Here is a 57,671-nt window from a genome sequence, read left to right on the forward strand (position 1 = left end):
TGGCCAGCGTGTAGACGTCGACCTGGGCGCGCCCGCAGGACGGGCAGGAGACGATCTCGAGCCGCCGGTCACGCAGGCCGAGCGACTCGAGGATCGCCGTGCCGACCTTGACCTCCTCGACCGGCGGGGCCGACAGCGACACCCGCAGGGTGTCGCCGATGCCCTCGGCGAGCAGCGCCCCGAACGCGACGGCCGACTTGATCGTGCCCTGGAACTGCGGGCCGGCCTCGGTGACACCCAGGTGCAGCGGGTAGTCGCAGCGCTCCGCCAGCATCCGGTAGGCCTGGATCATGACGACCGGGTCGTGGTGCTTGACGGAGATCTTGATGTCCCGGAAGTCGTGCTCCTCGAACAGCGAGCACTCCCACAGCGCCGACTCGGTCAGCGCCTCCGGCGTGGCCTTGCCGTACTTGGCGAGCAGCCGCTTGTCGAGCGAACCAGCGTTGACGCCGATGCGGATCGGGATGCCGGCCGCCGAGGCCCGGCGGGCGATCTCGCCGATCTTGTCGTCGAACGCCTTGATGTTGCCCGGGTTCACCCGGACCGCGGCGCAGCCCGCGTCGATCGCGGCGAAGACGTACTTCGGCTGGAAGTGGATGTCGGCGATCACCGGGATCGGCGACTTGCGGGCGATAGCGGCGAGCGCGTCGGCGTCGTCCTGGCTAGGCACGGCGACCCGGACGATCTGGCAGCCCGACGCCGTGAGCTCCGCGATCTGTTGCAGCGTCGCGTTCACGTCGGCGGTCAGGGTGGTACACATCGACTGCACCGAGACCGGCGCGTCCCCGCCGACCAGGACGCTGCCGACCTTGATCTGCCGGCTCACCCGGCGCTTGCCGAGCGGACGAGCCGGAGCCTGTGGCATGCCCAGAGTAACGGTCACGTTGTCCTCACTGGGATGGGTATGCGGTTGCGCGCACGACAGACCGATGCCCGGAGCGGCGCGCCTCGCGGATCACTACGGATGGATCGGGTTGACGATGTCGGCGGACAGGATAAGCAGGCTGAACCCGAGCAATACGACGACCGTCGCGTACGTTGCTGGTAACAGCTTGACGAAGTCCACCCGCTGTACGGGGCCACGGTAGCCACGCAGGCGCCGCAGGCCGTGCCGCGTCTGCTCGAACGCGAGGACGGCGATGTGGCCGCCGTCGAGCGGCAGCAACGGCAGCAGATTGAAGATCCCGACGGCCAGGTTGATCGCCGCCACCAGGACCAGGAAGTTTCGGATCCGGTCTGGCCAGGAGCTGTCCGGCGCGGCGACGACGTCACCGCCGATGCGGGCCGCGCCCACGACGCTGACGAAACCGGCGGGGTCACGGTTGTCGCTGAACAGGTTGCCCAGTTCGTCGAGACGGTGGGTCAGCGTGTCGTACATCCCGGTGACGCCGGACCAGATGACCTCACCGGTGCGCGGGATCGCCGCAATCGGGCCATAGCGCTCGGAGTCAAAGCCCGGCTTCACGCCGAGAGCCCCGACCGGGTCGGTCCCCGCCGCGCCGGTCTGCCGGTTGCGCAGCACCTGCACGAGGTCCGGGCGCAGGGTGACCTGCTTGCCGTCCCGGTCGACGACCACGGTCGCGGCGCCCGCGCCGTGGTCACGCACGAGCTGGGTGAACTGCTTCCAGCTCGTGACCCGCACGCCGTCGAAGGACAGCACCCGGTCGCCGACCTTCATGCCGGCGGCGGCCGCGGGTCCATCGCCCGAGCACTGGTCGCTCGTCGACACGCAGCTGGTCGCGCCGATCTTGTTCTCGCTCACCTTCGCCGGCGCGCCCAGGGCCAACAGGACGACGTAGATCAGCAGAATGGCGATAATGAAGTGCACGACCGAGCCGGCCGACATCACCACGAGCCGGGCTCGCGCCGGCTTGTTGTAGAACGCCCGCGGAACGTCGTTCGGGTCGATCTCCTCGAGGGGGGTCATCCCCTCGATCTTCACGAACCCGCCGGCGGGGACCAGCTTGAGGCCGTACTCCGTCTCGCCGCGCTTGCGCGACCACACGGTCGGGCCGAAGCCGACGAAGAACCGGGACGCCTTCATCCCGTAGTGGCGGGCCGTGAAGAAGTGCCCCGCCTCGTGCAGGCAGACCGAGACCAGCAGCGCCACCGCGAAGGCGACGATGCCCAAGGCCATCACCGTGACACCACCGAGCCTTCGTCGGCCACCGCGCGTTCGATGAGGCGGCCGGCGGCGGCCCGCGCCTCGCGCTCGGTGGCGAAGACCTCGTCGAGCGAGGGCTTCTCGATCACCTCGTGCGCCGAGAGGACCTCGGCGACGATGTCGACGATCCGGACGAACGGCAGCTTCCCGGCGAGGAAGGCTCCGACCGCCTCCTCGTTCGCCGCGTTGAACACCGCTGGCGCTGTCCCGCCTCGCTTGCCCGACTCGCGGGCGAGCCCGACGGCGGGGAACGCCTCGTCGTCAAGCGGGAAGAACGTCAGGTTCTGGGCGGTGGTCCAGTCCATCGGGCGTTGCGCCTCGGGCACCCGGTCGGGCCAGCCGAGCGCGAGCGCGATCGGCAGCCGCATGTCCGGCGGCGACACCTGGGCGATCGTCGAGCCGTCGTAGAACTCGACCATCGAGTGCACCAGCGACTGCGGGTGCACGACCACGGCGATGTCGTCGTAGGGCACGCCGAAGAACAGGTGCGCCTCGATCAGTTCCAGCCCCTTGTTCATCAGGGTGGCCGAATTGATCGTGACGAACGGGCCCATGTCCCAGGTCGGGTGGGCCAGAGCCTGCTCACGGGTGACAGCGGCGAGCTCCTCACGGCGCTTGCCACGGAACGGGCCGCCGCTGGCGGTCAGCACCAGCCGGCGCACCTCGTCGCGCCGGCCCCCGCGCAGGCACTGCGCGAGCGCCGAGTGCTCGGAGTCCACCGGGATCAGCCGGTCCGGGTTGCCCCCGAGCGCGTCGAGCACCAGCGGCCCGCCGGCGACCAGGGACTCCTTGTTGGCGAGCGCCACCGTCCGGCCGGCGGCGAGCGCCGACAGCGTCGGCGCGAGGCCGACCGAGCCGGTGATGCCGTTGAGGACGATGTCCGACTGCCAGGCGGCGATCTCGATGGCGGCCTCGGGGCCGGCGAGGATCTTCGGGACCGCGAACCCACCGCGGCGGTAGCCACGCTTGGCGGCCTCGGCGTAGAAGGCCAGCTGGAGATCCTGCGCGGCGGACGCGGCCGCCACACCGACCACCTCGACACCCAGGTCGAGGGCCTGCTGCGCGAGCAGGTCCACCCGCCCGCCGCCGCCGAGCAGACCGACGACGCGGAACTTGTCCGGGTTGCGCTGGACTACGTCGATCGCCTGAGTTCCGATCGATCCCGTCGACCCGAGCAGAACGACCTCACGAACGACCCGTGGCTGCGACACCACCCCATTGTCGCAGGCTCGTCCGCGGCCCGACGACGGCCTGTTCGGTTCACCCCTGTTCGGTTCATGACACCCCGCGCCCGCCGACTGGCTGGTGACGTCTCGGCCCGCGCCGCCGGGTTCGGCGTTCGTTCCATTCCGTAGCCAGTCGGCGAGGACGCCGTGAACAACCTGAAGCAGAAGTGACGAGCTCGGGAACAGCCTCGGACACGCGGACGGCTGCCGCACCGTGAACCTGCCCGGATCAGGCTCACAGGTGCCGCGAACCGTCGATTCCCACCCGGCCCGCGCCGGGCACGAACCCCTCAGGACCGGGCGCGGCGGGATCGGGGTGAGACCGCTCAGCCGCCGGCGAGGGCGCGGCCCAGGGAGTCACCGATGCTTGGGGAGTCCGCCGAGACGACCGAGCCAACCACCGGGTGGGCCTGGAAGTAGAGAAGGCTGACCACCGTCGCGCTGAACGACGTCGCGGTCGGGCCGAGCTCGGGGCGCGCCTCCGCCTGGGGCCAGGTATGCCCGCCGCCGGTGACCGACAGGGCGCCGACGTCGGGTTTGCCGTCGCAGGTCCAGGCGGTCAGCTGGCCCAGCCCTGGCAGGGGCTGTGCCTTGGGCGCGGCGGAACAGCCGACGGCCTGGGCATAGCGGCCGAGGCGTTCGGGCACCGGCTGCGCGGTGACCCCGGTGAACGGGGCGGCCCGCGGCGCGCCACCTCCGTCCCAGGGAGCAATCTGGTCGGCCGCGCCATGGACCTCGAGAAGGTTCGTGACCGACTTCGCGCAACTGGCCGGCACCGTGCTGCCGGCAACGGAGACGATCGCCGCGATCCGCCCGGGCAGCGCGCAGCTCGCGGCCACCGCCATGTCGGCGCCGTCCCCGAACCCGGAGGCGAAGACCCGGCCGTCGGCAAGGCAGCCCCGGCCGCGCACGTCGTTCAGCAGCGCGGCGACGAACGCGACGTCGTCCGGCCCGACGGCGCTCGACCGGATGAAGTTCCACCGGTTGTTGACCCCGGCCGGGTCGACGACGACGTAGCCGCGCTTCGTCGCCTCGCCCGCCAGCCCGGTGTAGGCCTCCTGGTCGGTGGGCGCCTGGCCGTCGGCATGGAAGTTGAGGATCAGCGGCCGCGGCTGGGTGTCGCCGGCGGCGGCGGGCGGGACCGCGAGCAGGTAGCTGCGCTTCGTCGAGCCGACGGTGACGGTCTCGGTGGTCACGCCCGCCCGAAGTGTCTTGCCGGTCTGGCAGCCGCTCGGACCGGGGGTGGCCGCGACGACCGTCGCGTCGCCGTCGCCGTTCCCGTCGGCGGCCGTCCCCGCGGCGTCATCGGGAAGGCCCGCCCGCGCGGCGGCGGCGATGTTCTCCCCCGCCCCGCCCGGCGAGTCGGCCGGGCCGCGCGCGAGTGCGTACCAGAGCAGCATCAGGAGCACGATGGCGGCGGCGGCGATCGGTACCAGGGTCGTGCTCCTGGACGTGCCCGCCAGCAGGCCGCCGCGGCGCGCGGCCTGCCCGCGCCGCGCCCCGGAGGCACGATGCCCCCGTCCGGGGGTGGCATCGCGCGCGCCGGGCTCAAGGCGGCTGGCCAGGCCACGACCGGTCGAGGAACGCGCCGAAACCCGACGGGCCGAGACGTCGCCGGCCCGGCCTGCGCCGCCGCCCCTGCCAGCGGCGCCACCCCTGCCAGCGGCGCCACCGCGGCTGGCGGCACCGTCGCGGCCGGCGGCACCGGCCCTGGACGACGGGTTATTGAAGGCCACGGCCCACGTCGGCGTCGTCGAGGCCCAGGACGCCCTCAAGGTTGTCGGTGACGCCCGGAGTGGCGTCGCCCGCGCGGCGGGGGCTGGCGGCGTCGTCAGCGGCGAGTTGGCCGCAGGCGGCCGCGATCTCGCGCCCGCGGGTGTCACGGACCGTCGTGGTGATCCCGCGGGCGCGCAGCCGAGCGACGAACTCCCGCTCGGCTGCCGCGGCGCTGGCGTGCCAGCTCGATCCCCGGGTCGGGTTGAGCGGGATCAGGTTGACGTGCACGGGTCGCCCGGCGAGACGCCGAGCGAGCAGATCGGCCCGCTCGGGCTGGTCGTTGACCCCGTCGATGAGGGCGTACTCAATGCTCACCCGCCGTCCCGTCAGCGACGCGTACTCCCAGGCGGCGTCGAGCACCTCGGCCACCTTCCAGCGGGTGTTGATCGGGACGAGGGTGTCGCGCAGCTCGTCGTCGGGAGCGTGCAGGGAGACCGCGAGCCGCACCGGCAGCCCCTCGCGGGCGAGCCTGTCGATCGCCGGGACGAGGCCGACCGTGGAGACGGTGAGCGCGCGGGCGGAGATCCCCAGGCCGTCCGGGGCCGGGTCGCTGATCCGGCGCAGCGCGGTGACCAGCGTCCGGTAGTTCGCGAGCGGCTCGCCCATGCCCATGAACACCACGTTGGACAGTCGGTCCCGCGGCCTCCCGGAGCCCGACGAGGAGTCAGCCTCGCGCCCCGCCTGGCCGGGATGCCCATCATCACCGGGCAGCTCGCCGCGGCGCAGCACCCTGGCGGCGTCCACGACCTGTTCGACGATCTCGGCGACCGTCAGGTTGCGCGTGAGCCCGCCCTGGCCGGTCGCGCAGAACGGGCAGCCCATGCCGCAGCCGGCCTGGCTGGAGACGCACACGGTCGCCCGGTCCGGGTAGCGCATCAGCACCGACTCGATGGTCGCGCCGTCGACGGTGCGCCACGCGGTCTTGCGGGTCGCGCCGTTGTCGCAGGTGAGCGTCCCGCCGGCGGTCAGCAGCCTCGGCAGCAGCGCGTCGGCCAGCACGTCGCGGGCGGCGGTCGGCAGGTCGGTCATGCCGGCCGTGTCGCCGGGCGCGGCGAGCCGGGCGAAGTAGTGCCGGGCGAGCTGGTCGGCCCGGAAGGCCGGCTGACCGAGCTCGACCGCGGCGGCGCGGCGCTCGTCGCGGGAGAGGTCGGCCAGGTGCCGTGGTGGCTTCACCCGACGAGGCGTGACGGTGAGGCCCACCGCCCGCCCGGCTGGACCATCGGTCCTGCCGGCATGGCCGGTTCCGGCGCTGATGGCTGTCATAGCCCCTCCTTCCCCACCGATCTGCCAATGCGCTACCCGGTGCTGGTCCGCAGGCTCACCCCAGATCTGGCTAGGCAGACAGATCGCAGACCTCCCAGATCGGCTTCCAGACCTCCCCGATTGGCTTCGCCAATCGGGCAGGGACCCCGGATCCGGCAGGAACCCCGGGGACCCCGCGGGCAGCTCGAGGCAGAAGCAGGGATACGGCCAAGGCAGAAGCAAGGATATCCCGAGACAAGGCGGTGCCCTCCCGGCCGCCCGCGGCCCGCGAGGGCGGGCAACGCGGGTCGGGACCGGGCGGCGGTCAGCTCGGTGGCAGGAAGGAGTTGATGAGCAGCCAGGCGACCGGCGCGGTGCACAGCAGGGAGTCGAGCCGGTCCATGACCCCGCCGTGACCGGGCAGCAGGTTGCCCATGTCCTTGATGCCGATGTCGCGTTTGAGCAGCGACTCGCCGAGGTCGCCGACCGTGGCGGTGCACACGACGGCGAGCCCAAGGAGAACCCCCTGCCAGACGTGCCCGCCGAGCGGCCAGCCGACGACCACGCTCGCCACCACGACGCAGGCGAGGGCGGAGCCGGCGAAACCTTCCCAGGACTTGCCCGGTGAGACCGACGGCGCGAGCTTGTGGCGCCCGCCGGAGAGCACGCCGGCGGTGTAGCCACCGATGTCGCTGGCGACGACCGTCCCGAGGAAGGCCACCACCCGCCAGCTGCCGTCGGCCGGCGCGGTGAGCAGCGCCGCGAAGCCGGCGGCGAACCCGACATAGACGGCGGCGAAGATCGTGGCTGCCAGGTCGGCCGGCAGCCCCGCCGGCTCGCCGACGGCCCGGACCGCAACGGCGAGCAGCACGGTGAGCGCGAGCGAGCCGACCAGCGCCCCGGGCCCGCCGGCGTAGGCGGCGATCGGCATCGCCACCGCGCCGGCGACCAGCGGTGCCAGCGGCGGCCGCAGCCCCGCGAGCCGCAGCGCCCGCACGACCTCGAAGGTGCCGATCGCGACGGCAAGGCTGATGACGCCGACGAACCCGGCCTTGAGCGTGAACAGCGGCACCAGGATCAGCGCACCGAGCACGGCGCCGACGGCGATGGCCGCCGGCAGGTTGCGGCCAGCCCGGATCCGCCGGCGGGCGGGCCGGGCCGGCTCGTCGGCGGGGCCGGTTTGATCCGCCTGCCCCACATGGTTCTGAGGGGAAGGCTCACCCTCGGCGGGCGGGCTCACGACCACGCCATCCGGCGCGTCGGCCGCGGCCGGCGCGACAGGCTCGCCGACGGGCCCGCTGACGCGGAGCCGTGAGGCTGGGTCCTCCGGGGCCCCTCCGAGACCGGCGGAGCCGTTCTCGGAGGTCCGGATCCGCGCCGATGGATCGGCGGGGGCGGATTCGTGGCCCAGCCCGTCGGCCGGCGCCGTGGCGCGCAGACCTTCGCTCACCTCGCCCCTTCGCTGACCTTGCGTCGTTGGTCCGGGGGATCGTCCCCCAGCCAGGCATGATGGGCCACTGGGGGCCGCCGAGGAACATCCCCTCGGATTCGTCCACGTGGATTCGGAGGGGACCCTGCCGCCCTGCCGAACGAGGCTCCGCGCTCGCGGCGGATCCCCGCACGTCGCCCTCGGCGCCATGCGGGGGCTCGCCGCCGGCCGTCGTGGACCGGCCCGGAGCCGACCCCGACTGGCCGGCCGGCTGACCGGACGGCCGGCCCGGCCGTGGAGAACGCTAGGACCGCCGCCTGAGGACCGCCCAGACCAGCTGGAAGCGCTCAGACCGACAGGAGGTCGGACTCCTTGGCCTTGAGTAGCTCGTCGATCTGGGCGACATAGCGGTGGGTCGCCTCGTCCAGGTCCTTCTCCGCCCTGCGGCCGTCGTCCTCGCCGGCCTCGCCGTCCCGGACGATCCGGTCCAGTGCCTCCTTGGCATGGCGACGCACGTTGCGGACGCTGATCCGGGCGTCCTCGGCCTTTCCGCGGGCCACCTTGACCAGGTCACGCCGCCGCTGCTCGGAGAGCTCCGGGAAGACCACACGGATGATCGAGCCGTCGTTGCCCGGGTTCACGCCGAGGTCGGAGTCGCGGATCGCCTTCTCGACGGCGGCCAGCGACGACTTGTCATACGGCGTGATAATGACCATGCGGGGCTCGGGGATGTGGAACGATGCGAGCTGCTGGACGGGGGTGGGCGCGCCGTAGTAGTCGACGAGGATCTTCGAGAACACGGCGGGCGTGATCCGGCCCGTCCGGATGTTGGCGAAATCCTCTTTGGCGACCGAGACGGCCTTGTCCATCTTCTCCTCGGCCTCGAGGAGTGTGTCGTCGATCACCGCTGTCCTTCCGTTCCGTAGGCGTCGACACTAACCAGAGTCCCGATCTTCTCACCCCGCACGGCGCGCGAGATGTTCCCTTCGGTCAGCAGGTCGAAGACGACGATCGGCATCGCGTTGTCCATGCAGAGGCTGATCGCGGTGGCGTCCATGACCTTCAGCCCACGAGTGAGGACTTCCCCGTAGGTGAGCGTGTCAAAGCGCACCGCGCCCGGGTTGGTCCGCGGGTCGGCGTCGTAGACGCCGTCCACCTTCGTCGCCTTGAGCACGGCCTGTGCCTTGACCTCCAGGGCCCGCTGCGCGGCGGTGGTGTCGGTCGAGAAGAACGGCGCGCCGAGACCGGCTCCGAAGATGACGACCCGCCCCTTCTCCAGGTGCCGGATGGCGCGCAACGGCAGGTACGGCTCGGCGACCTGGCCCATGGCGATCGCCGTCTGGACCCGGGTGACCGTGCCTTCACGCTCAAGGAAGTCGGCCAGGGCGAGACAGTTGATGACCGTGCCGAGCATGCCCATGTAGTCGGCTCTGGCCCGGTCCATCCCGCGTTCGGCGAGTGCCTGGCCCCGGAACATGTTGCCCCCGCCGACGACGATCGCGACCTCGATGCCCGACCGGGCCACGTGCGCTACCTGCCGCGCGATCGTCGAGATGGTCACGGGGTCGATGCCCAGCTGATCGCTGCCGGCGAACGCCTCACCAGACAGCTTGAGCAGGACACGCGGCCACCTGGGCTCGGTGCTCTCAGGCCCGGTGGCCACCTCGGCTTGATCGATCACGGGTGGCCCTCTCCCCACAGGGGCCGCCGGAGGTGCGCGCGTGGAGCATCGCGCCTCCTTTGGCCGCGCCAGCGGCCGTGATGTTCGGCCGGAGGTCTTCGCTGACTGCCAGTCTGCCCCATCCGGGGCCGTCCCTGGTGGCCCGGCCCCACCGGCGGCAGGTCGCCCGGTCATTTCAGTAGGACTGATGCCCGTGTACGGGCGGGCAACCGGAGACGCGGGGCAGTCGGCGGGCCATTCTGTCGGCGGCCCGCCGTTGAAGGGAACGTCGGCCTCCGGCCGGGGCCGCGTTCACCGCCCCAGCCAAGCGCCGACGACCGAGTAACCAGGAGGCGAAACCAGACGCGGCTCCGGGGCTGTCTCCCGAGCATCACTGCCCAGAAACCCCGGAGCCGGTCCCAAAGGATGCCTAAACGGGCGAATCCCGCGGCGCCTGCCCTATGACTGGCGGATGTTGAAGCGAGCGAAGCGCCCGATCTCGATCTTCTCGCCGAGCGACGCGCCCGCGTCCTCGACGAGCGCACCGATGGTGATCTTTCCGTCCTTCACCCACGGCTGGTCGAGGAGCGCCACGCTCTTCCTGTAGCCGTTCAGCTTGCCCTCGACGATCTTGGTGATCGCGGGCTCCGGCTTGCCCTCCTCGCGGGCGGCGGCCGCATAGATCCGCCGCTCCTGCTCGACGACCTCGTTCGGGATCGCGTCCGCGGTCACGTACAGCGGGTCGGCGGCCGCGATGTGCTGCGCGATGTCGCGGGCGAGTTGCTGGAACTGTTCCGTCTTGGCCACGAAGTCCGTCTCGCAGCGCAGCTCGACGAGCACCCCGATGGTCGGCGGGAGCTGCGGGTCGGTGCGATGCAGGTAGGAGTCGACCAGGCCGTTCGCGGTCGAGCGGCCGGACCGCTTGGCGACGCCCGCGAGGCCTTTCTCGCGCAGCCAGGCCTTCGCCTTCTCGAAGTCGCCGTCGTGGTCGACGAGCGCCCTCTTGACATCGCTCATCCCGGCCCCGGTTACTTCACGGAGCTTGCGGATCTCGCCGGCAGTGATCTGTGCCATCGTCTTTGTCGTCCCGTTCTGGGTGTGACGGGCGTTCCCGCCCGTCGTCGGGCGCTTCGCGCCCTCCTGCGCTTATTGCGGTTCAGGGGATGTCCACGGGCGGGGCAGCTACCGCGGTCGACATCCTTGTTGCGCTGGCACAAGGCAGCCCCGGAGCCGGCGCGGGGCGCCCCGCCCTCCCCGGCACTCGCGACGAGCCTGAGGGCATCGGTCCTCGATCGCCTTGAGCCTGTAAGGCGGCTCGCGCGGCGTACCTGGTCAGGGCATGCCGCTTCGTCTCCTGGTTGGGCAGATGGCCCGCCCAGCATGCAACGCCAACCGACCAGAACTGCCGCGGGCGCCTGCCGCGCCGATCCGCTGGTCGCGCGGACCGTTCCCTGCCTGATCGGTGATACCGATCAGGCAGGGACGCGGAGCCCCGCACAAGCGAAGTAGCCGCCCGCGTCAGCCTCAGACCGAGGAGCCGACGGTGTCCTGCGCGACCTCGGCCGGAGCCTCAACCGGGGTCTCGGCAGGAGCCTCAGCCGGAGCCTCAACCGGGGCCTCGGCGTCACGGCGCAGGACCTCCTGCTCCCACTCGGCCAGCGGCTCGTCGGCCGCGATCTGCTCCGGCTTGACGTCGCTGGCGCTCGCGCCGGCGCGGGCCATCAGGCCGGCCCCGACGGCATCCGCGACCACACGGGTGAGCAGCGCGGCACTGCGGATCGCGTCGTCGTTACCCGGGATCGGGTAGTCGACCTCGTCCGGGTCACAGTTGGTGTCCAGGATCGCGACAACGGGGATGTTGAGCTTGCGCGCCTCCCCGACGGCGATGTGCTCCTTCTTGGTGTCGACGACCCAGACCGCGCTGGGCACCCGGGACATGTCCCGGATCCCGCCGAGGGTGCGCTCGAGCTTCGCCTTCTCCCGGCTCAGCACGAGCTGCTCCTTCTTGGTACGCACCTCGGTGCCGCCGGTCAGCTCGATCTCCTCGAGCTCCTTGAGCCGCTGCAGGCGCTTGTAGACCGTGGAGAAGTTGGTCAGCATGCCGCCGAGCCAACGCTCCTTGACGTACGGCATCCCGACCCGGCGGGCCTGCTCCTCGACCGCCTCCTGCGCCTGCTTCTTGGTGCCGATGAACAGCACCGTTCCGCCGTGCGCGACCGTCTCCTTGACGAAGTCGTAGGCGCGGTCGATGTAGGACAGCGTCTGCTGCAGGTCGATGATGTAGATGCCATTGCGCTCGGTGAGGATGTAGCGCTTCATCTTCGGGTTCCAGCGCTTGGTCTGGTGCCCAAAGTGCACGCCGCTCTCGAGCAGCTGCCTCATCGTGACGACGGCCATGACCGCCGCTCCTTCCCGTCCGGCACGCAAGGCCGGATTGTCTCGGTTGTCGGCCGCGGCAGGTGCCGGCGACCCCTGACGCCCGATAGGCCCCTTCCGCCGCGACGCGGCGGACCGAGGGAGCCCTCCCGACCACGCCGGCCGAGTGACCGGGTGGCGACGGGGCGCGGGAGGCCGTCGGTGATCGACCGACGACGTCGAGACACGACATCGACAGGACGACCATGGCCTGCCGCGCCCGCCGGGAGCGGGCGTGCGAAGTGAGCTCCTTGCGGAGCTCCGTTGCCGATGATACTCGGCCCGGCCGAGGGCCTGCTCGGCGCCGCCGCGCCTCCGGCCGCCAGGCCGGCCGAGATGAGGGTCGATGCGCTCGCGGGGATCCTCAGCTCGGCGTCCGGTTGGCAACTATGCGGCGGTTGCCCACAGGACCCGGGTTGTCCACAGCCGCCGGGCTCGCACTGGCGCGCCGGGTTCGGGGCGCACATCGTGTGCCGGGCCGGCCGACGACGCCCCCGGGCCGGCGCACGGCGGCCGGGGGCGGGGTCCGGTCCTCCACACCGCGCCTCCCGCCCCCGGCCGCTCCAAGGCCCGCCGAGCCGCAGGAGTTCCCATGGCCCCCGCCCCGAGCCACGACCCGCGCATCCCGCCGCTCGTCGCCGCCGCCTTCCTGGCCGCCGTCCTGGCACTCGGCGGTTGGCCTCGCCCCGCCACCGCGGGCCAGATCACCGCCGACCGACCGGCCGCCGTGGCCGAGCGGCTCGCCGCGGCGCCTCGGCTGAGCAGCGTCGCCTCCCCAGATTCGGGCGGCTCGGCGCCGCGGCCCACCGTCGTCGAGCGCCAGCCCAGCGTCGCGGCCACCGCCGACGGCCTGGCCACCGCCGGCCGTCGGGTTACGAGCCAGGCGGGCGGCAGGAAGACCGACGGCGCCAGCCCCACCGCCAGCCCGGCACGGTCGGACTCCGGCCTTGGTCCCGTTCCGGACGGCCAGCGCACCGTCGGCCCCGTCCCCGGCGGCACTCCCCCGGGCTCCGGCCTCGTCCCACAGGGGCGAGCGGTGCCGGCCGCCGCGGTCAGATGGCGGGCGCCGCTGGACGGGTCGCTGACAGTTGCCCGGCCATTCCAGCCCCCGGCTACTCCCTACGGTGCCGGGCACCGCGGCATCGACCTGCGCACTCGGGCCGGAGCGATGGTGCGGGCGGCCGGGGACGGGGTCGTGAGCTACGCGGGCGTCCTCGCGGGGCGAGGCGTCGTCGCGGTGACCCACGGCGAGCTGCGGACCACGTACGAGCCGCTGGACGTGCTCGTCAGCGCGGGCCAGCGGGTGACGGCCGGGACGCCACTCGGCCGGCTGGCCACGGGCCACCCCGGCTGTTCTCAGGACGCCTGCCTGCACTGGGGCCTGCTGCGCGGTGCCGCCTACCTCAGCCCGCTTGTTCTGCTGCTCCCCGACCCACCCCGGCTGCTCCCCGTGGCCCGCCCGATCCCCGTCACCAGCCTCGGAATGGGAGCAGGCTGACGGTGAACGGCCGAGGAGCCTTCGCGGTCGCGCCACGCGGAGCCAGGAGGCTTCGCGGTCGCGCCACGCGGAGCCCTGGCCGGATCAGGCGCGCGGATGGGCCTGTTGGAAGGCGGCACGCAGCCGCTCCGGGGTGACATGGGTGTAGATCTGGGTGGTCGCAAGGCTGGCGTGGCCGAGCAGTTCCTGCACCGAGCGCAGGTCCGCGCCGCCGTCGAGCAGGTGGGTGGCTGCCGAATGCCGCAGTCCATGCGGGGTCACGCCATCCGGGCCGCCCGTCGCGGCGAGCCGGGCGGCCAGGATCCGCCGCACGGTCCGGGGGTCCAGTCGACCGCCACGGGCGCCGAGCAGCAGGGCATGGGCGGACCCGGCCGAGGCCGCAGACCCAGCCGACGCTCTGGGCGTGCTCGGAATGCTCGGGGGCCCGGGGGCTTTTGTCGGATCGACGAAGCCAGGCTGGGAGGCCCTCGAGGACGTTCGGACGAGTTCGGGCCGACCGGAACGCAACCAGCTGGCAAGCGCGCGGGCCGCCGGAAGGCCATAGGGAACGGCGCGTTGCCGGTCGCCCTTGCCGGTGACCCTTAGCAGGCGCCGTTCATGGTCGACATCGTCGAGGTCGAGCCCGCACAGCTCGGACACGCGCACGCCGGTGGCGTAGAGCAGTTCGAGCACCGCGTCGTCGCGCATCCGCAGCGCGCCAGCCAACCGACCTTCCGGATCGCCGGCCGCCCGGATCGCCGGCCGCCCAGCAGGCCCCCCAGATAGCCGACCTCCCAACACACCTCCCAGATCGCGTTCGCCGATCCGGGAGGGACCCTGGGCTTCGTCGATCCCAGAGCAGCCGCGGGCCTCGCCGATGCGGCTGGGCCCCTGTCGTCGATCCGGCAGGGGCCCCGTGTCCGATGCGGCGGGAATCGTCTCGCCGATCCGGGAGGAACCCCGGCCGCCGGCCGGCGGCCCGCCGACGCCGCCCCGCGTCTCAGAGCCAGCCTCGTCGGCGGCCGGGGAGGGGCCCGACGGCGGCCCGGCGAGCAGGGTGCGTGCCTGCTCCACGGTGAGCACCCGTGGGATCCGCCTCGGCGCGCGCGCACCGGCCAGCCGGGCCGCGACATCCTCCGGCAGGTGGCCGCGCCGCGCGGCGAACGCGGAGAACGCCCGCGCGACCGACGCTCTGCGCGCGAGGGTGGCCGGCGCGGCGCCGTCCGCGCGCAGGCTCGCGAGCCAGCCCCGCAGCACGGCCAGGTCGAGCGCCGTAAGCTCCGGCCTTCCCAGCCTGATGGCATGTGCCCGCAGGCTCGCGAGATCCGCCCGGTAGGCGCGCACGGTCTGTGGTGACCGGTTCAGCTCCGCGATCAGGTGGTCCACGAAGGCGGCCACCGCTCGGTCCCAGCCGGGTTCCCCAGCACCACCCGGTCCAGAAGCCTCAGTCGGTCGCATGCCGCCACTTCACCACCTCACAGCGGTCACGTCACGCCAGCTTGATCGCGCGTTCGCCATCCCGCCGATGTACGCATCTCCGCCCGCCCCTCCGATTGCGACGACAACCGTGCGGCGCGGCGACAGCCGCCGGACGGCCGGTCAGTTGTCCGTCTCGGGGCCGGGCTGCGCGGGGGAAGATCCGGCAAATGCCTGGCGGGGAGTCGCGGAGGGACGCGGGGCCGCAATCGCCAGGTGTCCGACTGGGGCTACGTCGTGGCCCTCGTCCGCGCCGCAGCGCCAGATCACCTCGTCGGCCGGAGTCCGGGCTTCGGCGCGAAGCGCCGCGCCGTGCCGCGGGCAGCGCGGCCAGGCATGCCAGAGGATCTCCGCGAAGCACTCCTGCACACCCAGGGCGACGGCGAGAACGGCTTCGTCCCCCTCGGCGCCGAGAGGCAACGGCCCGGCACCCGCCGGCCAGAACCGTCCGTCCGGCAGGGCCACGAAGAACCCCTGCTCGGTGCCGACCAGTCGGAACCGGCTGCTCCCCGCGACGGCGAGTCCGGTGGCCTCGCCCGAGCCGTCGCCGTCCAGGTCGAGGCCACCAGTCCCGTCGTCGTCGGTGCCGATGGCGGGACCGTCACCCGGATGGCTGTCGAGGTCGCGCTGGACAAGCCGCAGGGCGGCACGCAGTCCGGCGAGCTGATTGTTCGGGGTCATGGGTTTACCTCCCGCATCGGGAACAAGGCGTCATCGTCCGCATCCGCGTTGGGCATGCCGACGTGGGACGTGCCGGCCGGGGCCGAGCCGGCCGGGTCGGGTGCCGCGGGGTGGCGCTGGGCCAGCGAGGGCCGGGTCGGCCGAGGCCGGTCCGGACCGCGTCCGAGCGCGGTCAGCCGGTAGCCGTCCGGCCTGGACTCGAGGAGTCCTTCCAGTTCGAGCGGGCCGAGCATGGCGAGCACCTCGTTGGGTTCCCGGCCGATTCGCCGCGCCAGCACCGCGACGCCGGCGACGCCGCGCGTCGGCATGGCCTCCAGCAGGGCGTGAACCGCCGCGGGCAGATCGTCGCGTGGGCCGGTGGGAACGCCCGCGGGGCCGCCAGCGAGACCAACCGGCCCGATCTCCTCCTCGATGTCGCGCGCGTCGGTGACCAGCGCACAGTCCTCGCGGTGGTCACGCAGCAGCCGGTGGCAGCCGGCCGACATCGCGCTGGTCACCGGGCCGGGGACGACCATGAGCCCGCGGCCCAGCCGGCGGGCATGCCGCGCGGTACTGAGCGCGCCGCTGCGCACACCCGCCTCGACCAACACGGTGCCTCTGGTGAGCGCGGCGATAAGTCGGTTACGGATGAGAAAACGTCGACGCAGCGGGGGGCTGCCCAGCGGCACTTCACTGACCAGCAGACCGTTACCACGGATCTCTTCGAGCAACCGCGCGTGCGCGGCCGGGTAGGGGATGTCGACGCCGCAGGCGAGCACGGCCGCCGTCATTCCGCCGCCGGCGAGAGCGCCTCGGTGCGCGGCGGCGTCGATCCCGAACGCCGCGCCCGAGACGACCGTCCACTCCCGTTCGGCCAACGCGCATGCCAGCTCGCTCGCGACGTGCTGCCCGTAGGCGGTGGCGGCCCGGCTGCCGACAACCGCGACGCCGCGCTGGTCACCGTCCGTGAGAACCTTCCGCGCGGCGTCGGCTTCGCCAAGGACCCAGAGCGCGAGCGGCGCGCCGTACTCCGGCTCGCCCCGCTCCGCCACCCGGTCCAGGCCGTCGAGGCCCGACGGCCAGCCCGGGTCCCCGGGGCAGACCAGCCACCCACCGAGCTGGCGCAGCCGGTCCAGGTCGCGGCGCGGCTCGATGTCCGGATGCTCGGCGCGGATCTGGGCCCAGGCCTCGGCGGGGCCAACGGTGCGCAGCAGACCCGCCAGTCGCACGTTGCCATACCCGACGAGGTGCGAAAGTGCCGCCCGCGCGAGCCGGTCCGCCGAGCCCTCGCCGTCTGGAGCGCCGTCAAGGCCCAGGCCAGCCTGCCCGGCCTGCCCGGCGGGAGAATCTGGCGCGTTCATGCTTCCCGCCCGGGGATGCGCAGGCTCAACGCGAGGCCGAGCTCCGTCCCACCAGGCCGGTCCAGGCCACGCAGGTCGGCCAGCGTCCACGCGACCCGCAGCACCCGGTCGAGACCGCGAGCGGTGAGCGACCCGGTCTCGTAGGCCCGGTCGGCGGCGAACGTGACCGACGGCGACAGCGGCCAGCGGCGCCGCAACGTCGCGCCGGGCACCTCCGCGTTCGTCCGCCACGGGGTGCCGTGCAACCGCGCGGCCATGGCCGCCCGCGCCTGGGCGACCCGCTCGGCGACCAGCGCGCTGGACTCGGCCGAGCCGACGTCCGCCCGCAGCTCAGCCCGGCTGGGTGCTCCGAGCTCGACCTGCAGGTCGATCCGGTCGAGCAGGGGGCCGGACAGCCGCGCCTGGTAGCGGCGCCGGACCATGCTGGGGCACTCGCAGGCGTTCGCGCCCCTGACGCCGGTCTTGGCACACGGGCATGGGTTGGCCGCCAGTACCAGCAGGAACCGGGCGGGGAACCGGGTGGTCATCCGCGCCCTCGCGATCTCGATCATGCCGCTTTCCAGCGGCTGCCGCAGCGCGTCGAGCGCGGTCCGCCCGAATTCGGGGGCCTCATCCAAGAAAAGAATCCCGCGGTGTGCCTGGCAGGCGAGCCCGGGACGGATCACGGTGGTGCCGGCGCCGACCAGCGCGGCCGGCGTCGCGCTGTGGTGCGGGCTGCGGTAAGGCGGACGGCTGACCAGCGGCGTGTCGGAGGGCAGTACGCCGGCCACCGAGTGCACGGCCGTCACCTCGATGGCCGCCTCTAGGTCCAGATCAGGCAGGAGCCCTGGCAGCCGTTCGGCCAGCATCGTCTTACCGCCGCCCGGCGGCCCCTGCATGTACAGGTGATGGCCGCCGCCGGCGGCGACCTCGACCGCGAGCCGGCCGCGGCTCTGCCCGGCGACGTCGGCGAGGTCAAGATCCGTCTCGTCCGTCCACGCGGGGCCGGGGTTCCTGCCGGATCGACGAAGCCGACCCGGGAGGTCCGCGACGTCGCCCGCCATGGCCAGAGCCGGCTCGGGCTCGTACTCACCGCGCAGCAGACCGATCGCGCTGCGCAGGTCAGGGACCGGCTCGACCTCGGCGCCGGGGACGAGCGCCGCCTCGGCGGCGTTACGCACCGGGACCACCACCCTGCTCACGCCCGCGCCCACGGCGGCCAGCACCGCTGGCAGCACGCCGCGCACCGGGCGCACCCGCCCGTCCAGCGCGAGCTCGCCGAGCACCACGCGTCGGCGCGGGTCGGGCAACGGGACGACACCCGCGGCGGCGAGGATCGCGAGTGCCACCGCCAGGTCGAAGGAGCTGCCTGACTTCGGCAGGGTCGCCGGGAACAGCCCGACGGTGATCCGCTCGTCAGGCCATTTCTGCCCGGAGTTGAGGACCGCGGCACGGACTCGGTCGCGGGCCTCGGCGAGCGCCGCGTCGGGCAGCCCGATCAGCGCGAGGCCGGGCAGGCCGCCGGAAAGGTGGGCCTCCACCTCCACCAGGTGGCCCTCGACACCGACGACGGCGACGGCGAGGGTCCGAGCCAGGGCCATCAGAACGCCCCGCGCCGGTGCTCGACGCGCATCGCCCCGGGCTCGCCCGGTATCACGTCGCGGCTGACCGCCAACAGGTCGAAACGCACCGGGCCGCGCACGCGCGGGTGCTCCGCGAGCCAGCGCACGGCCAGCAGGCGCACCCGGGCGGCCTTGCGGCCCACGACGGCCTCCGCCGGTGTGCCGAACCGCGTTCCGGAGCGGGTCTTGACCTCACAGAACACCAGCGTGCCCGCCTCGCGGGCGACGATGTCCAGCTCGCCCTCGCGGCACCGCCAGTTCCGGTCGAGGATCTCGGCGCCGCACTTGACGAGGTGGCGCGCGGCCAGTTCCTCACCGAACCGACCGAGCACGTCCTTGGCCTGGTGGCCCGTTCTTGGCCTGGATGTCACAGCCGGACCCCCGCCGTCCGCCGGCCGTCCACGACCGGCTTCACCCGAGCGGCGTGGCCTGGCTGTTGCCAGGACGGTGCGCCGCCCACGGCGGCTGCTGCCGCCAGCGGGATCAGCGTGCGAGCCCGGCGGCCCCGCGTCGAGGCCGCCCGACGCTCCTGTGGACAACGGTCCGCCGTCCACAGAAGTGGCAGGAAGACGGGTCAGCCAGGAGGGGCCTCACCGGCCACGGCCCACCCGAACCCGGGGCTCGGCGCGAGACACCAGCCGCCGAGCCGTCACGTCAGGCCGGGCGCAACCAGTGACCGGGAGTACGGGGAATGTGGCCTCCGCGCTACAGCTCCGCCTTCGTGAGCTCCTCGACGTTGACGTCCTTGAACGTGACAACCCGGACGTTCTTCACGAAACGCGCGGGCCGGAACATGTCCCACACCCAGGCGTCCCGCAGCGTCAGCTCGAAGAAGACCTCGCCGTCCGAGGTGTTCCGGACGTCGATCTTGTACTCGTTGGCGAGGTAGAAGCGGCGTTCGGTCTCGATGACATACGAGAAGAGCCCGACCACGTCCCGGTACTCCCGATAGAGCTGCAGCTCCATCTCGGTCTCGTACTTCTCGAGGTCCTCGGCGCTCATACGGTCTCCGTGTCCTGCCGGCCGGCCACTGCCACGGTCTCCTCCAGCCGCACCGATCGAAAGTCCCCACCCTGCGCGACCAGGGACTGGACATTGACATACGACAGGCGGTGCTCCTTGCACGGCCCGTGTAGCGCCAGTGCCGCGGCGTGCGCGGCGGTGACGTATCCCTTGTGCTGCGCGAAATCGTACTCGCCATAGCGCTCGTGCAGCCGGCACATGATCCGGTCCCGAGTGACCTTGGCGATGACGGAGGCGGCCGCGACGCAGCCCGCGACCCGGTCGCCCTTTCGCACCGCGAGCGACGGCGCGTCGATCCCAGGGACCGGGAACCCGTCGACGAGCACATATCCCGGCCGTACCGCGAGGCGCGCCACGGCGCGACGCATCCCGGCGATGTTCATGACGTGCAGCCCGTGCCGATCGATGTCGGCCGCCGGGATCACGACCACGGACCACGCCGACGCCACGGCCGTCACGTCGTCATAGACGCGTTCCCTGACCCGCTCGGTCAGCAGCTTGGAGTCGGCGAGGGCACTGAGGCGCCCGGTCCTGCGCGGATCAAGGATGACCGCGGCCACCACCAGCGGGCCGGCGCAGGCGCCACGGCCCGCCTCGTCGACGCCGGCCACCGGGCCAAGACCGCGGCGCGCGAGCGCTCGCTCGTAGCCGAACAGACCGCTGTCGCGCCGGATGACCACGCCCGGGGGCCTCATCGCGAACGTCGCCACCGCGCCCACCGTCGTCCGTTTCGACACGACGCCCGCCCGCCGCCCGGCCCGCGGCCCGGCGACAGCCCGCGTCGGCCGCCGCCGGCATGAATGGCGAGTGCGAGCACGCCGACGAGAGGCACCGAAGCGGGCGTTCCGACCGGCAGCGACTCATCGCCCTGGGTACCGGGAGTGGCGGTGCCGGTGACGGGACGCGCCGAGCTGGCCGCCGGAATGCCATGGAAGGTGCCGGGAACGGTGAGGAAACCGAACCGGCTGAGTGGCCAGACGCGCACGAACGCGCGGCCGACGACGGCGCTGGTCGGGATCGTCCCGTTCGCGCGCGAGTCTGACGAGGCGCCGCGGTGATCGCCCATCACCCACAGCCGGCCATCGGGCACCTTCACCGGGGCGAAGGGCTGGAAGTCGTTCTCGAAGACATACGGCTCGTCGAGCGCCTTGCCGTTGACCATGACCCGGTTGTCGCTGTCGCAGCAGCTCACGGTGTCGCCACCGACGCCGATGACTCGTTTGATGAAGTCCTTGTCGCTGGGCGCGCCCAGACCGAGCAGGTTCTGGGTGCCGCGGACGAACCGGCTGAACCCGTTGCTCGGCGGGGCGATCACCGACTCGTGGCTCTGGAAACCGGTCCCGTCCCCGTTGAACACGACGATGTCGCCGCGGTGGACGTCACGGAAGTGGTAGACGACCTTGTTCACCAGCACCCGGTCGTTGATGAGCAGCGTCCGCTCCATCGACTCCGACGGGATCCAGAAGGCCTGTACGAGCAGGGCCTTGATCAGCAGCGCCAGGACGAAGGCGATGAGCACGAGAACGGGCAGCTCGCGCAGGAACGAGCCGCGCCCGTCCTCGCGGTCGCCGCGCCCGGGCCGCGCGCGCCCGGGGTTCCTGCCCGATCGGCGAAGCCGATCGGGCAGGTCCGCGTCGCGTACCCGCCGACCTAGGCGGGTTGTGGGCTTGGCGGAGTCATCGGGCTCGTCGGCGACGCGGTCGCCCTCGGCGTCACCGTCGCCGGCCGCCGGACCGAGGCCGTCGTCGTCCCAGGCACCGCGGTCCGCGGCTGGCGCGGGCCCGCGCGCGGGCCGTGACCCGCCGGCCGGCGACCGCCCGGAGCCCAGGCCGGCCCCAGCAGGCAACGCGCCTCCGATATCGGCCGGGTCCGGAGTGCCCTGCTCGGACGAGCTCACTACGCCACCTCACGTTGTGATCCTCGGCGGGGCCGGGACCCCGGCGCCTCGCCAGGCAGGCCCGTGACCACACGATGTCGACCAGCCGGGGTATTCGAGTTCCCGAGCGCGGCAGCCGTTATCCCCGCCTGCCGGCGCTCGGTCACGACCCGTCTATCTTCGTCCATCCGCCCGGAGCACGCCCGCACGCACCCATCCCCGCCACGCCGAGCATGGGCGGACGTTGTTCAGAGTCGTCCGGTCTTGGAGCGGGTGACGCAGCCCCAGCACCTGGTGCGAGCAGAGCACCAGCGTCCGGGCCGGCTCGGAGCAACCGGGCGGGGACACATCCCGCGCCCGGTATCCGCGCGCCTGAAGGCGCCGGCCTAACGCCTTCCGCGCTTCCGACCTCACACAGGCCGCGCGCTCAGCGCCCGACCGGGGTTCCACCAAGACAGATGACAGGACCCGCCGGATCGGCGGAACCCGGTCCCTACCGGATCGGCGGAACCCGCGGTTCCTGCCGGATCGCGGAGCGATCTGGGAGGTCTGCTGGGAGGCTTCTGGCGGGTGTCTGCTGGGAGGTCAGCGATCTGAGGTCAGACTCAGCGCGCGCTGGCGCGCTTGTGGCGAAGCGCTTCGCGCTTCGCCACAGTCCGCCTTACCGCTTCTCCTTGATCTTAGCGGCCTTGCCGCGCAGGTCGCGCAGGTAGTACAGCTTGGCCCGGCGGACGGCACCGCGGGTCACGATCTCGATCTTCGAAACGATCGGGCTGTGCACCGGGAAGGTGCGCTCCACACCGACGCCGAAGCTGACCTTGCGGACGGTGAACGTCTCCCGCAGTCCATCGCCCTGCCGGCGGACCACGACGCCCTGGAAGACCTGGATGCGCTGGCGGCTTCCCTCGACCACGCGCACGTGGACCTTGAGGGTGTCGCCCGGCCAGAACTCGGGCACGTCGGTCCTCAGCGACTCGGCGTCGAGGCTGTCCAGGGTTTGCATGGCAGTCGCTTCCTCAGTGGTGGCAGTTGGTCCTAGGCATCGCTTGGTCCGTGGCGACACCGGTCTGTGCCGACCGGCGGGCCTGACGCCGGACCAGGAACTGATCCGGACCTCTCAGATCGGCTTCGCCGACCCGAGAGGAACGCCGAGGGTCCTCGCGGCGAGCCGCGCCTAAGGCGGCGAACTCGTCACGATCATCAAGGCCGGGCACCCGACTGGGCCGGAACCTGGCGCGCTGTGTCAAGCACGCGTCAGGTCGCCGACGCCGAGACCCGGCCGAGCCGGCCACGGACCGGCGGACACTGCATCCTACTGTGCCACACGACCGGCCCGTCGCATCGCGGCGGGCCACCACGATCACTCGGCCCGTGAGGCCGTGTCGCGGGGGACGGTGTCCCGTGGCGCGGCGTCGACCGCCGTCCGGAGAGGTTCGTCCGGTTCGGCCGACTCCGCGACGGCGCTGGCCGCGCCGGCCGGCGGATGCGACTCCCTCGCCAGAGCCTGGGCGACGACCAACCGGTCACGGTCGTCGAGCTCGAGCGACGTGAGCAGGTCCGGACGGCGCTGGGCGGTCCGGCGCAACGCCTGCTCACGCCGCCATCGGGCTATCGCGCCGTGGTCGCCGGAAAGCAGCACGTCCGGGACCCGATGCCCCGCCCACTCGGGTGGACGGGTGTAAACCGGCCCCTCGAGCAACCCGTGTGCGAACGAGTCGTCCGTGACCGATTCGGCGTTGCCGACGGCGCCGGGCAGCAGCCGGGTGATTGCCTCGAGCATGACGAGCGTCGCGACCTCTCCGCCGGAGAGCACATAGTCGCCGATGGAGACCTCGTCATCGGCCCAGGCATCGACGATGCGGGCGTCGATGCCCTCGTATCGGCCGCAGCAGAAGACCAGCCAGGGCTCGGCGGCCAGCTCGGCCGCGTAGGCCTGGGTGAAGGGACGCCCGGCCGGAGTCGGGACGATCACACGCGGCCGCGGCGCGGGCCCGCCCGAGCCCGCGATCGAGCGCAGCGCCGCGTCCCACGGCTCGGGGCGCATGACCATGCCTGGCCCGCCGCCGTAAGGCGTGTCGTCGACGGTCCGGTGCCGGTCGGTCGCCCAGTCCCTCAGGTCGCGGGTGTGGATCTCCACCATGCCGCGGTCGCGGGCCTTGCCGAGCAGCGAGAGACGCAGGGGCTCCAGATAGGCCGGGAAGATCGTGAGCACGTCCACCCGCATGCCGGGTATCCCTCCTTCCCACCAGCGGCTGGGCCGAAGGAGGCCGCAAGGATGCTCTTCCTTCATGCCTCCGGAGGGCGTTGAGCCACGCGGAGGGCCCCGGCTACGCGGCCTGCCGTCAGCCGAGATCCAGCAGGCCAGGCGGGGCGTCCACGACGATCCGGCCGCCGGCCCGGTCAACGGTGGGGACGATGTCGTGGACGAACGGCACGAGGTGCTCGCCGCCGTCAGGCTTGCCGATCGCCAGCAACTCGCCGGCCGCGGTGTGCACGATGTCGGTCACCTCGCCGAGCGGGCTCCCATCCGGGGTAACGGCCCGCAGGCCGACCAGGTCACGGTCCCACCAGAATTCGCCGTCATCGTCCGGCTCATCCGGGTCCGCCGCGTCGCCTGCCTGATCCGCGTCGATCGTGAGCACAGTCCCACGCAGTGCCTCGGCCGCGTTCCGGTCGGCCACGCCCTCGAAGCGCAGGAGGAGCCGCCCGGAGTGCCACCGCGACTCGGCGATCACCAGGTCCGGCCCATCACCGGACCGGTCGAACCGGGCACCGACGGTGAACCGGCGCTCGGGCACGTCGGTCCGGACGTCGATGGTCACGTCGCCGCGAACGCCGTGCGCCTTCCCGACCCGTCCCACAACGATCGCGTCACCCATGGCCGGCCCGCATGCCTACCCGCGCTGGCCGAAGCACTTTCCCCGCCGGCCCGCTCACGCGGATCTGGACCTCCCGGCAGGCCTCCCAGACCACTGACCCACCAGGTCGCCGACCCGGCAGGAACCCGGTCGCCGGTCTGGGAGGAGCCACGAGGGATTGCCCGCGGTGAGCAAGGCCCACCGCCCACCTCACCGGTCGACGTCGACGACGTCGACACGCAGCCCGCGACCGCCGACGCCGGCCATGACGGTACGCAACGCCTTGGCGGTCCGGCCACGCCGACCGATCACTTTCCCGAGGTCGTCGGGATGCACCCGGACCTCGAGGGTGCGGCCGCGTCGGTTCGACAGCAGGTCCACTCGGACGTCCTCCGGGTGGTCGACGATCCCTCGAACGAGGTGTTCGAGCGCCGATTCGAGCACCTACTGCCCCGCGGCCGGCGTCTCGTCGCCTTCGGCGGCGGGCTTGCTCTTCTTCTTCGGCGTGGTGGCCGGCTTCTCCTCGAGACCGGCGGCCTCGCGCGCCGCGGCCTGGAAGACCTCGCGCCGGTCGACCTTGGGAGCCGCGACCTTCATCGGCTCGGGCGCCGGCAGGCCCTTGAACTTCTGCCAGTCACCGGTGACCTTGAGCAGGACAAGCACCGGGTCGGTCGGCTGCGCGCCGACGGACAGCCAATGGGCGGCCCGCTCGCCATCCACGATGATGGTGCTGGGGTCGTCCTTCGGGTGGTACTGGCCGATGGCCTCGATGACCCGGCCGTCCCGCTTGGTGCGGGCGTCGGCGACGACGATGCGGTAGTGCGGCTCACGCATCTTGCCGGTGCGCTGCAGCTTGATCTTGGTTGCCACGGTTGTTGAAAAGCTCCATTGCTTGAGGGCCACGCGGAGGCGCGGCACCGGGGTGGGGGGATGATCCTCCCCCGAAGTCTGCGTACTGGCCCGCCGGCCCGTCACGTCGACGCTGACGGGCGTGGGCTCGTGCGCCCCTACAGTTTGCCAGATCGTCTCCGCGGCTGGACGCCCGCCACCCGTCACGACCGACCCGGCCGGCTTCCCGGCCCGGAAGGCGTAGGCCCAGCCATGCGGACCGATCCCTGACAGCGTATGCCGGGCGCCGAGCCCTGAGCCCGCCGAACCCTGAGCCGGTGGCACCGAGCGCGGCCGTCCTAGCGACCGCGGCGTCCGGGCTGGTTGAAGGCGCCGGGCTTGAGCAGGGCGGACAGGTCGACGTCCCCCACCCCCGCGGGCGGCATGCCGCCCGGCAGTCCGTCGACGCCGGGGGGCCCGCTCACGCGACCGCCGCCGGCCTGCTTGGACTTGGCCTGTGCCGCCTGCGCGGCGCGCGCCGCGGGGTTGCCCTTCTTGCTTGCGCCCTTGCCCTTCTTCGGCGCCTTACGAGCCTGTGCCGCCTTCCCCCGCCCCATTCCCGGGATGCCAGCGCCGTTCGCGAGCTGACGCATCATCTTGCGCGCCTCGCCGAACCGGTCCAGCAGCTGGTTGACCTCGGTGACAGTGACCCCGGATCCTCGGGCCACCCGCTCCTTGCGGCTCTTCTGCAGGATGCTCGGGTCGCTCCGCTCGCCCGGCGTCATCGACCGGATGATCGCGACGACCCGGTCGACGTCCCGATCGTCGATCTGGGACAGCTGATCCTTCATCTGGCCCATGCCGGGCAGCATTCCGAGCAGGTTGCCGATCGGCCCCAGCCGGCGGACGGCCAGCATCTGGTTGAGGAAGTCCTCGAGGGTGAACTCCGACGCGGCCATCTTCCGCGCCATCTCTTCGGCCTCGTCCTGATCGAAGGCCTGCTCGGCCTGCTCGATCAGGGTGAGGACGTCACCCATGCCCAGGATGCGCGACGCCATCCGCTCCGGGTGGAAGACGTCGAAGTCCGCGAGCGCCTCGCCGGTGGACGCGAACATGATCGGCCGACCGGTGACGTGCGCGACCGACAGCGCGGCGCCGCCGCGGGCATCACCGTCGAGCTTCGTGAGCACGACACCGCTGAAGCCGACTCCGTCGAGGAACGCCAGCGCCGTGGTGACGGCGTCCTGGCCGACCATCGCGTCGACGACGAAGAGGATCTCGTCCGGGTCGACGGCGTCGCGGATGTCGGCCGCCTGTCGCATCATCTCCTCGTCGATGCCGAGGCGGCCGGCGGTGTCGACGACGACCACGTCGTGGACCTGCCGGCGGGCGTGGGCGATGGCGTCGCGGGCGACCGCGACCGGGTCACCGACACCGTTGCCCGGCTCGGGGGCGAACACCTCGACGCCAGCCCTCGACCCGACGACCTGCAGCTGGTTCACCGCGTTCGGGCGCTGCAGGTCGGCGGCCACCAGCAGCGGCGTGTGCCCCTGCTTCTTCAGCCACGTGCCGAGCTTGCCGGCGAGCGTCGTCTTACCAGTGCCCTGCAGACCGGCGAGCAGAATCACCGTCGGCGGCGTCTTGGCCATCCGCAGCGTCGTGGTGCCGCCGCCGAGGATGCCGACGAGCTCCTCGTTGACGATCTTGATGACCTGCTGGGCCGGGTTCAGCGCCTGGCTGACCGCGACACCGCGGGCACGCTCCTTGACCGCCGCGACGAACGCGCGGACGACCGGTAGCGCGACGTCGGCCTCGAGCAGCGCGACCCGGATCTCCCGCGCGGTGGCGTCGATGTCCGCCTCGGACAGCCGACCCCGGCCGCGCAGCGACTTGAAGACCGTGTCGAGCCGGCTGGACAGGGTGTCGAACACGCGCACTCTCCGGGATCGCTGGCCTGTGGTGGGAGGGGCCCGTCCGCGCGGCCACCGGCCGGCCCGACCACCCCGACGAGCCGCCGACCGCCACCACATCGGGCGAACGCGACTCGGCGGAAGAATCGCTTACCACGCCCCGGGCAGCATTGGAACGGACAGTCCTAGGGTACGCATTCGGACCGGCCCCCGCCCCAAGGGTGAACCCAAACGCCGTCGCATCGTCATAGGCCTCGATCCGGAACCACGTGTGAGCAGAGTCCTGCCGGATCGGCGACAGGGTCCCTACCGGATCCGGGTCCCTGCCCGATTGGCGACAGGGTCCCTGCCGGATCGCGAAGCCGGGGTTCCTGCCGGATCGCGAAGCGATCTGGGAGGTCTGCTGGGAGGTCTGCTGGGAGGTAAGCGATCGGGGAGGTCTGGGAGCCGATCTGGGAGGTTAGCGATCTGGGGAGGTCAGGCTCAGCGCCCGCCCGCCAGGCTGGCGCGAAGCGCCAAGCCGCGGCGCCAGCCGGTCCGGCGAGGCATGCCGCACGGACTCGGGCAGGCGATGACCGCCAGCCGGGTCCGCCCTCTCCGTTGAGGAGGGCGGGACACCTCGCCGGACGCTGGCTTCCCCGGCCGGACCTCGCCAGTGGGGACCCTCGCGGACGTGCGTGGCGCGGTCAGCGGGCCAAAGAAGACCGCCCGAAGATGCTAGATCGAGCCCGGGGCCGAAATAAAGACCTGGGGGCAACTTGGTGTGTCTCAGGCCACATCCGGACTTCGCGGCCGCCCCCGCCACCCTGTGGGCTCATCGGCCGGCAGCGGAGAACCGACACGAAAGACACCATCCGGCCGGCCGGCCTACGAGGCCGCGCGAGGCAGGTCAGCCGACGGGGTCACCGAGCAGGGCGTCGACGAAGCCCTCGGGCTCAAACGGCGCGAGGTCGTCGGGACCCTCACCCAGGCCGACCAGCTTGACCGGGACGCCCAGCTCGCGCTGGACGGCGATGACGATCCCCCCCTTGGCGGTGCCGTCCAGCTTGGTGAGGGCGACGCCGGTGATGTCGACGGCCTCGGCGAAGACCCGCGCCTGGGTGAGGGCGTTCTGGCCGGTCGTCGCGTCCAGCACGAGGATCACCTCGTCGACCGGGCTCTGCTTGACGACGACCCTTTTGATCTTAGAAAGCTCGTCCATCAGGCCCACCTTGGTGTGCAGGCGGCCGGCTGTGTCGATCACGACGGTATCGACGCCGTCCACGATGCCCTGCTTCACCGCCTCGAAGGCGACCGACGCCGGGTCCGCGCCCTCCGGCCCGCGGACGGTGACCGCTCCGACCCGGCCGCCCCAGGTCTCCAGCTGGTCGGCGGCGGCGGCGCGGAACGTGTCCGCAGCCCCGAGCACGACCGACCGGCCGTCGGCCACCAGCAGCCGCGCGATCTTGCCGCAGGTGGTCGTCTTACCGGTGCCGTTGACGCCGACGACCAGCATGACCGCGGGTCGATCCTCGGCCGAGACGCGCAGCGACCGGTCGGCGGTGGTGCCGATCTGGGCGAGCAGCTCGTCGCGCAGCATCTCCCGCACGTCGTTGTAGCTACGGGCCCCGAGCACGGCGGTGCGCTCCCGCAGCGCCGTGACGAGCTCGCCGGTCGCGCCGACGCCCACGTCGGCGAGCAGCAGCGTCGACTCGACGTCCTCCCAGTCGTCGTCGGAGAGCTCGTCGCCGGACAGCAGTGACAGCAGGCCGCGGCCGAGCGACGACTGCGAGCGGGCCAGCCGGGCGCGCAGCCGGACGAGCCGGCCCACCGCCGGCGCCGGCACCTCGAGGCCGGGCGGTTCAGCCACCTCGGCTGGCGCGCCCGCCTCGGCCTCCTGCGCGCGAGGTGGTGCCTCCAGCGTGCCGACACCGCCGGCCGGCGCGGTCCCGGTCAGCTCCTCGGCGCCGGAGCGGGCCCGCGGCAGCCGGGGCCGGCGGCGCACGGCGTTGCCAACGAGCGCGCCGGCCGCGACCACCAGCACGACGGCGACCACGACGATGATGTACAGGTACTCCACGCTTCGATCCTTCCAGCCCTCGCGAGTCGAGGTCGTCCCGCCCCAAGCACCGCCATGGCCACAGCGCCTGCATCACGCCAACACAGCCACCTCAGTAGGTGCGATGCCGCTCCGACGAGCAAGGCGCACACCTTCCAGCCCGGCGAGCCGAGGTCGTCCCGCCCCAAGCACCGCCATGGCCAAAGCACCTGCACCCGCCAGCCCAACCTCAGTAGGTGCGATATCGCTCCGACGAGCAAGGCGCGCAACCCAGCCACAGATGGTGACGGCGCATCAGCGCGGCGCCAAGCCAGCCACCTCGTCAGCCCGGGATCGGCCCCACCACCGCCATAAGCCAGGGCCCGGAACCACGTGGGGAGGGCGCTCTGCGCCCGACAGGCTGCGCCCGGCGGCGGGCGCGGAGCGTCCGCCGCGGGACAGCCTCAGGCGGAGGCCCGCTCGCGCAGCCGCTGGCTGATCACCGTGGTCACACCGTCACCGCGCATCGAGACTCCGTACAACGCGTCGGCGATCTCCATGGTGCGTTTCTGGTGCGTAATGATGATCAGCTGCGACTTCTGCCTGAGCCCCTCGACGGCGTTCAGCAGGCGGCCGAGGTTGCGGTCGTCGAGCGCCGCCTCGACCTCGTCGAGGACGTAGAACGGCGACGGCCGGGCCCGGAAGATCGCCAACAGCATCGCGAGGGCGGTCAGCGAGCGCTCGCCGCCGGACAGCAGTGACAGCCGCTTGACCTTCTTGCCCGGCGGGCGGGCCTCCACCTCGATTCCGGTCGTGAGCATGTCCTCGGGGTCGGTGAGCACGAGCCGGCCCTCGCCGCCGGGGAACAGCGTGTCGAAGACGATCTCGAACTCGCGGGCGGTGTCCTGGAACGCGGCGGCGAACACCTCGCGGACCCGGGAGTCGACCTCCTCGACGACGAGCAACAGGTCGCGCCGGGTGTTCTTGATGTCGTCGAGCTGCGCGGACAGGAACGCGGCCCGCTCCTGCAGGGCCTCGAACTCCTCGAGGGCGAGCGGGTTGATCTTCCCAAGCCGAACCAGCTGCTTCTCCGCGGTGGCGAGCCTCGCGGTCTGCTCGGCGCGGTCGAAGGGCCGCTCCTTGCCGCCCTCCTCGTCCGGCGGTACCGGCAGCGCGGGGCCGTACTCGGTGACCAGGTCGTCGGCGGCGATGCCGTGCTCCTCCAGCGCCTTGGCCTCGAGCGCCTCGGACCGCAGCCGCTTGGCCTCCCGGGCCAGCTCGTCCCGGTGAGCCTCGTCGCGCAGCGCGGACAGTGCCGCGGCGTAGGCGCGCACCCGGTCGCGCACTCCGGCGAGCTCGGTGTCGGTCGCCCGGCGGGCGGTCTCCGCCTGCTCCCGCTCAGCCGCCGCGGCGGCCAGCGAGGTCTCGCAGGCGGCGAGCGCCTGATCGGCCGCGGCCGCGACGGCGGCGGCGATCTTCGCCTGCCGCTCGCGCAGCGCCCGGGTGCGGGCGGCCGCGGCGCGGGCGGCGCGTTCCTGGGCGGCCTGGCGCAGCAGGGCGTCGGCCCGCCCGGCGAGCCCGCGGGCGCGCTCCTCGCTGGTGCGCACCGCGAGCCTGGCCTCGACCTCCTCGCCCCGGACCGCGGCCGTGGCGGCGACGAGCCGGTCGCGCTCCTCGGCCGACCGCTCGTCGACGTCCAGCTCGTCGTCGCTCGCCGCGAGTGCCGCCTCGAGCTCGGCGAGCGCGCCGTAGGTCTGGTCGCGCGTCGCCTCGGCGGCGAGCCGGCCGCGTTCCAACCGGCTGATCTCCCCGGCGACGGAGCCCCTGCCCCGGTCCAGCTGGGCGAGCTGGTCGGTCAGCGCCCGGTGGCGGGCGCCGGCGGCGGAGCGGTCGGCGTTGGCCGCGTCGATCGCGGCCCTGGTCCTGGCGACCTCCTCGCGGGCGGGCTCCATGGCGGTGCGCGACGCCTCAGCCCGCGCCTCGGCGGTGGCCATCGCGACCGCGGCCTCCTCCGCGGCGGCGGCGAGCTCGAGCAGCGAGGGCGCGTGCGCGCTGCCGCCGACCGCGGCCGGCGGGCCAAGGGTGTCGCCATCGCGGGTCACCAGCCGAAGCCCGGGCCGGGCCGCGGCGAGCCTGGCGGCGCCGGCCAGGTCGTCGACGACGACGACCCCGCCGAGGATGGCGGCCACGGCCGGCGCGAACCGCTGGTCGACGACCCGCACGAGCTCCAGCGCCGGCACGGCCTCGGCAGGCAGGCCGTCGGCGAGCTCGCCGGCGGCCGGCGGGGCGGGCGGCGGAAACGCGGGGACGAAGGCGGCCCGGCCGGCCTCGGCGGTCCGCAGCCAGCTCAGGGCGGTGACCACGTCGTCGACGGACCCGACGGCGAGCGCGTCGGCGGCCGGCCCCAGGGCGGCGGCGATCGCCACCTCCGCGCCCGGCGTGACCGCGAGGATGTTCACCAACCGCCCGAAGATCTGGATCGGGGTCCGCGGCGGTTCGAACACCCGCGCGGGCTCGGCTGGTCGCCCCTGCTTGCCCTTGCCAGCCGCTCTGCCCCCGCCGGCTCGCCCGCCACCCGTGCCTCCGGGCTCGGATCCACCGGTCTGGGAGGAAGCCCGCGCCTGGCCGCCGCCTCGCTCGTCCGTGGCGTCGCCGGTGGCCGTGAGCAGCGCGGCGGCGCCGTCGGCCGGGGCCAGCGACAGCGAGAGCGCGTCCCGGCGGGCGGCGGCCGACGCGCGGTCCCGGTCGGCGCCGCGCTCCTGGGTCCGCAGCGCCTCCAGCCGCTCGGTCGCCGCGGTGTGCAGGGCGATGGCCGACTCGTGCCGGCCGGCCAGTTCGTCCCGCTCCGTCTCGATCCTGGCGAGCTCTGTGTCGAGCGCCTCACGCGAGCCGCTGGCCTCGGCGTCGCGGGCCTGAGCCGCGTCGAGCGCCTCGGTAAGCCGGACGATGTCGGACTCCGCCGCCGCCGCGCGGGAGCGGGCCGTCTCGACCTTGCCCGCGAGCCTGGCGATGCCCTCGCGCCGGGCCGCGGCGGCGCGGCTCGCGGTGAGCAGGGCCTGCTCCTCCGCGGCGAGGGCGGCTTCCAGCTCGGCGCGCCGGCTCACGACCTCGGTCAGCGTGTCCCGGTCGCGTTCCAGACGGGCCTGCAGCGCGGCCTCGCGCTCGTGAACGGCCGCCGCCTCCTGCTCCAGTTCCTCGGGGTCGCGCCCGCCCCGGGTGGCCTGGGCGCCGGCTCGCAGCAGCCGGGCGCGCTCGGTGGCCAGCTGGCCGGTGCCCCGCAGCCGCTCGCGCACCGACGAGAGGGCGTACCAGGTCTCCTGGGCGGCGGCGGCGCGGGGGACGATCCGGGCGAGCTCGGCCTCGAGCGCCTGCTCCCGCTCGGCGGCGGCGGCGTGGGCGCCCTCGGTCTCGGCAAGCTTGGCCCGGACGGTCTCCTCGTCGGCGATGTCGGCGGCGAGCTCCGTCCGCGCGGTGACCAGGTCGTCGGCGAGCAGCCGCAGCCGCGCGTCGCGCAGCGTCGCCTGGATGACGCCAGCCTTGCGGGCGATCTCGGCCTGCCGGCCCAGCGGGCCCAGTTGGCGGCGCAGCTCGGCGGACAGGTCGGTCAGCCGGGTGAGGTTGGCGGCCATCGCCTCCAGCTTGCGAAGCGCCTTCTCCTTGCGCTTGCGGTGTTTGAGGACGCCCGCGGCCTCCTCGATGAACGCCCGGCGCTCCTCGGGGCTCGCGTGCAGCACGGCGTCCAGCTGCCCCTGTCCGACGATCACGTGCAGCTCGCGGCCGATCCCGGAGTCGCTCATGAGCTCCTGGATGTCCAGCAGCCGGCAGGAGGTGCCATTGATCGTGTACTCGCTCTGGCCGCTGCGGAACATCAGCCGCCCGACCGTGACCTCGCTGTACTCGATGGGCAGCGCGCCATCGGAGTTGTCGATCGTCAGCAACACCTCGGCGCGGCCCAGCGGCGGCCGCGACGGCGTCCCGGCGAAGATGACGTCGGACATCGTGCCGCCACGCAGCGCCTTCGCGCCCTGCTCCCCGAGTACCCAGGCCATCGCGTCGACGACGTTGCTCTTGCCCGAGCCGTTGGGCCCGACGACACAGGTGATCCCCGGCTCGAGGCGCAGCGTCGTCGAGCTCGCGAAGGACTTGAAGCCCCGCAGTGTCAGGCTCTTGAGGTACACCGGTCTCCGCAGCGATGGGGCGGTCGTGGTCGGGCCCGAAGGTCGCCCTCCGGATGAGCGCCGCGGTGCGCCGGAAACCGGACCGACGATCTTCGCCGCGACCGGCCGCCGATCAGGATGCCGATCAAGGACCATGGGCGCCGGCACCGCGGCCGGCCCGCATCCGGGCCGCCGCCAACGATATCCGCCAACTCACTGTCACGAACAGGACACGCCACTGTGCGCACGGAGTGGCCAGAACGCGATAGTCTGCCCGGCACCATCAGACTCACGCCGGGACACCAAGATCCGTAGATCACGGACATGCGTGCCCCACGCGGCCATCAACCACAGCGCGATCCCGCTCGGCCGGCCGTCGGCAACCTGGCACGACCCCGCCGAACCGGCCCGGGCCCGTCGCCAGGGTTGTCGGACACGTGGGTGTGCATGGTTGGAACGACAGGAGTAGGCACCCCACGAGAAGGGCAGCACTGACCCGAGGCGGGTGACCCGCCCGGCGACGCCGTCCAGCGGCCCGCGATGCGACGGCGATCTCCGGACCCGGAGAGCTCGTCGAGCCACGGAGCGGCTACGACAGCCACGAGAGCACGCGAACCGGTGGGCACGGACCGGACCCTCGTCGACATACCGCGGGGAGGCTCACAAGGAAACCACTCCCAAACCGACGGCCACGAGGCAGGCCGGAAGCCGAAGCGCCACGACGACATCCCGCCGGAGCGGACAGGCCAATGGGGACGTACCGGCCGGAAGCCCCAGAGGACCTCACCGACCAAGCACGATCACCGGGCCCACGGCAGCCGCGAACGCCCCGCAGGTGCGCCCACAAAACCGAGACGCCGCCGTCGGATCTTCACCCGACGAGGCGCGACGGCGAGCAGAACGGACAACTCCAGACCCGTACACCCACGCCACGGCGAGACCGTCGGGCCACGAGCGAGCGGGTGGCGGAGCCGATCTCCGGCCGACCCTGGGCACACGTAACGTCGCCCGAGGGTCGATCGACAAGATCGTTGGTCCGGGTAGCCAGCTCCGAGAACCGTCCGGGCGTTCGAGGATCCTTCAGCGATCCGAGAACAGACCGAGTGAGACTCGGCCTGAGGGTTCCAGGAGGCGGCCCCCAGCGAGACGTCTGACCCGACGCCTGGCGAAGCCGCTCGAAAGGCGGCTAAGAGGTCAGGTCAGGTCAGGGCCGGTTCGACGTCCAGCTCGCGGACGTCCTCAGGGACGTCAACGCCGACGAGCGCGTCGTTGACGTCACGCGTCCGGGCGAGCTCAGCCTCGAGCTCGGCTACGCGGGCACGCAGCCGACGTACCTCGTACGAAAGCCGGAGGTCGTTGCCGGAACCGACGTGGCCGAAAAGGGCCTTCGCCATGGTGATGGTCCTCCACGATGAGTGACCTTGCGGGATGCTGGGCGCGACAAAGCCCGGGACGAAGCCGGTAGACTCGTCCCTCCAACCACTGGTGTTACTCCAGCCGCTGGTCTACTCCGGCCAGCGTGCGTGACCTTGCGCCACGCACGTAGACGGAGTCCGCCCCAAAGAATGACCTAAGGTTCCCACACCCGGTCACCGAAAGTCAAGAGCATGCCACATGGCAGGGCATCCGTCCCTGAAACACGGGAATCTTGAGCCTCGTTTTGACCCGGCCGTCAGGCCTGTCTGTCCAGGTCAACGGGGTGCCGACGGCTCAGCGGCGCACAAACCCAGTCATGCCGCCTATCGCGGCACCGATCGTGTGTTCTACCCGATCGGTCCGCCCGGGGGTATGGCCGGTTACAAGGAGTTCCAGCAGCGCCTCGCAGGCGTCCGCCGGCCCCTCAGCCACGACATCGACTCCGCTGTCCGCGCGGTTGGTCGCCGAGCCCACCAGGCCGAGGCGGCGGCCCTTTGTGCGTACGTAGTCCCGGAATCCGACACCCTGCACCAGGCCGAACACGGTGGCGGTCAGCCGCACGCGTGCGCCCGCGTCGGCCGTCTCCCGCGCCTGGTCACCGCCGGTGTTCGCCGGTCCACCGGGCTCGACCGGCGGCCACTTCTGAGGAAGGTCATTCATCGGCACGGTAGGCTACTGAGCCATCGTGAACACGACATCTCTCCTCCTCAGCAGCCTGGCCCGGCGTGCCGCCCGGCCTGGCCGAAGCGCCGCGGTGGCGGCCATCGCAGTCGGGGCCGTCAGCTGCTCGATGCTGCTCGCCGGCTGTGGCCAGAACTTCCAACAGGACGGCGGCTCCGTGCCGGTGCCACGAGCCACGATCGTGGACGGGCCCAGCGCGACCCCGTTCGGCAACCCGAACGCGGTACCCGCGCCGAGCGACGGCTACGCGCCCCCGCGCACGGCCGGCCCGACCCAGACCGCCGCCCCGAACCTCCCTGGCGGCAAGCTCTAAGATCTCCCGATTCCGGGCGATCCCACTGTCCCGTTGGACGCTTGCCTCAACCGAGGGCACGACGGGCGGTTGGCGTCTCGACCCGGCCCTGGGTGCCGAGGTCGGCGCGCTGGCCGGCGCTGTAACCGGCATGGCCGCCGGAGCCGGACAGCTGACGTCCACGCGCCGCCCGCAGCTGCGGATAGACGCTCGCCAGGTGCGCCTCGACCCGGGAGGAGCGGTCGGCGAGCACAAGTGCCACCGAGGCCCCAGAGCCGGACTTTCCGGTTTCCGGCTCGGCCGCGGCCCTGGCGGCCTGTTCCGCGGCCGTCAGCCGCTGCTGCACGGCGACCGCGAACCCCGCCATCCAGGACCGGCGAAACGCCCGTGGGTCCTCCCAGGACGGGGGCACCGCGACAGCGATCCCGTGTGCCTGCTGGACGAGCAGCGAGGTGAACAGCAGCTGCGCCCTGGTGAGATCGGCCTCCATGCCGAACAGGTGCGCGGTGTGGCCGGTGCGCCCCTGCTGCCGCTCGGTGCGGTGCACCAGCCGGCAGCCCAGCGGCGCGACGATGCTGGCCAATAGAGTGATCTTGTCCCGCGCATATGGGGGGTGGATGTCGAGCACCAGGTCGGCGGCGGCGACCTTGCTCGGCCCGGCCTCCTCGAGCAGCGCACGGTCGATGCCGTACTGGGCGATCAGCTCGGCGGCCTTGGCGTTGTAGGTCTCCCTGGCCGCGTCGGTCAGCCCCTCGGCCTCGGCCATCGCGAGCAGTTTGCGTACCCGGCCGAGCAGGGCGTCCGAGTTCATGGGTCGTCTCCTTCGTCGACGCCGAGCACGGTCCATGGGCCAGATCGCGGACCGTCCGCTGACGAGCGGACCGGGTCAGGGTGCGCGGGCGGCATCCCTCGCGGTCCGCTCACGGGTCGTCCGCGACCCGCTGGCACGCCGTCAGGGTCCCCGGCCACCCGACCCGGTGGGCCCCCGGATGCGGCCCCTGAAGGGCGCTCAGGTTCCCGCGGTGCCCGACTCGCCGGGGCGCACCTGGTCAGGCCCAGTGTGGGTGCCGGCATGACCCTACGGACATCGGGGGGTGCACCCCCCGAATCGACACCCCACCGGGACTGGCGAAGAATCGTTGACGGCGCCGAACGCGGCCGGGTTCCTGCCGGCTGGGCCTACTTCGGCTGGACCTACCGGTAGGCCAGCGCACGTTCGCCCAAGCCGGCACGACGGGCGTCGCCACGTCGGGCCGGCGGCCTACCAGCGGCCGCCGCGAGGGCGGGGCTGGCAGGTGGGGCAGGTGAAGCTGGATCTGTTCATGAACGCGTCGCGGCGGATCTGGCTCGCGCACCGCCGGCACGGCGCTCCCTCGCGGCCGTAGGCCGCGAGCTCCCGCTCGAACAGTCCGCTGACACCCTCGGTGGAGACATAAAGCTGGTCGAACGACGTGCCGCCGGCCTCGAGCGCCGCGGTCAGCACGGCACGCACCTCGGCGAGCAGGCCGCGGGCTTCGGACCGTCGCAGGGTGTCGGTCCCCCTCGCGTAGTGCAGTCCGGCTGCCCACAGGGCCTCGTCGGCGTAGATGTTGCCGATGCCGCTGACCAGCCGCTGATCGAGCAGCGCCCGCTTGAGCCCGGTACGGCGAGCCCCGAGCCCGGCCACGAAGGCGTCGTCGTCGAACAGCGGGTCCAGCGGGTCGCGGGCGATGTGGGCGATCGGGTCGGGCAACGACGCTCCCCCCGCCACGATCGCCATCCCCCCGAACGTCCGCTGGTCGACGAACCGGAGCTCGCGGCCGCCGTCGGTGAAGGTGAAGCGGATCCGCAGGTGGGTCTGGTCCGGCGTGCTCGGCGGCACGACAAGCAGCTGGCCGCTCATGCCGAGATGCCCGAGCAGCGCGTCACCGTCCTCGGCCGGCCGGAGCGGGGCGGGCAACTCGCCGGGCACGCCCGGAGTGTCCAGGTCACCTGGGGCCGCGAGCGCCAGCCACAGGTACTTGCCCCGGCGGCGGGCAGCCGTGATCGTCTGGCCGATGAGCGCCGCCTCGAAGTCGGCGGCGCCCGTCACGTGCCGGCGCACGGCGCGCGGGTGCAGCACACTCACTTTCGCGATCGTGCGGCCGACCACGCCGCGTTCCAGGCCGCGCCGTACCACCTCGACCTCGGGCAGTTCTGGCATGGCTCAGCCCGGCTCCCCCGCGGGCGCGGGAGCAGCAGCCTCGGCGCTGGCCATCCGTGCCAGCGGGTCCGTGAGACCGGCCTCCGGCGGCGTCGGGGACGGGCCGGCCGGGCCGCCGTCGCCTGGCAGGCCCGAAGCATCGGCGGTGGCCGCGGCAACGGAGGTGGCCGGAGCAAGGCCCTGGAGGGCTACGAACGCATGCTCGGCCGCGCGCTGCTCGGCCTCCTTCTTGCTGCCCCCCTCGCCCTCGCCGTAGATCCGGTCGGAGATGCGAGCTCTCGCCCGGAACCTCTTGGCGTGATCCGGGCCGGAGTCGGTGACCACGTAGTCGGGCGGGCCCATCCCCAGTTCGGCGGTGCGCTCCTGCAGGGAGGTCTTCCAGTCGAGGCCCGCGCCGCGGCCGGCCGCCTCGTCGAGGAGCGGGTCGAAGTGGCGGTGCACGAACTCCGAGGCGACCTCGAGCCCGAGCTCCAGGTAGACCGCGCCGATGAGAGCCTCGAGCGTGTCGGCGAGGATGCTCGGCTTGTCCCGGCCCCCCGTGGTCTCCTCGCCCTTGCCGAGCAGCAGATAGGGGCCGATGCCCGCCGGGCCGATGTCGCGGGCGACGGCGGCGAGCGCCCGCATGTTCACCACCGAGGCCCGTTGCTTGGCCAGCGCACCCTCGGCAAGGTCCGGGTGGCGCCGGTAGAGCGCATCGGTGACGACCAGCTGAAGCACGGCGTCGCCGAGAAACTCCAGCCGTTCGTTGGTAGGCAGGTTGCCGTTCTCGTAGGCGTACGACCGGTGGGTGAGCGCCCGGTCGAGCAGCCTGGGGTCGAGGCGCAGGTCGAGCGCGGTGAGCAGCCCCTCACGGCCCTGCGGGACCGTCGCGCCGCGGCTCACCGTCTCTCGGGTTCGCTCCGTCGCCGCACTCCTCGCTCCCCCGGTCGTCGCATCCGCGCCGAACGGGGACCCCTGCTCGCGGCCGTCCTCCGGGGTTCCTGCCGGATCGACGGAGTCGATCTGGGAGGTCCGCCTCGGACGACCACTCCGCTCGCTTGCTCCTGCGCTCACAGCGACAGCCCCGCGATCGCTCTGCGCCGGGCGATCAGGCGGGCGAGCTCGGCGCGGATCTGGGCGACGAGCCCGCCCCGCCATACCGTCGCCGCCGTCGCGAGCGCCGCCGGAATGCCGGTGGAAAGGTCGTCCGGGCCGCCGACGGGGTCGCCCGCCCGCACCGCGACACCGTCCACTCCCAACACGATCGTCCCCCCCTGCAGATCCGCGCCGGCCGGGCTACGCCAGGCCGGGTCGAGCCCCGTCGGCGTCTCCGGGAAGGCAGTCGTTGCCGCCGTCCTGACCGCCCGCAGACATGCCAGCACGACGTCGCCGGTGAACCCGTCGGTCACGACGACGTCGGGACCTTTGCCGGTCACCGTGCCAGCCTGGCCGGTGTCGACCAGCACTCCGGCGTCCACCTGGCCGACGTAGTCGACGCCAAGCGTGCCGAGCAGCCCGTGCGCCGCCCGGCGCATCGTGTCCGGCAGCGCGGGGCGGGCGGCGAGCAAGCCAACCCGCGGCTCACCGGAACCGGCACGCACCCTGGCGTAGGCCGCCCCGGCCAGCGCGAACTGGGCAAGGTCGTCCGCGGCCACGTCGACGGACGCGCCGGCGTCACACAGCACGATGCCTGGCGCGTGACCGACGTCCACGACGGCCGCCAGCGACGCCCTGGTGGCGCCGGGCAGCAGGCCGAAGGTGAACAGCGCCGCCGCGGCGACCGCCTCGGGCGGCGCGACCGAGACCATCGCGTCGGCGCGCCCGTCCCGGACCAGCCGGGCGGCCACGCGCACGCCGCTGTCCCGCCGCGCGCGCACGTCACGGACGGCGTCGGCGCCGGCGGGGATGCCCCGCGCGGCGGTCACCAGGTGGACGCGATCGCCGGTCACAATGCCGCGGCCGGCCAGGTCTTCGGCCGTCGGGCCTGGCGGGACGACGAGCGTGACCACCAGCTCCGGATCGGCATCCAGCGCGGCAGGCAGAGCGTCCAGCACCGATTCCGGTGGGACGCCCTCCCCGAGGAGGTCTACGGCGACGCGGATCACGTCAAGATCAGACGTCGAGCACCTGTCGGTCGTTGTACCGGCCGCAGGTCGGGCAGGCGTTGTGCTGCCGGACCACGTGCCCACGCGGGCAGCGCGACAACGCCGGCAGCGTCGCCTTCCACTGTGCCCGCCGAGACCGGGTGTTGCTGCGCGACATCCGCCGCTTCGGGACGGCCACTAGTCCTTCTCCTTCGTTTCCCGCCCGGCGACGTCGCCGACGGATCCAGCTTGGGTCAATGCCGACAGCGCGGCCCACCGGGGGTCGGCACTGTCGTGGGAGTGGTCTGGGCCGACCTCGTCCAGCCGCGCGCCGCAGTCGACGCACAGGCCAGCGCAGTCGGGGCGGCACAGCGGTGAGAGCGGCAGGTCGAGGACCAGGGCATCCCGCACGACCGGCGCCAGGTCGAGGTGGTCGTCCACGATCACGAGCACGTCCTCGTCCTCGTCGTCGATCTCGGCGGCCCGGTCGGGGTAGTAGAACAGCTCGCGCAGCTCGACGGACACGTGATCGTGCACCTCGTCCAGGCAGCGCGAGCACTCACCGACCAGGTCGGCCGACACCGTTCCGCTGACCAGCACGCCCTCGTGGACGGACTCGAGCCGGAGGTCCAGCTCTACCGGGCCGCCCTGCGGCACTCGCAGTACCGGCGTGCCCAGCTCGTTCGGCGCGAGCGCCCTCGTGACGACAGGCCTCATCGACCCCGGCCGACGGCCCAGCTCACGGGTGTCGAGCACAAAGGGGCCACGGGGGGTCTGACGGCGGGGACGGTGGTGTCCGGTCATCGCTTGTCCGGTCAAGGCTGCGGAGTTCACGGGATCTCATCAAGGTGGTGGTTGCTGGAGCGCATCTGGAAGCCACCGGCTCCAGGCACGGATAACTAGCCTATCCGATCCCAGCTTCCAACCCGGTCCCGGCCAACTCGACGCACCACCTCACCGATGCGAGGGCGCCCCAGCGCCCGGCAGGCACCGCGGCGTCCCCGCCGGATCCGGCGGAGCCCGGGGTCCCTTCCGGATCGCGGAGCCGGGGTCCCTGCCGGATCGCGGAGCGATCTGGGGGGTCTGCTGGGAGGTCTGCTGGGGTCTGCTGGCAGGTCCAGGTCGGTGCAGGCGACCGTCCCCGTCAGCGTCGCCCTAGGAGACCGCCGAATGACTCGGGACCGCGCCGGGCTCGTCCCAGGTTTGCCCCGATCGACCTATGCGGACGGACTCTGGCGAGTCGGGCCGCCGGAGCTACTTATTCGGCGGTCTCCTGGAGCCGTTCGCGCAGGTGCTTGAGGACGACGTCGGGGACCAGGCCGCTGACGTCGCCGCCGTAGCGGGCGACATCCTTGACCAGGCTCGAGGACAGGAACGCGTACTGCGGGTTCGTGCTCATGAACAGCGTCTCGACCCCGGCCAGCCGGTTGTTCATCTGCGCCATCTGCAGCTCGTAGTCGAAGTCGCTCACCGCACGCAGACCCTTGACGATCGACATGACGCCGTGTGCCTGGCAGAAGTCGACCAGAAGCCCATGTGACGTCTCCACGACGACGTTGGCCGTCGCCTGCGGATGGTCACGCACAGCCTCACGGATGAGTTCCATCCGTTCCTCGACGGTGAACAGCGTCGTCTTCGTCTTGTTGATCGACACCGCGACGATGACCTCGTCGAAGAGCTTGCTCGCCCGCATGATGATGTCGAGATGGCCGTTCGTGATCGGGTCGAATGAACCAGGACAGACAGCCCTCCTCATGATCGAGAACCGTACCAGAGGACGGCCTCCCCGTACCCCCTCGAACGGAGCTCGGTCACACCGTCTGGCCAGGTCGGGGGCGGCGAACGGCGAGTTCGCTCGACCACACAGACACCGTCCCTGTTCAGCCAGCACTGATCTACGAGCTGACGGAGCACCTCGGCGAGCCGAACGTCGTCAAGCGCGTACGGAGGGTCCAGGAAAACCACGTCGTAGGGCTGCCCGACAGTGGCGTCCACCACACGCTCCACGGCGCCCACGACGACCTCGGCGCCGGCGAGGCCCAACTCGGTGGCGTTACGCCGCGCGACCCTCGCCGCCGCCGGGTCACGCTCGACGAGCAGGGCATGCTTGGCGCCCCGCGACAGCGCCTCCAGGCCGACCGCCCCGCTGCCCGCGTACAGGTCGGCCACCCGGGCACCCGACAGGTCGACAAGGGTCGCCAACGTGTTGAAAAGTCCCTCCCGCGCTCGGTCCGAGGTGGGTCTGGTCCCCATTCCCGGCGGCACGGCGAGCCGGCGCCCACCCGCGACCCCACCCACGATCCGCGTCATCCGGTCCAAGCCTCCGGCCGATCAAGCGACATCATCAGCCGCGACCTGCTCTGATAGGCGATCAGCGCAACCCAGCCACCACAAGTGACAGCGCATCGGCGCACCACCAACCCAGCCACCTCCCCGACCCCGACTCAGGCCGACCCCGGCCATACGCATCAGCCCCGAATCCAGGCTAGGAGGGCGCTCTGGCGCCCGACAGGCGCCGCCCGGCCGGGGTCCCTGCCGGATCGCGAAGCGATCTGGGAGGTCTGGGGCGCGAAGCGTCCGGCCGCGGGAGCGCCCTAGCCCTTCTCGAGGTACTCGACGGGACGGTCGTCCAGGGCCAGCGCGACGCGGCGGGCCAGGGCCGGGTGGGAGGCGAGATCCGGGTCGGTGGCGACGAGACGGCCGGACTCCTCCCGGGCATCCAGGATCAGCCGCTCGTCCTTGAGCAGCTCCAGCAGGCGCACCGTGCGGCTCCGGCCGGACTGGCTCGCGCCCAGCACATCCCCCTCACGGCGCTGGCCCAGGTCGAGGCGGGCGAGCTCGGCGCCGTCGGTGGTGGCCGCGACGTTCGCGAGCCGCTGCGTGGCCGGCGTGTCGCCGTCGACCTCCGTGTGTAGCAGGCAGACGCCGGCGGCCTCCCCACGCCCGACCCGCCCGCGAAGCTGGTGGAGCTGGGAGACGCCGAACCGGTCCGCGTCCATGATGGCGATCACCGTCGCGTTGGGGACGTCCACGCCCACCTCGATCACGGTCGTCGCGACCAGCACGTCGACCTCGCCGGCCGCGAACCTGGTCATCACCGCGTCCTTGACGTCCGTCGGCAGCCGGCCGTGCAGCGCGGCGACCCGCAGACCAGCGAGCGGCCCCTCGGCGAGCCAGGGCAGCAGCTCCTCGACTCCAACCCCGGCGAGCGAACCCGCTCCATCGCCGAAACCGAGCTCATCGGCGCGGCCGCCCGCCTCCGCGGCGGGCGGACCCGTCCGCGACCCCGGTGGACGGCCCGGCGTGGTTCCGCTCGGTCCGTCCTCCGGCTCGAGCGGGTCCTCGTCATCGTCCTGGCCGGCCGCCACAGAGCTGATCCGTGGGCATACGACGTACGCCTGGTGACCGGCGGCCACCTCGTCACGGATGCGGCCCCAGATCCGGTCACGCCAGCTCGGATGCGCGGCCGCGTCCACGACGAACGTGGCGATCGGCGACCGGCCGGCCGGCAGCTGGGTGAGCGTGGAGACCTCGAGGTCACCGAACACCGTCATCGCGACCGTGCGCGGGATCGGCGTAGCCGTCATCACCAGCACATGTGGGGGGTCGGTGGCCCGGGTACGCAGCGCGTCGCGCTGCTCGACCCCGAAGCGGTGCTGCTCGTCCACCACGACGAGCCCCAGATCGCGGAAGGCGACACCCTCGTGCAGCAGCGCGTGCGTGCCGATCACCAGACCGGCGCCGCCGTCGGCGGCCGCCGCCAGCGCCTCCCGCTTCGCCCGGGCGCCGAGCGAGCCCGTGACCAGCGCGACCCTGGTCGCCGGCGGGGTCTCGTCCAGCTCCCCCGCCCGGCCGAATCCGCCCAGCAGGGCACGGATACCCCGGTAGTGCTGGACCGCGAGGGTCTCCGTCGGCGCGAGCAGGGCGGCCTGGCCGCCGGCGTCGACGACGGTGAGCATCGCCCGCAGCGCGACCACCGTCTTGCCCGATCCGACCTCGCCCTGCAGCAGCCGGTGCATCGGGACCGGCTCGGCGAGCTCGGCCTGGAGCGTCGCCCCGACCTCGCGCTGGCCGTCGGTGAGCGTGAACGGAAGCTGGGCGTCGAAGGCCGTCAGGATCCCGTCGGGGCGAGCCCGGCGGGCGATCGTCGCCATGGCCGAGATCTCGTGGCGGCGGCGGGCGAGGATCACCTGCAGCGTCATCGCCTCGTCCCACTTCAGCCGCCGGTGGGCCCGCTCGACGTCGCCCGTCGACTCCGGTTGGTGCACCAGCTCGTAGGCCTTGCGCAGGTCGACCAGCCGGTAGCGGGCCCGCAGGTCGGCGGGCAGCGGATCGGCCAGCTCGCCCAGCCCGCCGAGCAGCACCCGCACGCAGCGACCGATCGCCGGCGAGTTGACCTGCTCGGTGGCCGGGTAGATCGGCACCAGCGCCCGGGCCCACCGGTCCGGGTCGTCGCCAGGGCCGTCATCGTCCTCCAGCGGGTGCGTCTCCGGGTTGACCATCTGCAGGCGTTGGTTGAACCGCTCGACCTTGCCGGAGAACACCGCCACCGAGCCGCCGGACAGCCGGCGGACCGGCGACCTGGCTGGGTTGAAGTAGGTGACGGCCATCTGGGCGGTCCCGTCCGTCACGGTCAGGACCGCGTAGCGCCGTCCGGTGCGAGCAGTCTTGCTCTCGGACCTGACGACCCGCGCATGCACGGTGGAGACCTCGCCCTCGACGAGGTCGGCGAGGTTGGTCAGCTCCCCACGCCGGTGGTAGCGCCGCGGCAGGTGCTCGAGCAGGTCGGCGACGGTGACCAGCTCTAGCGGGCGCTCGCCCAGCCGCTTCGCGTCCTTCGCCGGCAGCAGGTGCCGCAGCGGGGTGTCCAGCTCGATCACATTCCCGATACTGCACCCGGACAGCGACAGTCTGGCGCCGCGTGCCGCCTGGCCGCGCCGCCCGCCGCGACTCGCGGGCACCTCAGGGAACCCGCGGGGACCCACGGCGGCCCAGGCACCAGTCGCGCTGTCTCTGCGGTAGCCTTCAGTGAGTACCGCCGTGTCCGGGTTGTTTCGGCGCCCGTTCGGCACCACTCGTCCGCCGGCATCCGCCCGTGGGCGGGCGCCAGCGGCGGGCCAGCGCGGCCGGAACCCCGGCCACGGCTTCATCAACAACCTCTCGGCGGAGTGTTTCTCGTGTCTTCGGTGTGCGACGTCTGCGGCAAGGGACCGGGCTTCGGCATGTCGGTCTCCCACTCCCACCGGCGCACGCGGCGGCGTTGGAACCCCAACATCCAGACCGTGCATGCCCTCGTCGGCCGCACCCCCAAGCGCCTGAACGTGTGCACCTCGTGCATCAAGGCGGGCAAGGTGACCCGCGCATAGCGCTGTCCCGCGCCGGACGCTTCGCGCCCGCCGCCGGGCGCAGCCTGTCGGACGCTGAGCGTCCTCCCCACGTGGTTCCGGACCCTGGCATATGGCGGTGGTAGTGCCTGGTTTCGGGCTGGCGAGGTGGCCGGCTTTGACGCAGCGCTGAGGCGCCGTCACTTTCTGTGGCTAGGTTGCGTACATAGCTCGCTAAAGAGGCGCCACGTGCGTGGCGCCTCTTTCTTGTCCGGTGATGGCGCTTATCCGGTGATGGCACGAATGCCCGCCGGCTGACGCCTCGCGCCCGACGAGGTGGCCGGCAGGCTGGCCCCCTGGCTCAGGCCGGTCTTCGCCGGGGGCGGACGAGGCGGCGCGGAGCCGAGGAACACTCCCGTCGTAGGACGCTTCGCGCCGGTGACCGGGGATGGAGACAACGGCTCACCACCGACCGGCGATCAGGCAGGTGCCCCTGACGATCCGCCGACCCAGGCGTGCTGATATGAGAGGGATCGTTTCTCGGACCCTCTTGTACCGGAGCCGCCGACATGCCCCAGACCTTGCCGGACCTGAACACGCTCAGCCTTGAGCAACTGGTCTCCTACACCGCCGGGCTCCCCGACGCGGCGCTTGAGGACCTGATGAGCGGGGCGGAGCGATCGGTCCTCCTCGACGAGTACTTCGACCGGATGGCGAAGCAGGCCGACCCAAACAAGATCAAGGACCAGAACGCGGTGGTGCACTTCCACATCACCGAGCGGCCGGGTGGCGGCACGGACAACTACGAGATGGTCATCCGGGACGGCGCCTGCGTCATCAACCGCCAGCCCGTCGAGAGCCCCAAGGTGACCGTCACCCTCGACGGCGTCCGCTTCATCAAGCTGATCAGCGGCACGGCCGACCCGACGAAGATGTTCCTGACCCGCAAGCTGAAGATCAGCGGCGACATGATCTTCGGTGGCAAGGTGCTCGGCTGGTTCGACATCCCCACTCCCTGATCCACGGGCGTCCGGGCGCGCGAGGCCTCGATACCGTCGCGCGCCCTTCGGCCTGGCCCGGTTCGGGACCCGCTCTCCGGCCCGGCCCGCCGTGCGCCCGGAGATCACGCGACCGGCCTCATGCCATCGGCCTCGGGAGATCAGCGATCTGAGAGGCCGGCGACGGCTGCCTGGGGCTGGTATAAGGCCGGACCCGCCAACACCCTCCGGGGCCCCTACCTGGCCAGTCGGTGAGAAGGAGCGATCGGGGGTGACGGCGCTTCCCCGCCCGCCGACGCGGCCGACGCGGCCCGCCACCGCCAGCCGTGATCGACCGGCCCGATCCCGGCCCCCAGGGCAAACCCCACCCGCAACGCGCCGGTGACGTAGTCCTTGGCGACCCGCGCCGCCGCCGGAACGTCGAGCCCCATCGCGAGCCCGGCGGCGATCGCCGAGGCGAGCGTGCAGCCCGTCCCATGCGTGTGTCGGTTGTCGGCTCGCTCGGCCCGCAGGACGACATCGGTCGTCCCATCGGTGAGCAGGTCGACCGCCTCACCGGGGAGATGTCCGCCCTTCACGAGCACCCAACGCGGCCCGAGGCTCAGCATCGCCTCAGCGGCCCGCCACAGCCCGGCCTCGTCGCGCACCTCGACGCCGGTCAGCAGGGCCACCTCGTCCAGATTCGGCGTCGTCACCGTGGCCAGCGGCAGGAGCAGGTCGCGCAGCACCGACACGGCGGCCGGCTCGAGCAGCCGGTGGCCGTGCTTGGACACTCCGACCGGGTCTACGACGAGCGGCGCCGAGAGCCCCCTCAGCTCCTCGGCGACCACCCGGACCAGCTCGGGCGTGGCCAGCATGCCGGTCTTGACCGCGTCCACACCGATGTCGCTGACCACCGAGACGATCTGTGCCCGCACGGCCTCGGCCGGCAGCTCCCACGCCCCCTGGACGCCGACCGAGTTCTGCGCGGTCACCGCCGTGACCGCCGTCATCCCGTGCACGCCGAACGCGGCGGCCGTCTTCAGGTCCGCCTGGATTCCGGCGCCGCCGCCGGAGTCGGAACCCGCGATCGCGAGCACCCGCGGGGGCGCGGTACCCGGCCCCGGAATGGCGGTGACGGCCGCGGCCGACGTCATCGTGATGCCCCGGAGGTGGCCCCGCCCGCCCCCGGCCTCGCGGCTCCGTCTGTCTTGCTGGTCACATTTCCTCCGTCACGCCGGTCACGGCCATGTTGTCATCCGGGCCCCTGGAACCGCGCCGCGCGACCGCGCCAACCCGACGGTTCGCCCACCTGAACCCAGGTTCGGCCTTGGCCAGACAAACGCATGGTGGTATCAATCACAGATCGGGGGTCGTGATTGTTCCGCGGTGGTGGCGCCGTCGCCCGAACCGAGGCCGGTCAAGCCCTCTGGCGGCACGGAGACTCGCGCGTTCACAGCAGTTCCTTCGGCTGGGAGCCTCTCCCGGAGGCCGATTGCCTGTTACCGTCTCTCGGCCCGTACTTCTGCTCGACGGGCTGTCGACGTCCGACGAGGGAGCGTCTGTGGTTCACGCGTACATCCTTATCCAGACCGAGGTCGGCAAGTCCGCGTCGGTGGCAAAGGAGATCGAGCAGATCCCCGGTGTCACGCAGGCGGAGGACGTCACCGGCCCGTACGACGTGATCGTGCGCGCGGAGGCGAGTTCGGTCGACGATCTGGGCAAGCTGGTCATGGCCCGGGTGCAGGCCGTCGAAGGAATCACCCGCACGCTGACCTGCCCGGTCGTGCATTTCTGACCGGATGAGCAACTGGCGGGCGGCCGGCCTGGCGGCCGCGATGGCACTTTTCGCCGCGGGATGCGCGGGCGGGCCCAAGCCGGTGACGGTGACGGGTGCGCCGACGCCGACCGGCGAGGCCGCCGCGTCGTGCCGGGCTCTGCTGGACGCACTGCCCGACTCGCTCGGCGAGGGGCTGGACCGGCGCCAGGTCACTCCGCAGGGGGTGGCCGCCGCCGCGTTCGGCTCCGCGCCCGTCCTGGTCACCTGCGGGGTCGAAGGCGTCGCCACCACCTACCGGCCGGACTCCGTCGTCTCCGAGCACGACGGTGTGCGCTGGTTCCCGGAGGAGGCCGAAGGGAGGTCACGCTGGTCGACGCCGACCAGGCGGCCGCAGGTGACGCTGACCTTTCCGGACGACATCGTGCCCTACAACGTGATCGCGGCTGTCAACCCCGCCGTCCTGGCCCATACCGTCGACACCGCGCCCTGAGCCCTGGGCCCTGAGACGAACGGAGGACGCCGGGGCTACCGCCGGTCACTACCGCAGGCCGCTGCCGCGGCGCAGCGCCAGCTCGATGAGGCGGTCCACCAAGGCCGGGTAGTCCAGGCCGCTGGCCGCCCACATCCGGGGGAACAGCGAGGTGGGGGTGAAGCCCGGCATCGTGTTCACCTCGTTGATGATCACCCCGCCGGCCGGGGTGAGGAAGACGTCGACCCGGGCGAGCCCGGCGCAGTCGAGCGCGCGGAACGCGGCGGCCGCCGCGGCGCGCACCCGGGCGGCGGTCTCGGGTGGCAGGCCGGCAGGGACGTCCAGGCGGGTGTTCGATGAGGCGTACTTGGCCTCGAAGTCGTAGAAACCGGCCGAGGAGTCGACGACGATCTCCGCTGGGACGCTGGTCTCAGGCTCGCCGCCGCCGAGCCGGTCGAGCACGCCGCACTCGATCTCCCGACCGACGATCGCCGCTTCGACGAGCACCTTCGGGTCCGACTCGCGCGCGGTCTTGATCGCGGTGTCCAGGTCCTCCCAGGCGTCCACCCGGCTGATCCCGATGCTCGACCCGCCCCGCGCGGGCTTGACGAACATCGGCAGGCCCAGACGCGCCTTGTCGGCCTCCGAGAGGGTCTCCCCCACCCGCAGCACCGCATACGGACCGACCGGCAGCCCGGCCGCCGCCAGCAGGGCCTTCATGTGCTGCTTGTCCATCGCGGCGGCACTGGCGAACACCCCGGAGCCGACGTAGGGCAGCCCGGCCATCTCCAGCAGGCCCTGGATCGTGCCGTCCTCGCCGTAAGGGCCATGCAGCAGCGGGAAGACCACGTCAACGTCCAGGCCGCCGGGCTCACCGCCGACGATCCCGGCCGCCAAGGCGGGCGCGGCCGCCGCCTCCGTGACGGAGTCCAGCGCGACGAGGGCGGCCCCGTTCGGGCCCGGTGAAAGGATGACGCCCTGGCCGGCGCCCGAACGCACCTCGGGCAGCTCATGGCCGTTACCGGCCAGCGCCGCCGGGTCGTCGGGCAGCGCCAGCCACCGCCCGTCCGGCGCGATGCCGACCGGGACGACCTCATACCGGTCGCGGTCCACCGCGGCCAGCACGCCGCGAGCGGACACGCAGGAGATCGCGTGCTCCGGGCCGCGCCCGCCAAACACGATCGCCACCCTGGGCCTTCGCGCGAAGCCAGCCATGCGGGGACAGTAACCGAGGGTCTGTTGCGGCCAGGTGAACCTCTTCCCACCGGCCCGGGCCCGAAGGGGCCAGGCGCGATGTGGGCGAGACGTGGTGTGGGCGAGACGTGGTGTGGGCGAGACGTGGTGTCCAGCGCCAACCGGGTGGCGCCGGGTCACACCGCCGAAGCCGTCTGGTTGAATTCCCGGGGCCGGCTGTCGTCGGCCCGAAGCCCTTGGACCACCGGATCGCGACCGACAGTGATCGCGCATTCCGCCTTGGCCCGCGTCCCGAGGGCGGGCCAAGAAGTTCGCCGCCCAGCGCGGCGCCTCGTGGCCCGCCCATTCCGCCCAAGGGGCGCCCCGGACTCCGGGAGACCCGCCCCGACCGCGAGGAGGCCACCCCATGCCCCCGACCTCCCAGCAATCCTCCCCGCCGGCCTCCCGGGCTGGCGAAGCCGACCCAGGAGGAGCCCCGGGCTCCGCGGGGCCGAGAGGAGCTACGCCGGCGCCTGGCTCTATCACCTCCCGGCGGGAGGCGCCCCAGGCCACGGCCGGCCCCGCGGCGCCGCTCCTGGCCCCTTCCGCCAGCGACCGGCACCGGTACCGGATCGTCGGCGGGCAGCCGCTGGTCGGCTCCGTGGAGGTCTCCGGCGCCAAGAACTCGGTGACCAAGCTCCTGGTCGCGACGCTGTTGACGGACGAGCCGTGCACGCTGGCGCGGGTGCCCCGCATCGTCGAGGTCGACGTCGTCCTCGGGATGCTCGCCGAGCTCGGCGCGCAGGTCGAATGGCTCGACGACCACCGGGTGCGCATCGCGACGCCACGGATCGCCGACGCGTCGCTGTCCGAGGCGTACTCGGGCGTCAACCGGATCCCGATCCTGATGATGGGACCGCTGCTGCACCGGGTGGGTGAGGCGGTCGTGCCGCTGCCCGGCGGCTGCCGGATCGGGAAGCGCCCCGTCGACTTCCACCTGGCCGGGCTGCGCGCGATGGGCGCGGAGATCGTTGAGCAGCTCCGGTCGGTGCAGGTCAAGACCCTGGGCCTGCACGGCGCGCATGTCGAACTGCCGTTCCCGAGCGTCGGCGCCACCGAGAACCTGCTGCTCGCCGCCGTCCGCGCGAAGGGCACCACGGTGATCTCGAACGCCGCCGTCGAGCCCGAGGTGATCGACCTCATCCTGTTCCTGCAGCAGATGGGTGCCCTGGTCGACGTCGAGGTGGACCGCACGATCGTGGTCCAGGGGGTGGAGCGGCTGCACGGCGCCGACCACACCGCGATCCCCGACCGGATCGAGGTCGCCTCGTTCGCCGCCGCCGCGGTGGCGACCAACGGCCGCGTCGACGTCCGCGGCGCTCATCAGGAGCACGCCGCGACGTTCCTGAACCACCTGCGCCGCCTCGGCGGCGAGTTCAAGGTCACCGACGGTGGGATCACCTTCTACCGGGCCCGCGAGCTCACCGCCACCCATGTGCAGACGGACGTCCACCCCGGCTACATGACCGACTGGCAGCAGCCACTGGTCGTGCTGCTCACCCAGGCCCGGGGCGCGTCGGTGGTCCACGAGACGATCTACGAGGACCGGTTCGGCTACACCCGCCAGCTCAACGAGATGGGCGCGAGCATCGCGCTTTCGACGACCTGCCTCGGCGGCAAGGCCTGCCGGTTCGCGGCCAGGGACTTCGAGCACTCGGCGGTCGTGTCCGGGCCGACCCCGCTGGTCGGCGGCGATCTGGAGATCCCCGACCTGCGCGCGGGCTTCGCCTACATCCTGGCCGCGCTGGTCGCGGGCGGCGCCAGCACGATCTCGGGCACCCGCTTCCTCGAGCGCGGCTATGAGGACCCGGTCGGCAAGCTCCGCTCGATCGGCGCCCTCATCGAGACGCTGCCCAGCTTCCCCGTGGATTTTTGCTGACGCAAAAATCCACGGGGACCCCTCGCGTCGGGCCGGGGCAGAAGGACCCCATCGGATGTCTCCCGCGCGGCTACGCCTCGGTGGGATCTTCGGAACAGTCGTCCGAAGATCCCACCGGAGCCTGGCATCAGGCCCACACCTCCGGCGACGCCCCGACAGGTCTTCACCCGCCGCCTCGGTACACGGGGCGGTTCTCGGGTCCCGGCTCTCGGCTCATCAGCTCCTTGACCGCCTCCAGCGGCGGCAGCCCGTCGTAGAGGACCCGTTCCACCTGCCGGCTGATCGGCATGTGCACGCCGAGCCGGTAGGCGAGCGCGAGCAGGGGGCGGCACGACCGCACCCCTTCCGCCACCTGACGCTGTTCGGCCAGCACCGCCTCCAGCGTCATCCCGCGGCCGAGCTTCTCGCCGACGGTGCGGTTGCGCGACAGCGGCGAGGAACAGGTCGCGACCAGGTCCCCCAGGCCCGCGAGCCCGGCGAAGGTCATGGGATCGGCGCCCAGCGCCACCCCCAGCCGGGAGGTCTCCGCGAGCCCTCGGGTAATGAGCGACGCGACGCTGTTCGCCCCGAACCCGAGACCCTCGACCATCCCGGCGGCGAGCGCGATGACGTTCTTCGTCGCGCCGCCGAGCTCGCAGCCGATGACGTCGGTGTTGGTGTACGGGCGCAGGTACGGCGTCCAGCAGGCGGCCTGGACGGCGGCCGCAGTCGCGGCCGAGACGCTGGCGATCACGGTCGCCGCCGGGTCCTCGGCCGCGATCTCCCTCGCCAGGTTCGGCCCGCTGACGACCGCGATCCGCTCCGGGCCGCAGCCCGCGATCTCGCCGATCACCTCGCTCATCCGCCGGCTGCTGCCGTCCTCGATGCCCTTCATGAGGCTCACGTAGATCGCCGTCGGCTCGACCAGCGGCGCCCAGGCGGCCAGCGCCGGGCGAAGCGCCTGCGCCGGCACGGCCAGCACCACGAGGTCGGACCGGGCCAGCGCCTCAGCCGGGTCCGATGTCGCCAGTACCCGGTCTGGTAACCGGACCTCGGGCAGGTAGCGCGGGTTCTGGTGCTCCCGGTTGATCGTCGCCGCCAGCGCGTCGTCGCGGGTGACCAACATCACCCTCCGCCCGGCGTCCGCGAGGATCTTCGCGAAGACCGTTCCCCACGACCCGGCGGTGAGCACCGCGGCCGCCCGCAGCGGACCGCCGCCGTCACTGCCGTTCGTCGTCATGCTGCCGAAGTCTCATCCACTCGTAACCGGCTCGTCGACCAGCTCAGCCGTACCGGGCTTGGGCCGACGTTATGTCAGCGCCCTCCGTGCGGCGGCGCCGCCACCGCGCTATGACCCGCCGGGGCACCCGCCGGACGTGGTCTCGACGTCTCGTCACGCCAGACAAGCCCATATGGTCGGGTCGTGGCGGGCGGGCGACCCAAGGGGTGGATCGTCGTGCTGCCGTTGAAGCGGCTGGGCGCGGCCAAGAGCCGCCTGGAGCACCCGGGCCGGGCGCTGCTCGCGCTCGCGATGGCGACCGACACCGCCGCGGCGGCGGCGGCCGTCGGTCGTGACGTCGTGACAGGCGTGCTGCTGGTGACCAACGACCCGGCGGCGAGCGCCGCGATCACGACTCACGCCGCGGACGGCGGTGACCTCGCGGGAGACGGCCCCGAGGGCCAGGGCCACGGAGGCCTGGCACCGGTGCTGGCCGTGCCCGACCTGCCCGACCTGGGGCTCAACGCGGCGCTGCGGCACGGCGCCAGGATCGCCACGCGGCGCTGGCCGGGGCATGGCATCGCCGCGATGTCGGCCGACCTCGCCGCGCTGCGGCCGGCCGAGCTGCGCGCCGCGCTGCTGGCGGCGCCGCCCACCGGCCGCGCGGTCCTCGCCGATGCCGCCGGAACGGGCACCGTCCTGCTGTGCGCGGCGCCAGGCAGCGAGCTGCTCCCCCGGTTCGGCGAGGACAGCCACGCGCTGCACCTGCGGTCGGGCGCCGTCGACCTGACCGGCGGGCTCGCGGCCACGGTTCCCGGTCTGCGCCGCGATGTCGACACGGTCGCGGACCTCGCGGCGGCGCGGCTGCTGGGCGTAGGCCCGGCGACCAGCGCCGCGCTCGCCACGGCGGCGGCGAACGCCGGCTGACCTCACCGTGCGGTAGAGGCCGGCGACGGCACAGGTAGAGGCCGGCGACGGCGGCCGTCCAGGCCGCAAATGCCAGCGCGCCCACCACCCAACCCGGAACAAGGCGAACCCGGTCGAGGAACGTCTCGCCCAGCAAGGAGAGTTCGCCGCTGGCGGCCGTCCAGGCCCGCCAGCCCTCACGAGCTCAAATACGCGCCGACCGCCGAGCCAGCCAGCGGCGCCACGGGCGCGGCGGCCGCCAGCAGCGGTGCGAGCGTCGCCAGCGGCGCCGGGCGGGCGAACAGGTAGCCCTGTCCCAGCTCGCAGCCGAGCAGGGCGAGGTCGGCGCGCTGCGCCCGCCGCTCGATACCCTCCGCGACCACCACGGCGCCCAGCGAGCGCGCGACCGTGATCACCGACCGCCCGAGCCGCGAGGCCCGCCCCGGGCCGAGCGGGTTCTCGATCAGGCACCGGTCGAGCTTCACGACGTCGACCGGCAGCTCGTGCAGCGCCGCGAGGTTCGTGTGCCCCGCGCCGACGTCGTCCACCGCGATGCTCGGCCCGAGCGCGCGGATGGCCTCCAGCACCCGCGCGGCGACGGCCAGGTCGGCGATCCGGAACGTCTCGGTGATCTCGACGACGAGCCGGCGCGGGTCGAGGCCACTGGCGCCGAAGGCTCTGGCGAACACGTCGGGCAACGCGGGGTCGGCGAGCCGCGACGCGGAGACGTTGACATGCAGCCGGGTCGCCGGGATGCCGCGCGCCGCCGGCAGCACCGCGGCGACCTCGGCACAGGCCCTGCCCAGCACGAGCTCGTCGAGCGTCCCCACCAGGCCCCCGTCCTCGGCGGCGGCCACGAACGTCAGCGGCGACACCGGGCCGCGCCCCGGTTCGGTCCAGCGCGCCAGCGCCTCCAGCCCGACCACGGCGCCGTCCACGAGCCGCACTATCGGCTGGTAGTGCACGTCGAAACCAGCCTCGTCCCAGCCGTGGTGGCGCACGGTCACGAGCGCCTCCGCCAGCCGGGCGCCCAGGGTCGCCCCCGTGACCTTCCCGGCGAGGCCTCCCTCGGCCTGCGCGGCCCGCTTCCCTGCCTGTTTGACGCCCTCGCCCAGGCCGCGGGCCACGGCGAGGCCGGGCGGGAACGGCCTCGGCAGGGCGACGAGGGCGGCGGCGGCCAGCAGCGGCGCCGCGAGCGCCCCGGCCGCCACCGCCGCCCGCGCGAGCCCCGACGCGGGCGCGGGGCCCAGCCCCACGCCGACGGCCTGCAGGACGGTCCAGCCCGCGAGCGCCATCGTCAGGCGCCCGAGCCAGCCGCGGTCGGGAGCCGTCGCCCTCCACAGCGACCAGCCCGCGACTCCGGTCGCGGCGACACCCGCGCCAGCGGCGCCGGCCTCGACGATCGTCACGGCGCCGTCGTCAGTGACGACCCGCGCGAGCCCGGCGACCAGCGCCGCGAGCAGCGGCACCAGGGAGGCCGGCCGCGCCGGAACCGAGACGGTCGGCGCCGGCCCGGCGGGGCGTCGGGGCGGCGCATGCCGGCCGGCTGGCATGCCGGTGGCGAGGACTCCGCCCGGGCCCAGCGGGCCGCCGATGCCCAGCGGGCCAGGCGCGCCCAGGGGGCTGCCCGCGGCCGCCGACCGGCTCACGGCGTCGATGTCTGTCACGGCCTGAGCCGCCTCCCTCTCCCGCACCGCGCGGTGCCCGCCGCGCCCGGCCCCGCCACCTGCGCGCGCTCGAGCCAGGCGCGCCCGCACGGGCGCGCCTCCGAACGGTGTCCCTGGGCCGGGTGCCCGCCGCCTGTCCCAGCCGCGATCCCGCTGAGGACAGGTCAGACCGACGGACAGTCATGCCAGTCGTGCATCCAACCCGCGCACACTTTGACACGCACCGTATCCGCACTGCGGCGGAACACTGCATCGAGTGGCGAATGAATCACGACCAGTCGCCGAAGTGGCGATCAAGTGGGCCATCGCGCGGGCCGCCGGAAGCCGGCGGAGACCGGAGTGGGCAGGCTGGCGGCGGCTGGGGAGCGGATTCGTGGTGAGGGCCGCCGCGGGTCACCACCGGCGTGTCGCGACACGCCGACGGTCGTGATCCACTTCCGGCCGCCCCCACGGACCCCCGTGAGAGGCGTCCGTGGGAGGCGCCTCTGGGAGGCGTCCGGCCGCGGGCGCCGGCGTCTTGCTCCGGGCGGTGGGGCGCTCAGCCCTCGCCCAGGTCGATGACGTCGACACGCTGGCTCGCGGCGAGGACACCCCGGCCGGTGCCTCGGTACGCGCCGGAGGTCGGCATGACGTCGTGGTAGTCCCGGCCGGCCGCGATGGTCACGTACCGGCGGTCGGCGAGCCGGTTGTGGCATGGGTCGAGCGCCACCGCCACGGCGCCCGCGCCGCCGGGCGCCGCCCAGGCCGCCCGGCCCCGGCCCGGCGTCGACGGGCCGGGCGGAGGCGGCGCCCAGCCATCGGGCAGGACCACCTCGACCCAGGCGTGTGACTCACCGTCACCGACGAGATGGCCGAGCACATACCGGGCCGGAAGGCCCGCCGCCCGGCACAACGCGATCATCACGTGCGCCTGGTCCTGGCAGACGCCCGCGCCGCCGGCGACCGCCTGCGCGGCTGTCGTCCCGACGTGGGTCGTGCCCGGGCGGTACGCGATGTTCTCGAACACCCATGCGCAGCACCGACGCGCGGTGGTCAGCGGATCCGGGCCGGTGAGCCGGCTCGCGACAGCGGTGAGCGTCTCGTCCGGGGTGGTCAGCGGCGTCGGCGTGTGCAGCCGCCGGCCGGTGAGCGCGGACGCGGGCAGCGCCGGCCAGCCGGCGGACGGGCCGCGTTCGACGATCGCCGTGACGTCGAAGTCGAGAACGGTGGGCACCTCGTCGAGGAAGACGGTCGCGGTCCGCGCCCCGTCGGGCCCGCGTTCCCAGCGGACCGACGCCGCGGCCGCCGAGACGGCCAGCTCCCCGTGCCGGGCGGTCTGGTCGCCGTGGCGGCGCGGCGGCAGCACGACCAGGCGGTGCGCCAGATCACGCGCGGGGCCGTCGTAGCTGTAGCGAAGCCGCTGGCGGATCCGGTAGGTCACCCGCCCGGCCGCCGCCAGGGCCTCCGCGCCGGCGTCGACCGCGGGTCTGCCCAGCAGATCACCATCGATGCCCGGCTGGCCGGCGCTCGGCTGGCCGGCGCCCGGGTGCTCGGCCGGCGTGGCGTGGCCGCCGTCCACCGAGGAGCCCTGGGCGGAAGGGACGACGGGGCGTGGCCGGGACAGCAGGTCCTGCACGGTCAGCGCACCCATCCCTCCCCCGCCGGGCCCAGACGCGGCGACACCCAACTACCGCCCGGCTGCCTCCGCCCGCCTCGTCGGCCGGCGAGCCGGATCGACGCTTCGGCTCTCCCAGGCCCGGCCGTCGCACCCACGCTAGGGGAATACCGGCGGGCGTCCGGCCTCGGGGCCAGCGCACAGGTGGCCGACGGCGTCTCCCGTGGACCGCGGCGGCCCGGAGACCCTCGCTGACGGACGTGCCGCCGCCAGCGCGAGCGGCCACCCGCCCGCCGCTCTCGCCCCGGGAGGGCGACACTCGTCAGCCTGCAGAGTGAGTCGTTTGGTAACCCGCTCGCAACCGATGGTCCGCCCAAAGTGTTTCCCGCTCATTAACAGACGTGATCCGGAACAGACGTCATCCGGACAGCGAGCGCCGTACGCACCACGGCGGGCGCGCCGAGTGACGACCGATGCAGGACATCGGGATCGGCTGCCGAGTTCACCTCGGGCTGGCACCATCGCTGGCATGGCTGAGCTGGTGGTGACGAGGTCCGGTACCCAGTCTGAGCAGGGTTCAGATCAGCAGCGGCGCAAGCCCCGCAGTGGCCTGCTTGAGCCGCTGGAGGCGCCCAGGCCCCCGCTGCCCTCCGACCTCCCGGATGACCGGTTCATCAACCGTGAGACGTCCTGGCTGGACTTCAACGCGCGTGTGCTGGCGCTCGCGGAGGATGTGAGCACTCCGCTGCTGGAGCGGGCCAAGTTCCTCGCGATCTTCGCGAGCAACCTGGACGAGTTCTACATGGTCCGGGTTGCCGGGCTGATGCGGCGGGAGGCGACCGGGCTCACCGTCC

The 57,671-nt window shown here is 72.9% G+C and carries 51 protein-coding genes (2 of these 51 running past the window's edge); 9 read left to right on the top strand and 42 right to left on the bottom strand.

Annotated features, from left to right (window positions below; all coding sequences use genetic code 11):
- The 10 genes from ispG to rpsB form a co-directional block, all read right to left on the bottom strand.
- Positions 1-883: the 5' portion of a flavodoxin-dependent (E)-4-hydroxy-3-methylbut-2-enyl-diphosphate synthase gene (ispG, locus tag BCD48_RS23605; protein ID WP_071050553.1), read on the bottom strand. Its footprint begins 272 nt before the window's first position; only the first 883 of its 1,155 coding nucleotides appear in the window; the start codon lies at positions 881-883; its stop codon lies off the left edge, out of view.
- 75 nt (positions 884-958) lie between these two features.
- Complete coding sequence (locus BCD48_RS23610) at positions 959-2,137, bottom strand: M50 family metallopeptidase (protein ID WP_071050554.1); 1,179 nt, start codon at positions 2,135-2,137, stop codon at positions 959-961.
- Positions 2,137-3,375: a 1-deoxy-D-xylulose-5-phosphate reductoisomerase gene (gene dxr / locus BCD48_RS23615; RefSeq protein ID WP_071050640.1), complete on the bottom strand. Its 1,239-nt coding sequence runs from the start codon at positions 3,373-3,375 to the stop codon at positions 2,137-2,139. Before dxr ends, BCD48_RS23610 begins: the two co-directional genes overlap by 1 nt.
- A gap of 341 nt (positions 3,376-3,716) precedes the next feature.
- Complete coding sequence (locus tag BCD48_RS51525) at positions 3,717-5,126, bottom strand: CE1 family esterase (protein WP_071050555.1); 1,410 nt, start codon at positions 5,124-5,126, stop codon at positions 3,717-3,719.
- Positions 5,113-6,429 carry a dual-specificity RNA methyltransferase RlmN gene (rlmN, locus tag BCD48_RS23625; protein WP_083419088.1) on the bottom strand — a complete coding sequence of 439 codons (1,317 nt, stop codon included), beginning with the start codon at positions 6,427-6,429 and terminating at the stop codon, positions 5,113-5,115. Before rlmN ends, BCD48_RS51525 begins: the two co-directional genes overlap by 14 nt.
- Positions 6,430-6,733: 304 nt before the next feature.
- Positions 6,734-7,858 (bottom strand): phosphatidate cytidylyltransferase, encoded by a 1,125-nt coding sequence (locus tag BCD48_RS23630; protein ID WP_241841943.1) that lies wholly within the window; start codon positions 7,856-7,858, stop codon positions 6,734-6,736.
- A gap of 326 nt (positions 7,859-8,184) precedes the next feature.
- Positions 8,185-8,742 carry a ribosome recycling factor gene (gene frr / locus BCD48_RS23635; RefSeq protein WP_071050556.1) on the bottom strand — a complete coding sequence of 186 codons (558 nt, stop codon included), beginning with the start codon at positions 8,740-8,742 and terminating at the stop codon, positions 8,185-8,187.
- Positions 8,739-9,518, bottom strand: a complete 780-nt coding sequence (gene pyrH / locus BCD48_RS23640; RefSeq protein ID WP_071050557.1) for a UMP kinase — start codon at positions 9,516-9,518, stop codon at positions 8,739-8,741. The genes frr and pyrH overlap by 4 nt, the downstream gene beginning before the upstream one ends.
- Positions 9,519-9,956: 438 nt before the next feature.
- On the bottom strand, positions 9,957-10,571 hold the full coding sequence (locus tag BCD48_RS23645) for a translation elongation factor Ts (RefSeq protein ID WP_071050558.1): 615 nt from the start codon (positions 10,569-10,571) through the stop codon (positions 9,957-9,959).
- A 450-nt stretch (positions 10,572-11,021) separates the two neighbouring features.
- Positions 11,022-11,894: a 30S ribosomal protein S2 gene (rpsB, locus tag BCD48_RS23650; RefSeq protein WP_071050559.1), complete on the bottom strand. Its 873-nt coding sequence runs from the start codon at positions 11,892-11,894 to the stop codon at positions 11,022-11,024.
- Between the two features lie 610 nt (positions 11,895-12,504).
- Here rpsB and BCD48_RS52475 point away from each other — a divergent pair.
- Entirely contained in the window at positions 12,505-13,410 is a 906-nt protein-coding gene (locus BCD48_RS52475) for a peptidoglycan DD-metalloendopeptidase family protein (RefSeq protein ID WP_071050560.1), read from the top strand.
- A gap of 84 nt (positions 13,411-13,494) precedes the next feature.
- Here the strand turns inward: BCD48_RS52475 and BCD48_RS54015 are convergent, their stop codons facing one another.
- The 18 genes from BCD48_RS54015 to BCD48_RS23745 form a co-directional block, all read right to left on the bottom strand.
- A complete protein-coding gene (locus tag BCD48_RS54015; RefSeq protein ID WP_071050561.1) occupies positions 13,495-14,787 on the bottom strand; it encodes a tyrosine-type recombinase/integrase in 1,293 nt (430 codons plus the stop codon).
- A gap of 201 nt (positions 14,788-14,988) precedes the next feature.
- Positions 14,989-15,546, bottom strand: a complete 558-nt coding sequence (locus BCD48_RS23665; protein ID WP_071050562.1) for a hypothetical protein — start codon at positions 15,544-15,546, stop codon at positions 14,989-14,991.
- Positions 15,543-16,886: a DNA-processing protein DprA gene (dprA, locus tag BCD48_RS23670; protein WP_083419089.1), complete on the bottom strand. Its 1,344-nt coding sequence runs from the start codon at positions 16,884-16,886 to the stop codon at positions 15,543-15,545. The genes BCD48_RS23665 and dprA overlap by 4 nt, the downstream gene beginning before the upstream one ends.
- Complete coding sequence (locus tag BCD48_RS23675; RefSeq protein ID WP_071050563.1) at positions 16,883-18,466, bottom strand: YifB family Mg chelatase-like AAA ATPase; 1,584 nt, start codon at positions 18,464-18,466, stop codon at positions 16,883-16,885. The genes dprA and BCD48_RS23675 overlap by 4 nt, the downstream gene beginning before the upstream one ends.
- Positions 18,466-18,858, bottom strand: coding sequence for a YraN family protein (locus BCD48_RS23680; RefSeq protein ID WP_071050564.1), 393 nt, complete (start codon positions 18,856-18,858; stop codon positions 18,466-18,468). Before BCD48_RS23680 ends, BCD48_RS23675 begins: the two co-directional genes overlap by 1 nt.
- A 334-nt stretch (positions 18,859-19,192) precedes the next feature.
- On the bottom strand, positions 19,193-19,489 hold the full coding sequence (locus BCD48_RS23685; RefSeq protein WP_007516692.1) for a DUF2469 domain-containing protein: 297 nt from the start codon (positions 19,487-19,489) through the stop codon (positions 19,193-19,195).
- On the bottom strand, positions 19,486-20,205 hold the full coding sequence (locus BCD48_RS23690; protein WP_071050642.1) for a ribonuclease HII: 720 nt from the start codon (positions 20,203-20,205) through the stop codon (positions 19,486-19,488). Before BCD48_RS23690 ends, BCD48_RS23685 begins: the two co-directional genes overlap by 4 nt.
- Positions 20,202-21,407, bottom strand: coding sequence for a signal peptidase I (gene lepB, locus BCD48_RS47155; protein ID WP_083419090.1), 1,206 nt, complete (start codon positions 21,405-21,407; stop codon positions 20,202-20,204). Before lepB ends, BCD48_RS23690 begins: the two co-directional genes overlap by 4 nt.
- A gap of 640 nt (positions 21,408-22,047) precedes the next feature.
- Positions 22,048-22,389: a 50S ribosomal protein L19 gene (rplS, locus tag BCD48_RS23700; RefSeq protein ID WP_071050565.1), complete on the bottom strand. Its 342-nt coding sequence runs from the start codon at positions 22,387-22,389 to the stop codon at positions 22,048-22,050.
- 357 nt (positions 22,390-22,746) lie between these two features.
- Positions 22,747-23,610, bottom strand: a complete 864-nt coding sequence (gene trmD / locus BCD48_RS23705) for a tRNA (guanosine(37)-N1)-methyltransferase TrmD (protein WP_241841944.1) — start codon at positions 23,608-23,610, stop codon at positions 22,747-22,749.
- Between the two features lie 118 nt (positions 23,611-23,728).
- Complete coding sequence (gene rimM, locus BCD48_RS23710) at positions 23,729-24,265, bottom strand: ribosome maturation factor RimM (protein ID WP_071050566.1); 537 nt, start codon at positions 24,263-24,265, stop codon at positions 23,729-23,731.
- A gap of 189 nt (positions 24,266-24,454) precedes the next feature.
- Positions 24,455-24,688, bottom strand: a complete 234-nt coding sequence (locus BCD48_RS23715; protein ID WP_071050567.1) for an RNA-binding protein — start codon at positions 24,686-24,688, stop codon at positions 24,455-24,457.
- Positions 24,689-25,114: a 30S ribosomal protein S16 gene (gene rpsP / locus BCD48_RS23720; RefSeq protein WP_071050568.1), complete on the bottom strand. Its 426-nt coding sequence runs from the start codon at positions 25,112-25,114 to the stop codon at positions 24,689-24,691.
- A 317-nt stretch (positions 25,115-25,431) separates the two neighbouring features.
- Entirely contained in the window at positions 25,432-27,003 is a 1,572-nt protein-coding gene (ffh, locus tag BCD48_RS23725) for a signal recognition particle protein (RefSeq protein ID WP_071050569.1), read from the bottom strand.
- Between the two features lie 868 nt (positions 27,004-27,871).
- Positions 27,872-29,041, bottom strand: a complete 1,170-nt coding sequence (gene ftsY / locus BCD48_RS23730; RefSeq protein ID WP_071050570.1) for a signal recognition particle-docking protein FtsY — start codon at positions 29,039-29,041, stop codon at positions 27,872-27,874.
- 422 nt (positions 29,042-29,463) lie between these two features.
- Positions 29,464-33,177 (bottom strand): chromosome segregation SMC family protein, encoded by a 3,714-nt coding sequence (locus tag BCD48_RS23735; protein ID WP_071050571.1) that lies wholly within the window; start codon positions 33,175-33,177, stop codon positions 29,464-29,466.
- A 1,178-nt stretch (positions 33,178-34,355) separates the two neighbouring features.
- On the bottom strand, positions 34,356-34,550 hold the full coding sequence (locus BCD48_RS23740) for a hypothetical protein (RefSeq protein WP_071050572.1): 195 nt from the start codon (positions 34,548-34,550) through the stop codon (positions 34,356-34,358).
- 316 nt (positions 34,551-34,866) lie between these two features.
- The gene (locus tag BCD48_RS23745; protein WP_071050643.1) at positions 34,867-35,133 is read right to left on the bottom strand and encodes an acylphosphatase; all 267 of its coding nucleotides are present in this window, start codon (positions 35,131-35,133) and stop codon (positions 34,867-34,869) included.
- A gap of 124 nt (positions 35,134-35,257) precedes the next feature.
- Here BCD48_RS23745 and BCD48_RS23750 point away from each other — a divergent pair, with 124 nt between their 5' ends.
- Positions 35,258-35,566, top strand: a complete 309-nt coding sequence (locus BCD48_RS23750; protein ID WP_071050573.1) for a hypothetical protein — start codon at positions 35,258-35,260, stop codon at positions 35,564-35,566.
- A 46-nt stretch (positions 35,567-35,612) separates the two neighbouring features.
- Here the strand turns inward: BCD48_RS23750 and BCD48_RS23755 are convergent, their stop codons facing one another.
- The 9 genes from BCD48_RS23755 to BCD48_RS23795 all read right to left on the bottom strand — a co-directional run bounded on the left by BCD48_RS23755 (position 35,613) and on the right by BCD48_RS23795 (position 44,670).
- Positions 35,613-36,356, bottom strand: a complete 744-nt coding sequence (locus BCD48_RS23755) for a DUF2786 domain-containing protein (protein ID WP_071050574.1) — start codon at positions 36,354-36,356, stop codon at positions 35,613-35,615.
- A 450-nt stretch (positions 36,357-36,806) separates the two neighbouring features.
- Positions 36,807-37,727 carry a bifunctional DNA-formamidopyrimidine glycosylase/DNA-(apurinic or apyrimidinic site) lyase gene (gene mutM / locus BCD48_RS23760; protein ID WP_071050575.1) on the bottom strand — a complete coding sequence of 307 codons (921 nt, stop codon included), beginning with the start codon at positions 37,725-37,727 and terminating at the stop codon, positions 36,807-36,809.
- A gap of 3 nt (positions 37,728-37,730) precedes the next feature.
- Positions 37,731-38,609, bottom strand: a complete 879-nt coding sequence (gene rnc / locus BCD48_RS23765; RefSeq protein ID WP_071050576.1) for a ribonuclease III — start codon at positions 38,607-38,609, stop codon at positions 37,731-37,733.
- A gap of 167 nt (positions 38,610-38,776) precedes the next feature.
- The gene (locus BCD48_RS23770; RefSeq protein WP_071050577.1) at positions 38,777-39,811 is read right to left on the bottom strand and encodes a phosphate starvation-inducible protein PhoH; all 1,035 of its coding nucleotides are present in this window, start codon (positions 39,809-39,811) and stop codon (positions 38,777-38,779) included.
- A 7-nt stretch (positions 39,812-39,818) separates the two neighbouring features.
- Positions 39,819-39,989: a 50S ribosomal protein L32 gene (gene rpmF, locus BCD48_RS23775; RefSeq protein WP_071050578.1), complete on the bottom strand. Its 171-nt coding sequence runs from the start codon at positions 39,987-39,989 to the stop codon at positions 39,819-39,821.
- A complete protein-coding gene (locus BCD48_RS23780) occupies positions 39,989-40,594 on the bottom strand; it encodes a YceD family protein (protein WP_071050579.1) in 606 nt (201 codons plus the stop codon). Before BCD48_RS23780 ends, rpmF begins: the two co-directional genes overlap by 1 nt.
- Positions 40,595-41,048: 454 nt before the next feature.
- A complete protein-coding gene (coaD, locus tag BCD48_RS23785; RefSeq protein ID WP_071050580.1) occupies positions 41,049-41,546 on the bottom strand; it encodes a pantetheine-phosphate adenylyltransferase in 498 nt (165 codons plus the stop codon).
- Positions 41,543-42,100 (bottom strand): 16S rRNA (guanine(966)-N(2))-methyltransferase RsmD, encoded by a 558-nt coding sequence (gene rsmD, locus BCD48_RS23790; protein ID WP_071050581.1) that lies wholly within the window; start codon positions 42,098-42,100, stop codon positions 41,543-41,545. Before rsmD ends, coaD begins: the two co-directional genes overlap by 4 nt.
- Positions 42,101-42,384: 284 nt before the next feature.
- Complete coding sequence (locus tag BCD48_RS23795; RefSeq protein ID WP_071050582.1) at positions 42,385-44,670, bottom strand: ATP-dependent DNA helicase RecG; 2,286 nt, start codon at positions 44,668-44,670, stop codon at positions 42,385-42,387.
- A 297-nt stretch (positions 44,671-44,967) separates the two neighbouring features.
- Between BCD48_RS23795 and rpmB the strand changes: the two genes are divergently transcribed.
- Positions 44,968-45,156, top strand: coding sequence for a 50S ribosomal protein L28 (gene rpmB / locus BCD48_RS23800; protein WP_007516655.1), 189 nt, complete (start codon positions 44,968-44,970; stop codon positions 45,154-45,156).
- 527 nt (positions 45,157-45,683) lie between these two features.
- The gene (locus BCD48_RS23805; protein WP_071050583.1) at positions 45,684-46,133 is read left to right on the top strand and encodes an SCP2 sterol-binding domain-containing protein; all 450 of its coding nucleotides are present in this window, start codon (positions 45,684-45,686) and stop codon (positions 46,131-46,133) included.
- Positions 46,134-46,348: 215 nt separating this feature from the next.
- Here BCD48_RS23805 and thiD read toward each other — a convergent pair whose 3' ends face one another.
- Positions 46,349-47,248 (bottom strand): bifunctional hydroxymethylpyrimidine kinase/phosphomethylpyrimidine kinase, encoded by a 900-nt coding sequence (gene thiD, locus BCD48_RS23810; protein WP_071050584.1) that lies wholly within the window; start codon positions 47,246-47,248, stop codon positions 46,349-46,351.
- A 407-nt stretch (positions 47,249-47,655) separates the two neighbouring features.
- Between thiD and BCD48_RS23815 the strand changes: the two genes are divergently transcribed.
- Both BCD48_RS23815 and BCD48_RS23820 read left to right on the top strand, forming a co-directional pair.
- Positions 47,656-47,889 carry an Lrp/AsnC family transcriptional regulator gene (locus BCD48_RS23815; RefSeq protein ID WP_071050585.1) on the top strand — a complete coding sequence of 78 codons (234 nt, stop codon included), beginning with the start codon at positions 47,656-47,658 and terminating at the stop codon, positions 47,887-47,889.
- Between the two features lie 4 nt (positions 47,890-47,893).
- Entirely contained in the window at positions 47,894-48,361 is a 468-nt protein-coding gene (locus BCD48_RS23820; protein WP_083419092.1) for a DUF3515 family protein, read from the top strand.
- A gap of 48 nt (positions 48,362-48,409) precedes the next feature.
- Here the strand turns inward: BCD48_RS23820 and BCD48_RS23825 are convergent, their stop codons facing one another.
- Complete coding sequence (locus BCD48_RS23825) at positions 48,410-49,555, bottom strand: D-alanine--D-alanine ligase family protein (protein WP_071050586.1); 1,146 nt, start codon at positions 49,553-49,555, stop codon at positions 48,410-48,412.
- A 385-nt stretch (positions 49,556-49,940) separates the two neighbouring features.
- Between BCD48_RS23825 and murA the strand changes: the two genes are divergently transcribed.
- Positions 49,941-51,452, top strand: a complete 1,512-nt coding sequence (gene murA, locus BCD48_RS23830; RefSeq protein ID WP_241841945.1) for a UDP-N-acetylglucosamine 1-carboxyvinyltransferase — start codon at positions 49,941-49,943, stop codon at positions 51,450-51,452.
- Positions 51,453-51,615: 163 nt separating this feature from the next.
- Here the strand turns inward: murA and BCD48_RS23835 are convergent, their stop codons facing one another.
- On the bottom strand, positions 51,616-52,671 hold the full coding sequence (locus BCD48_RS23835; RefSeq protein WP_198543362.1) for an NAD(P)H-dependent glycerol-3-phosphate dehydrogenase: 1,056 nt from the start codon (positions 52,669-52,671) through the stop codon (positions 51,616-51,618).
- 183 nt (positions 52,672-52,854) lie between these two features.
- On the opposite strand from BCD48_RS23835, the gene cofC reads away from it, so the two are divergent.
- The gene (cofC, locus tag BCD48_RS23840; RefSeq protein ID WP_071050587.1) at positions 52,855-53,577 is read left to right on the top strand and encodes a 2-phospho-L-lactate guanylyltransferase; all 723 of its coding nucleotides are present in this window, start codon (positions 52,855-52,857) and stop codon (positions 53,575-53,577) included.
- A gap of 176 nt (positions 53,578-53,753) precedes the next feature.
- Here cofC and BCD48_RS23845 read toward each other — a convergent pair whose 3' ends face one another.
- Both BCD48_RS23845 and BCD48_RS23850 read right to left on the bottom strand, forming a co-directional pair.
- Positions 53,754-55,223, bottom strand: a complete 1,470-nt coding sequence (locus tag BCD48_RS23845; RefSeq protein ID WP_071050588.1) for an EAL domain-containing protein — start codon at positions 55,221-55,223, stop codon at positions 53,754-53,756.
- 538 nt (positions 55,224-55,761) lie between these two features.
- Complete coding sequence (locus BCD48_RS23850; RefSeq protein WP_083419093.1) at positions 55,762-56,853, bottom strand: transglutaminase family protein; 1,092 nt, start codon at positions 56,851-56,853, stop codon at positions 55,762-55,764.
- A 493-nt stretch (positions 56,854-57,346) separates the two neighbouring features.
- On the opposite strand from BCD48_RS23850, the gene BCD48_RS23855 reads away from it, so the two are divergent.
- On the top strand, positions 57,347-57,671 hold the 5' portion of the coding sequence (locus tag BCD48_RS23855; protein WP_071050589.1) for an RNA degradosome polyphosphate kinase. It continues 1,940 nt past the right edge of the window; only the first 325 of its 2,265 coding nucleotides appear in the window; its start codon is at positions 57,347-57,349; its stop codon lies beyond the right edge, outside the window.

Source organism: Pseudofrankia coriaricola (assembly GCF_001854805.1).
Taxonomy (GTDB): domain Bacteria; phylum Actinomycetota; class Actinomycetes; order Frankiales; family Frankiaceae; genus Pseudofrankia.

What these genes read in the sequence shown, in the direction of transcription:
- trmD (WP_241841944.1), bottom strand. Translation starts at nt 23,610, where the DNA reads ATGCGGGTGGACGTGCTCACGATCTTCCCGGCCTATCTGGAGCCCCTG.
- rlmN (WP_083419088.1), bottom strand. Translation starts at nt 6,429, where the DNA reads ATGACAGCCATCAGCGCCGGAACCGGCCATGCCGGCAGGACCGATGGT.
- BCD48_RS23610 (WP_071050554.1), bottom strand. Translation starts at nt 2,137, where the DNA reads ATGGCCTTGGGCATCGTCGCCTTCGCGGTGGCGCTGCTGGTCTCGGTC.
- dprA (WP_083419089.1), bottom strand. Translation starts at nt 16,886, where the DNA reads ATGAACGCGCCAGATTCTCCCGCCGGGCAGGCCGGGCAGGCTGGCCTG.
- BCD48_RS52475 (WP_071050560.1), top strand. Translation starts at nt 12,505, where the DNA reads ATGGCCCCCGCCCCGAGCCACGACCCGCGCATCCCGCCGCTCGTCGCC.
- rpsB (WP_071050559.1), bottom strand. Translation starts at nt 11,894, where the DNA reads ATGGCCGTCGTCACGATGAGGCAGCTGCTCGAGAGCGGCGTGCACTTT.
- BCD48_RS23690 (WP_071050642.1), bottom strand. Translation starts at nt 20,205, where the DNA reads ATGAGGCCCCCGGGCGTGGTCATCCGGCGCGACAGCGGTCTGTTCGGC.
- rplS (WP_071050565.1), bottom strand. Translation starts at nt 22,389, where the DNA reads ATGCAAACCCTGGACAGCCTCGACGCCGAGTCGCTGAGGACCGACGTG.
- BCD48_RS23850 (WP_083419093.1), bottom strand. Translation starts at nt 56,853, where the DNA reads ATGGGTGCGCTGACCGTGCAGGACCTGCTGTCCCGGCCACGCCCCGTC.
- BCD48_RS23645 (WP_071050558.1), bottom strand. Translation starts at nt 10,571, where the DNA reads ATGGCACAGATCACTGCCGGCGAGATCCGCAAGCTCCGTGAAGTAACC.
- rimM (WP_071050566.1), bottom strand. Translation starts at nt 24,265, where the DNA reads ATGGGTGACGCGATCGTTGTGGGACGGGTCGGGAAGGCGCACGGCGTT.
- rsmD (WP_071050581.1), bottom strand. Translation starts at nt 42,100, where the DNA reads ATGACGCGGATCGTGGGTGGGGTCGCGGGTGGGCGCCGGCTCGCCGTG.
- BCD48_RS23685 (WP_007516692.1), bottom strand. Translation starts at nt 19,489, where the DNA reads ATGAGCGCCGAGGACCTCGAGAAGTACGAGACCGAGATGGAGCTGCAG.
- BCD48_RS23820 (WP_083419092.1), top strand. Translation starts at nt 47,894, where the DNA reads ATGAGCAACTGGCGGGCGGCCGGCCTGGCGGCCGCGATGGCACTTTTC.
- BCD48_RS23755 (WP_071050574.1), bottom strand. Translation starts at nt 36,356, where the DNA reads ATGAACTCGGACGCCCTGCTCGGCCGGGTACGCAAACTGCTCGCGATG.
- BCD48_RS23805 (WP_071050583.1), top strand. Translation starts at nt 45,684, where the DNA reads ATGCCCCAGACCTTGCCGGACCTGAACACGCTCAGCCTTGAGCAACTG.
- BCD48_RS23675 (WP_071050563.1), bottom strand. Translation starts at nt 18,466, where the DNA reads ATGGCCCTGGCTCGGACCCTCGCCGTCGCCGTCGTCGGTGTCGAGGGC.
- coaD (WP_071050580.1), bottom strand. Translation starts at nt 41,546, where the DNA reads ATGAGGAGGGCTGTCTGTCCTGGTTCATTCGACCCGATCACGAACGGC.
- thiD (WP_071050584.1), bottom strand. Translation starts at nt 47,248, where the DNA reads ATGACGTCGGCCGCGGCCGTCACCGCCATTCCGGGGCCGGGTACCGCG.
- BCD48_RS23835 (WP_198543362.1), bottom strand. Translation starts at nt 52,671, where the DNA reads ATGACGACGAACGGCAGTGACGGCGGCGGTCCGCTGCGGGCGGCCGCG.
- BCD48_RS23740 (WP_071050572.1), bottom strand. Translation starts at nt 34,550, where the DNA reads ATGGCGAAGGCCCTTTTCGGCCACGTCGGTTCCGGCAACGACCTCCGG.
- BCD48_RS23825 (WP_071050586.1), bottom strand. Translation starts at nt 49,555, where the DNA reads ATGGCTGGCTTCGCGCGAAGGCCCAGGGTGGCGATCGTGTTTGGCGGG.
- BCD48_RS23665 (WP_071050562.1), bottom strand. Translation starts at nt 15,546, where the DNA reads ATGACCCCGAACAATCAGCTCGCCGGACTGCGTGCCGCCCTGCGGCTT.
- murA (WP_241841945.1), top strand. Translation starts at nt 49,941, where the DNA reads ATGCCCCCGACCTCCCAGCAATCCTCCCCGCCGGCCTCCCGGGCTGGC.
- BCD48_RS23780 (WP_071050579.1), bottom strand. Translation starts at nt 40,594, where the DNA reads ATGACCGGACACCACCGTCCCCGCCGTCAGACCCCCCGTGGCCCCTTT.
- mutM (WP_071050575.1), bottom strand. Translation starts at nt 37,727, where the DNA reads ATGCCAGAACTGCCCGAGGTCGAGGTGGTACGGCGCGGCCTGGAACGC.